The sequence below is a fragment of the Lysobacter sp. TAF61 genome (assembly GCF_052113485.1).
Classification (GTDB): Bacteria; Pseudomonadota; Gammaproteobacteria; order Xanthomonadales; family Xanthomonadaceae; genus Lysobacter_J.
In genome coordinates this window covers 228,455-284,733 of the sequence record NZ_JBFRDH010000003.1, presented here as the reverse complement: position 1 = coordinate 284,733, position 56,279 = coordinate 228,455, and the positions used below count along the sequence as shown (strand labels likewise).

The following is a 56,279-nucleotide window of genomic DNA, read 5'->3' as shown; positions in this document are numbered from 1 at the left end:
GACGTCTGCGGCAATACCCACAACGGCTTGCTGCCCCAGACCTTGTGGCGGCCGCCACTGGCCGGATCGTCCTTGCTGGCGGCGAACGACAGCGCCGAGTCCATCACCGGGTCCATGCCGGGCAGCTTGCGGAAGCGTTCGGCCATGAAGCCGCCGGAGCGGTAATGCAGAAACGCCGGATCGGTATGGCGCGTGAGGCGCGCCACCATCGCGTTGCCTTCGTGGCCACTGGAACCGATCGTGTAGAAGACCTTGTTCTGCACGCGCAACACGCGCGCCATCAGGTCGAGATGGCGACTGACCAGCTGCGATTCGAAAAGCTCGCGGAAACCGCGCGCGTCGAGCGCACTGCCATCGAGGATTGCTTCACCCGCGGCCGGGCGGGCGTCGGCGCGGCCGTTCCAGGCGTTGACGAACTCGATGAAGTTGACGTCGCAGATCTCGGCCCGGTTGAGGCCCTTCATGCGCGCGGGGATGGGGTTGGGCAGTGCTGACATGATTGATGATTCTCTTGTGTCGCCCAACAGGTCTCGGGTGGACGACTGAACTGGTAGGAATGCAGTGAACCCGTGGTGGCGTCAGTCCGACAACGCCAGCCGCGATGCGACCTCGACCGGCGGCGCCGGCATGGCGACGAAGCCAGGCGTCTTCATCACCCGGCCCAGCCAGTCACGCAGTTGCGGGTACGCCGCCAGGTCGAAGCCACCCTCGTCGGCGACCACGGTGTAGGCGAACAAGGCGATGTCGGCGATGCCGTAGGCGTCGCCACTGAACCAGGCGTGCCCGGCGGCAAGGTGCTGCTCCATCACGGCCAGCGCCTGATGGCCGCGCTCGCGCAACTGCGCCAGCGTGGCGCGACGCGGCGAGTCCAGCTGCGTCCAGCCGCGGATGAAGCGCGCCACCGCGATGTAGGGCTCGTGGCTGTACTGCTCGAAGAACATCCAGCTGAGCACCTGCGCACGCTGCCAGGCGTCGCCGGCCCAGTACGGCGTGCCTTCGGCCAGCCAGCACAGGATCGCGTTGGACTCGGTGAGGATGCGGCCATCCTCGAGCTCGATCATCGGCACCCTGCCGTTGGGATTCTTGGCCAGGTACTCAGGCGTGCGCGTTTCGCCGCAGGTGCTGTCGATCTCCACCCACTTGAACTCGCGGGCAAGCTGGGTCAGCAGCAGCTTTAGCTTGTGGCAGTTGCCGGAACAGGAATAGCCGTAGACGGTGATCATGTGCGCTCCTCGCTTGCACGCCGGGCGAGCCACTGCTCGCGCGACTGGCCCCAGATTTCGACCTCGTTGGCATCATGCGGCACCGGCAGCCGGCCCATGCGCAGATAGCGCGAGCCCAGCTTGGCGGCGACGGCCCTGGAATTCTCGTTGCGCGGGTCGATCGTATGGATCACTTCGCTCCACCCCAGCTGGTCAAACGCCCAGTCGATCGAGGCGGTGGCCGCTTCGGGCCCGAAGCCCTTGCCCCAGTGCGCGCGGACGATGCTCCAGCCGACCTCGGTGCCGGGCCAGCCCTCGGGCTGCCAGGGACCGACGCGACCCAGCCATTCGCCCGTCGCCTTGTCGATCACCGAGAACATGGCGAAACCCCTCAGGTGCCATGCGCCGATCATCGCCGCCAGGCTGCGCCAGGCCATGGGCCGCGCTTCGGGACCGCCGATGTAGCGCGCGACCTCCTCGTCGGCGCGGAAGGCCGCCCACGCCTCGAAGTCGCCGGCACAGGGCATGCGCAGGATCAGGCGTGGTGTTACCAGTTGGACGTCGAAGACAGACACGTTGGACTTCTCCGACAGCATTCGGCCGTCATCCCCGCCCTTCGCCTGCTCAGGGCAGGCTCCGGCGAGACCCAGTGACTTTGCGCTGCCAAACCAAAGACGCTGGGTTCCCGCCTTCGCGGGAATGACGAGTCTTGAGGATCAGAACGCGCTGATGCCGGTCAACTCACGCCCGATCACCAGCTGGTGCACGGTCTCGGTGCCTTCGTAGGTGATGACCGATTCGAGGTTGAGCGCGTGGCGGATCGCCGCATGCTCGGTGGTGATGCCGGCGCCGCCGAGCAGATCGCGGCATTCGCGCGCGATGTCGATCGCCATGCGGCAGTTGTTCCACTTCGCCAGCGAGACCTGCGCCGGCTGCATGGCGCCAGCATCCTTGAGGCGGCCCAACTGCACCACCAGCAACTGCGCCAGGGTGATCCGGCGCGCCATCTCGGCCATCTTGATCTGGGCGCTCTGCGTCGCCGCCACCGGGCGATCGAACAGGATGCGTTCCTTGGTGTAGTTCAGCGCTTCGTCGAGGCAGGCGATGGCCGCGCCGATCGGACCCCAGGTGATGCCGTAGCGGGCCTGTGTCAGGCAGCCCAGCGGACCCTTGAGGCCCTTGACGTTCGGCAGGCGGTTGCTCTCGGGCACGCGCACGTTGTCGAAGAACAGCGAACTGGTCACCGACGCGCGCAGGCTCATCTTGTGCTTGATTTCCTGCGCCGCGAAACCGGGCATGCCCTTCTCGACGACGAAACCCTGGATGCCTTCGTCGGTCTGCGCCCAGACGATCGCGATGTCGGCGATGTTGCCGTTGGTGATCCACATCTTGGAGCCGTTGAGGACCCAGTCGCCGCCGTCACGCTTGGCGTTGGTTTTCATGTTGGCCGGATCGGAACCACCGTGCGGCTCGGTCAGGCCGAAACAGCCGATGACCTTGCCCGCGGCCATGTCCGGCAGCCAGCGCATGCGCTGCTCTTCCGAACCGTATGCGTAGATCGGGTACATGCACAGCGAGGACTGCACGCTGACGAAACTGCGGATGCCGCTGTCGCCGCGCTCGAGTTCCTGGCAGATCAGGCCGTAGCTGACCGCATTGAGTCCGGCGCAACCGTACTTTTCCGGCAGCGAGGAACCGAGCAGGCCCAGCTCGGCGATCTCGCCGATCAGTTCCTTGGGGAAGCGGGCCTGGTCGAACGCATCGCCGATGATCGGAATCACGCGCTCGTTGGTGAAACGCGCCACCGTGTCCTGTACGGCGCGCTCCTCGTCGCTGAGCAGGGAGCGGACGTCGTAGAGGTCGTACGGGTGCAGGGCCATGGCGCGCTCGACATTGGAAAGACGGCCATTGTAATGGCCGCCAGCGGCGCGGGTACCCCCAGAAGGCGCTTTGCGCCTGCGTTTTCCGGGGATTGCCAATACCTGACTGCGCTTCGCTTGCCAGGGCCCTGCGAATTGACGAAGACCGGGCAATAACTCGCCGAAGCGTCGTCCGCCGGGCCGGGGATGACGGTTCGGGACAAAAAAAGGGGCCGGATCGCTCCGGCCCCTCGAGTATTACCAATGCGATGTGGCGATCAGCCCTGGGTCGAACCCGTCGAGGCCGAAGCCGTCTGGGTCACCACCTGGCCGTCGATGACCGGCAGGCGGTTGTTGACCGGACGCTCGTCCATGCGGATGGTCTGCTCGGCGCCGTCGAAACGATAGGTCACGTCGTAGCCGACCACCTTGTCCTCTTCACCCAGCAGGATCTGGTTGCCCGGCTTGCTGTCGGTGCGCATCGTGCCCGTGGTGCCGTCAGGATTGCGGTAGGTCACGTTGTAGCCGACCACGCGCGAGGACTGCGACGTCGACGAAGCGGTGTGGCACTGACGCTCGGTGCGGCTGGTGACCTGGCCGCCGACGTGGCGCTTGTCGACCTGGTTGCCGATGAAGCCACCGGCGACGGCGCCCGCGGCGGTCGCGGCCTTGCGGCCATTGCCGCCGCCGATCTGGTTGCCGACCAGGCCACCGATGACCGCACCGGCGACCGTACCGCCCACGTTGCCGTCACGCTCCGGGGCGCGCTCCTGCACGACCACGTCCTGGCAGACTTCTCGCGGCGTCGAAGTGGTGCTGGTCTCGCGCACCGCGTCGGTACCGATGACGGTGGCGTACAGCTTTTCCTTCTCGTTGATCGGCTTGACGTTGAGCACGTCGGCGTATTCGATCTTGCCCGACTGGATGGCGCCGTCGGCGGCCATGTCGCTGCCCTGGCCAATCGGCTGGCCGTTGGCGTCGAGCTGGGTTGCCTGGGCACCGTCGTGACCACGGAAGCTGTTGTATGCCGCGACGGCGACGCCGCCGACCAGCAGCGAAGCCAGGGCGACCGCTAGGATGTTCTTGTTCATTTCAGGCCTCTGCTGCGGGATTTCGCCCGCGGGTTGGTGGATGGCGCCATTCGAACACTGCGATCCTGAACGGCCGCCGATTTTTTAACATCAAGCTGTCGCAACTGTGAACCTTGTTTGGGAGCGTGATAGCGTCATTGCGACCGCCGTCAAATTACAGATGCCATGGCCAACCCACTGACCGCCCCCCTGCTGCGCTTCCTGGGCAAGCTGAGCTTCCCCCGCCTGTTCGTGCTGACCGCCGCCCTGTTCGTGGTGGACCTGGTAGTGCCGGACTTCGTGCCCTTCGCAGACGAGCTGCTGCTGGGCCTGGGCACCCTGCTGCTGGCCAACTGGAAGAAGCGCAAGGATCCGACCCTGCCGCCGGCACCCCGCGCCCCGCGCTGAAAGACGGCCCGCCCCCTGAACGCCCCCCTGCTGGTCGACAGCCACTGCCACCTGGACGCGGCCGAATTCGACGGCGACCGCGACCAGGTGATCGCGCGTGCGCGCGAGGCCGGGGTCAGCCGCCAGCTGGTGCCGGCGGTCGATGCCGCCAGCTGGCCTAAGCTGCGCGAGGTCTGCTTGGCCGCCAGCGGCCTGTATCCGGCCTATGGCCTGCACCCGATGTACCTGGCGGCGCACCGCGACGAGCACCTGGCGCTGCTGCGCGAATGGCTCGAACGCGAACGCCCGCTCGCGGTTGGCGAATGCGGTCTCGACTATTTCGTGGAGGGCCTCGATGCCGACCGGCAGATGCACTTCTTTGAAGGCCAACTGCGCCTGGCACGCGAGTTCGACCTGCCGGTGATCGTGCACGCGCGCCGCGCGGTCGATGCTGTGATCGCCGCGGTACGCCGAGTCGGAGGCGTGCGTGGCGTCGTCCACAGTTACCCGGGTAGCGAGGAACAGGCCAGGCAACTGTGGCGGGCTGGTTTCATGCTCGGCCTCGGCGGCCCGGTGACCTACGACCGCGCCAATCGCCTGCGAAGACTGGTGGCGACGATGCCGCTGGAGCACCTGTTGCTGGAGACCGATGCCCCGGACCAGCCCGATGCCGGCATTCGCGGACAGCGCAACGAGCCCTCGCGCCTGACCTGCGTCCTGAACGTGATCGCCGAACTGCGGGGCATCACGCCAGATGCCCTGGCGCTTGCAACGACGGCCAACGCGGAGCGGCTGTTCGCCCTGCCCCCTAAGAGCCTCGCCTGACCCGGCTGTTTCCGGACCCGCGGTTACTTGCGCTTGAGCAGAAGCTCCAGCGCCCGACCGACCGCAGCAAATGCGAACGTGCCGGTGATGTGCGTGGCCGCGCCCAGTCCGGCGCCGCAGTCCAGCTTCAATGCGGCATCGCCGCTCACCACTGGACGCACGCCACACACGCTGCCATCGGGCTGCGGATATTTGACGTTCTCCAACGAATAGATCGCCGAGATGCCGAAGTAGCGATCGGTGTTCTTGGGGAAGTTGAACTCGCTGCGCAGCTTCTTGCGCACCAGCGCCAGCATCGCATCGTGTTCGGTGCGCGACAGGTCGCGAACGCGCACCAGCGTGGCGTCGGTTCGCCCGCCGGCAGAACCGACCACGATCAGCGGCAACTTGCGGCGGCGGCACCACGCGGCCATCTCGACCTTGGTGCGGAAACTGTCGCAGGCGTCGATCACCAGGTCGAAACCACGGTCGAGCATCTCGGCCAGGTTGGACGGCGTGACGAAGCTGGCCACCGCCTCGACCGTGATCTGCGGATTGATCGCCCGGCAACGTTCGGCCATGGCCTCGACCTTGGCCCGGCCGTACTGGCCGGCCAGCGCCGGCAACTGCCGGTTGGTGTTGGACACGCACAGATCGTCGGCATCGATCAGGGTCAGGTGGCCGATGCCGGTGCGTGCCAGCGCCTCCACCACCCACGAGCCGACGCCGCCCATGCCGACCACGGCGATGCGGCAGGTGGACAGGCGGGCGATGGTTCCGGTGCCGTAGAGGCGATCGACCCCGGCGAAGCGTTCAAGCCAGGCAGGGTCGAGAGTGGTGGTGGTCATGTGGGACATTGTAAGCGTCCCAAGCCGGGGGCCGCCGTGACCTGCGCGCCGCGACCCGCATGATATGGTTCGGCGCAAATTGCACGGAGCCCGGACGATGAGCAACCCCCAGCCCAGCAGTGTCAAGCCAGGCAGCAACGCGACGAAGTACCTGTTCCTGTTCCTCATCGGACTGGCGATCGGCGTGATCGCTACGGTCATGGCATTGCGTGCGATCAACGCCCGCAAGGACCATTTCCCCGAAGGCGTGATGCACGTCCAGCAGTGGCACCTGGGCCAGCTCAAGCACAAGGTCGAGCAGAACCGTTGCGCGGCGACCGACGTGCTGCCCCATTTCAACGCACTGCGAGTAATGGCTGACGACCTGGAACCGGCGTTCCCCGACCTGGCCGACGACAAGCGATTCGGCGAGCACGCCAGCCGCATGCGCGCCAAGCTCGACGCCGCGCTTGCCAGCCCGCCGCTCAACTGTGCCGGCGTGGGCACGGTCAATACTGAAATCGGAGAAGCCTGCAAGGCCTGCCATCAGGACTTCCGCGGCTGAGTCTGCGGCCAGCCGCGTGTCATCACGCGGCCTCCAGCAAGCTGGCTCTTTGCACAACACGGCGGCGGTCATACCGGAATATTGATCGCCTGTTCATCTCCACAAGGCTAGCGTTCATGCGTGGCGGGCACCGGGTTGGTGTTGCCGCCCTCACCTCCACAAGGAGTCGCGCATGAGTTCCCAGAATCTCCGCCTGCTTGGTATTGCTTCCGCTGCGATGCTTGCGCTTGCCGGCTGTGCCACGTCTCCGTCGCCCGGCTACAGCACCGTGCCGGCACCTGCACCGTCCTACGGCGGCAGCAGCAACACCTGCTACGACTGCGGCACCGTGACCCGTATCGAACAGGTCGCCACCGGTTCCACCGCGCCCAGCGCCACGGGCGCAGTCCTGGGCGGCCTGGTCGGCGCCGTCGCCGGCCACGAGATTTCGGCCCATACCGGCGGCAGCAAGGGCAATCAGAATATTTCCGCCGCCGCTGGCGCGGTGGGCGGCGCCATCGCCGGCAATGCAATCCAGAAGAACACCGCCGGCCCGGGCTATAACGTTTACGTTCGTCTCAACGACGGCCGCACCACGGTCGTGACGCAGAAGGACCTGGGCGGCATCCGCGAAGGTTCCTATGTCCGCGTCAATAACGGCCGCGCCTATGCGCAGTAACTAATCCCGGAAACAACGGGATGAAACAGTGGGAGCGGTAACATTCACGTATAAAGAAAAAACCCGGCGCAGGCCGGGTTTTTCCTTTCCGGGCGCCGCAAGCAGCGCCAGAGACTTCCGTCGCCGGATCCGGCCCCAGAGACTGGGATCAGAGCGGCTGGACGGCGTCGGCCTGCAGGCCCTTCTGGCCCTGCACGACGGTGAAGGAGACCTTCTGGCCTTCCTTCAGGCTCTTGAAGCCCTGCGACTGGATGGCACGGAAGTGCACGAACACGTCCTCGCCATTCTCGCGGCTGATGAAGCCAAAGCCCTTGGCATCGTTGAACCACTTGACGGTACCGGTTTCACGGTTCGACATATTTACTTACTCCTTGGAACGTTTGGTTGATAACGCCGCGTTAGGCTGCGTGCTGGTTGCAAGGAGGAAGCGAGGTGCAACGATGTAGCGGATCGATGGATCAACCGCATCGGGCCACGATTCACGGTGACCCTGGCAAACACAGCGCCCGCAAAGTACCCCGGGCCGGGTGAAAATGCAATCTGGGCAAAGTCATGCTCTACAGGGGGTAATTAGTATGGAATTGCAGGGGTTTTATTACGTATTGGCCGGCATTCTGATCCTGGTCGGGATAGCCGGCACGGTATTGCCTGCCCTGCCCGGCCTGCCCCTGGTTTTCGGCGGGATGTTGCTGGCGGCATGGGCCGGGGATTTCCGCGAGGTCGGCTCGGTGCCGCTGGTGATACTGGGGGTGCTGACCGTGCTGTCGCTGGGCATCGACCTGCTGGCCACTTCGATCGGGGCCAAGCGCGTGGGCGCCAGCAGACTGGCCGTGGTCGGCGCGGTGCTGGGCACGTTTGCCGGCCTGTTCTTCGGCCCGGTCGGATTGTTCGCCGGGCCTTTTGTCGGCGCCCTGGGTGGCGAACTGATCCACGGCCGCGAGGTGCGCAAGGCGGCCAAGGTCGGCTTCGGCACCTGGCTCGGCATCGTCTTCGGCGTGGTGCTCAAACTGGGCCTGGCATTCGCCATGCTGGGACTGTTCGCATTCGCCTGGTTCGTGTGACTGCAGATTCCCGCGCAATATCGCCACGGGCACCGTCCCGCCCTTTCCCGGACAAGTCGCGTTAACGACAGCGCCCGCACGGCAATGCACACTTTGCAGCCGCGACGTCCACCGCATCGAGCCCCCCGCATGCAGCCAGTCCGCAATTCGCGCCAAGTTCGCCGTCCATTCTCCCGACCACTGCTGCTGATCGCCGCAGCCCCCTTGCTGGCGCAGGCACAGGTCCCCGCCACGCCGGCCACGCCCGAAGCCTGCGTTTCCATTAACGTCGATGCCGACCGGCTGGCCTGCTACGACGCCGCGTTCGGCCGCCAGGCCCGCGACACGCGCGGCGCCGATATTGCCGCCAAGGAAGCCAAGGCGATCCAGAAAAACCTGGAGCTCGCCGAGGAAGTGGTGCCCGGGGCGGCCCCGCCTGCGGCCGCGGAACAACCGGCCCGCGCCGGCGGGGAGTCCCGCGCGGGCAACGAGATGTTCCCGATGGAAGACCCGTTGCACAGCGCCATTGCCAACGCCGGCAAGGGCTCGCTGCTCGACAGCCGCTGGGAACTGGCCAGCGACTCCAAGCTGGGCATCTTCAACTTCCGCGCCTACAAGCCGGTTTACCTGCTGCCCGCGTTCTGGACCAACGACGTCAACGAGGCGCCGCATTCGCCGAACCCGAACAACACCGTGCCCGGGCCGCTCCCGGTCGATGCGCTCGAAGCCAAGTTCCAGCTGAGCTTCAAGACCAAGGCCTGGGAGAACATATTCGGCGACAACGGCGACCTGTGGCTGGCCTACACCCAGAGCTCGCGCTGGCAGGTCTACAGCGCCGACACCTCGCGGCCGTTCCGCGAAACCAACTACGAACCGGAGGTCATGCTGACCTTCCGCAACAACTACCAGATTGGTGGCTGGACCGGACGCCTGGCCGGGATCGGCATCAATCACCAGTCCAATGGCCGCGCCGATCCCCTGTCGCGCAGCTGGAACCGCGTGATCGGCACCATCGGACTGGATCGCGAGAACTGGGCGCTGACGATCCGGCCGTGGTGGCGCGTCCCGGAGAGTGCCGGCGACGACAACAACTCCGACATCGAGGATTTCGTCGGGCGCGGCGACGCCACGCTGGTGTACGTGCACGGCGGCCACCAGTTCTCGGTGATGGGGCGGCATTCGCTGCGCGGCGGCGACCGTTCGCACGGCGCGCTGCAACTGGACTGGGGCTTCCCGATCAGCAACAGCCTGCGCGGGCACGTGCAGGTGTTCGACGGCTACGGCGAAAGCCTGATCGACTACAACCACCGGGCGACCTACATCGGCCTGGGCATCTCGCTGCTGGAATGGTACTGACCTGACACCGCGGTCGCAGTCCATGCGACCGCGGCCTGCGATGATGACCTCCATCTTCGGCAGGGGTTGCAATGGCAGGAGACGTCACCGTGAAAATGCACCGCATCCTTTCGCTCGATGGTGGCGGCATCCGTGGCCTGGTCAGCTGTGTCTGGCTGTCCGGCGTCGAGGATGCCCTCGCCCAGGCCGGCAAACGCGGCGGGCTGGTCGGCAACTTCGACCTGATCGCCGGCAGCTCGACCGGCGCGCTGATCGCCTGCGGGCTGGCGATGGGCCTGGGGCCCGGGCAAATGGCCGAGCTCTACCGGCAGCAGCGGCATGTGATCTTCCCGGGCATGGCGCAGCGACTGTGGTCACGCGCGGGGCGACTGCTGAGCCAGGGCGTGTCCGCGCCACGCTACGACGGCAAAGGTCTGGAGAAGGTGCTGAAGAAGGTCTTCGGCACCACCACGCTGGGCCAGGCGAAGAAACCACTATTGGTCACCAGTTACGACACGATTTCGCGCACGCCGGTGGTGTTCAAGAGCTTCAAGCCCGAGCACGCCGACTTGCCGATGTGGGAAGTGTGCCGCGCATCGACGGCGGCGCCGACCTACTTCCCCGCCCACCCGATGGTGGTCGAGGGACGCAAGCGGGCGATGATCGATGGCGGTGTGGTGGCCAACAACCCGACCGCGTGCGCGATCGCCGAAGCGTTGCGCAAGGACGCCCGCGTCGACAGCGCCCAGGACCTGGTGGTGCTGTCGGTCGGCAGCGGCGAGCGCAACCGGCCGATCGACCTGAAGTCCGCGCAGGAATGGGGCGCGATCGAATGGGCGATCCCGATCATCGACGTGCTGTTCGATGGCAACACCGACGCGGTCGACTACATCGCCCAGCACCTGGTCGGCGACGGCTATTTCCGCCTGCAGGCAGAACTGTTGACGGGGCTGGACGACCTGGACGATGTCAGCGACACCAACATCGCCGCGCTGGAGGCGATGGCGCAGGCGTATCTGCTGCGCGCCGAGACGCGCAAGAAGCTGGTGGAGCTGGTGGGGCGGTTGTAGGCCTCGCGCAGCGTCCATGGGTTGACGGGTCCCGGGGTTCGCCGGGACGACGGTGTGGGGGGATTACTCCACTACTACCGGGATCTTGCCGATTCTCGCCTGCCACTCGCGCGGGCCGGTCTTGTGCACCGACTCGCCGGTGGAGTCGACGGCCACGGTCACTGGCATGTCTTCCACCTGGAACTCGTAGATCGCCTCCATGCCCAGGTCGGCGAAGCCGACCACGCGCGCAGCCTTGATCGCCTTCGACACCAGATAGGCAGCGCCGCCGACCGCCATCAGATAGGCCGAACCGTGCTTGCGGATCGCCTCGATGGCCGTCGGACCGCGCTCGGCCTTGCCGACCATGCCGAGCAGACCGGTCTGACTGAGCACCTGCTCGGTGAACTTGTCCATGCGCGTGGCCGTGGTCGGGCCGGCCGGGCCGACGACCTCATCGCGCACCGGATCGACCGGGCCGACGTAGTAGATGAAACGGCCCTTGAGATCGACCGGCAGCGACTCGCCCTTGTTGAGCATGTCGACCATGCGCTTGTGCGCGGCGTCGCGACCGGTCAGCAGCTTGCCGTTGAGCAGCAGCACCTCGCCGGGCTTCCAGCTGGCGACGTCTTCGCGGGTGAGCGTGTCGAGATTGACCCGACGCCCCTTGGAAGCGTCGTACGTCAGCTCCGGCCAGTCGGCCAGCGACGGCGGATCGAGCATCACCGGGCCGCTGCCATCGAGCGTGAAATGGGCGTGGCGCGTGGCGGCGCAGTTCGGAATCAGCGCCACCGGCAGGTTGGCCGCGTGGGTCGGGTAATCCTTGACCTTGATGTCGAGCACGGTGGTCAGGCCGCCCAGGCCCTGCGCGCCGATGCCGAGCGCGTTGACCTTCTCGAACAGTTCCAGGCGCAGCTCCTCGGCGCGATTGGACGCACCGCGCTGCTGCAGCTCGGTGATGTCGATCGGTTCCATCAGCGCTTCCTTCGCCAGCAGCATCGCCTTCTCGGCGGTGCCGCCGATGCCGATGCCGAGCATGCCCGGCGGGCACCAGCCCGCACCCATCGTCGGCACGGTCTTGAGCACCCAGTCGACGATCGAGTCGGAGGGGTTGAGCATCGCGAACTTCGACTTGGCTTCCGAGCCGCCGCCCTTGGCGGCGACGATCACATCGACCGTATTGCCCGGCACGACCTTGACGTTGACCACGCCCGGCGTGTTGTCCTTGGTGTTGGTGCGCTTGCCCGCTGGATCGGCCAATACCGACGCGCGCAGCTTGTTGTCGGGGTGGTTGTAGGCGCGGCGCACGCCCTCGTGGACCATGTCCTCCACGCCCATGGTGGCGTCGTCCCAGCGCACGTTCATGCCGATCTCGAGGAACACGGTGACGATACCGGTGTCCTGGCAGATCGGACGGTGGCCTTCAGCGCACATGCGCGAGTTGATCAGGATCTGGGCGATGGCATCGCGCGCGGCCGGCGACTCTTCGCGCTCGTAGGCGGCGGCGAGGTTCTGGATGTAGTCGACCGGGTGGTAGTAGCTGATGTACTGCAGGGCATCGGCCACGGACTGGATCAGGTCTTCCTGGCGGATGGAGGCTGGCGTGGTCGAGCTGGACTTCGGGCTTGCGGCGTTGCTCACGGCGGGCATCGAGGCTGGCGGGCGGGGCCATATTTTAGCCCGTATCTGACTGCGGGTCCGGGCCGTTTGCCTGGACACGGCATCTTCACATTTCCCGCACAGGCGAAGATGGAACGTTACATAAAGTAAACATCTGCCCGGTCAGCCCGGCCGGGACGCCATCCTGAGGGGGTTCGCATGTCGTCGTCGCAACGTCACCGCGCGGCTGTGGGTCGCGTCCTGTTGCCCGCAGTCTTCCTCTCGGCACTGTCCTTCCCGGCCCTGGCCGTGCAGCCGCTGGACACATTCAGCATCCGCGTCGCCGGTTACATCAGCAAATTCGACACCCAGCTGCGCGCCGACGGCGAGACCGTGCGGGGCTCCGATGTCGATCTCGATCGCGACCTGGGCCTGGACGGCGACAGCACGATCGGCCTGATCTCCGCGAGCTGGCGGCCGTTCGAAGACCACGAGTTCGGCATCTCCTACTACCAGGACAGTTTCGACTCGCGCCGCACTCTCAACCGCGACATCAACTTCGATGGCGCGACCTACCCGGCATCTGCAACCGTTCGCAGCGAGTACAACCTCGATGCCTACGAGCTCAACTACAACTGGTGGGCAGCCAACAACGAAACCTGGGCACTGGGCCCGCGCCTGGGCCTGATCTGGTACAAGGTCGAACTGGACTTGAGCCTGGTGGTCGATGCCGGCGGCAATCAGGGCGGGGCGGATTTCGATCGGCAGGTCTCTGCCGACATCCCCGCACCGACGATTGGCGGCAGCTGGCGCTGGACACCCGCGGAAGATTGGCGCCTGTACGCCGAAGCGGGCTACTTCAAGGCCAACATCAACGACATCGATGCCGATGTCACCTTCGCCCGCGGCGGCGTCGAGTGGTACCCGTGGGAGAGCTTCGGTTTCATGCTCGACTACACCTACAACAACATCGACGCCGACGCCGATGCCAACCGTTTCAATGGCCATCTCGAGTTCAAGGACAGCGGCATCCGCCTGGGTGGCGTGTACCGTTTCTGAGCCGATGTCCGTGGGAGCCGGTTCGCCGGTTCCCACGCGAGCGCCGCACCGGGCCCGCGCGTGAAGATCGCCACGTTCAACGTCAACGGCATCAACACCCGCCTGGAATCACTGCTGGCATGGCTGCGCGAGGACGCGCCCGATGTCGCCTGCCTGCAGGAACTGAAGGCCGCCAACGAGCAGTTCCCGCGCAAGGCCCTCGCCGAGGCCGGCTATGGCGCGATCTGCCACGGCCAGAAGGCCTGGAACGGCGTGGCCATCCTGGCCCGCGACAGCGACCCGATCGAGATCCAGCGCGGTCTCCCTGGCGACCCCGATCCCAGCCAGAGCCGCTATCTCGAAGCGGCGGTGAACGGAATAGTCATCGCTTGCCTGTACCTGCCCAACGGCAATCCGCAGCCCGGTCCCAAGTTCGACTACAAACTGGCCTGGTTCGACCGCCTGATCGAACGCGCACAACAACTGCACGACTGCGGCCAGCCCGTCGTGATCGCCGGCGACTTCAACGTCGTGCCGACCGATGCGGACATCTACGACCCAAAATCGTGGCGCAAGGATGCCCTGCTGCAGCCGCAAAGCCGCGAGCGCTACGAGCGCCTGCTCGCGCAGGGCTGGACGGACAGCCTGCGCGAACTGTTCGGCGAGGAGCGCGTGTATACGTTCTGGGATTACTTCCGCCAGCACTGGCAGCGCGATGCGGGACTGCGCATCGACCATCTCCTGCTCAACCCGGTGCTCGCGCCAAGCCTGAGCGAAGCCGGCGTGGATCGCTGGGTACGCGGCTCGGAACGGGCCAGCGATCATGCCCCGGCCTGGGTCGAACTCGATCTTCCCCTCGCTCCTGCATGACGGCCGCAACATCACCATGACGTCGGCTGCCGCCGTTGTGCCCTATCCTGCCAACCCATGCCCGCCGACACCGCCGCACCCGCCAAGCCAAGCCTGCGCGAACGATTCGACGCGTTGCGCAACCTGCCGCCATTCCTGCGGCAGATCTGGGCGACCAGCCCCTGGCTGACGCTGACCACGCTGGGCCTGCGGATCGTCCGCGCGTTCCTGCCCATCGCCACACTGTATGTCGGCAAGCTGATCATCGACGAAGCCGTGCGGCTGGTCGCAGCCGGCGCCAACTTCGAGTCGATCGGTGCGGCCTGGCACAGCGGCCAGCTGGACACGCTGTCGTCGCTGCTGCTGCTCGAGTTCGCGCTGGCGATCGGCTCGGACCTGCTCGGGCGCCTGATCAGCTACGGCGACTCGCTGCTGTCGGAACTGTTCACCAACGCCACCAGCGTGCGCCTGATGGAGCACGCGGCCACGCTCGACCTGGAGGACTTCGAAGACCCGGACCTGCAGGACAAGCTCGACCGCGCGCGCCGCCAGACCATGGGGCGGATGAACCTGATGAGCCAGCTGTTCGGCCAGGTGCAGGATGCGATCACCGTGATCAGCTTCGCTGCCGGCCTGCTGGTCTATGCGCCATGGCTGATCGTGCTGCTCGCCGTGGCGCTGGTGCCCTCGTTCGTCGGCGAGGCGCACTTCAACGCGCTGGGCTATTCGCTCAACTTCGCCTGGACGCCCGAACGCCGCCAGCTGGAATACGTGCGCCAGATGGGCGCGAGCGTGGAGACGGCCAAGGAGGTGAAGATCTTCAACCTCCACCGTTACCTGATCGCCAAGTACCGCGAACTGGCCGACGGATTCTTCCGCGCCAACCGCGCCCTCGCCCGCCGCCGCGCCGCCTGGGGTGCGCTGCTGGCCGCGCTGGGCACGATGGGCTATTACGTCGCCTACGCCTACATCGCCTGGCGCACCGTGCGCGGCGATTTCAGCATCGGCGACCTGACCTTCCTGGCCGGCAGTTTCCGCCGCTTGCGGCAGTTGCTCGAAGGCCTGCTGGTCGGCTTCTCGCAGGTGGCCGGACAGGCGCTGTACCTGGATGACCTGTTCTCGTTCTTCGAGATCACGCCCGAGATCGTCTCGCCGGCCAATGCATTGCCGATACCGCGGCCGATCGCGCGCGGTTTCGTGTTCGAGAACGTCGGCTTCCGCTATCCCGATGCGGAAAAGTGGGCGCTGCGCGGTCTCGACTTCGAACTGCGCGCCGGCGAAGTGCTGGCCCTGGTCGGCGAGAACGGCGCCGGCAAGACCACCCTGGTCAAGCTGCTTGCGCGCCTGTACGACCCGGACGAAGGCCGCATCACCCTGGACGGCCGCGACCTTCGCGACTACGACCTGGACGACCTGCGCGGCAACGTCGGCGTGATCTTCCAGGACTTCGTCCGCTACCACCTCACCGCCGGCGAGAACATCGGCGTTGGCCAGATCGACGCGATGGCCGACAGCGCGCGCATCCGCGAGGCGGCCCGGCGCGCGGCGGCCGACGAGGTGATCGAGGCATTGCCCAACGGTTACGACCAGCTGGTTGGCCGCCGCTTCAAGACCGGCGTCGACCTGTCCGGCGGGCAGTGGCAGAAGATCGCCATCGCCCGAGCCTACATGCGCGATGCGCAGGTGATGATCCTCGACGAGCCGACCGCGGCGCTGGATGCACGCAGCGAGTTCGAAGTGTTCCGGCGCTTCAAGGAACTCTCGCACGGCAAGACCGCGGTACTGATTTCGCACCGCTTCAGCAGCGTGCGCATGGCCGATCGCATCCTGGTGCTCGCGCAAGGCCGGCTCGAAGCCAGCGGCACCCACCAGGAACTGCTCGACCAGGGCGGCCGCTACGCCGAACTGTTTGAATTGCAGGCCGCCGGGTATCGTTGAGGCGGTCGGCTGTCACCATTCTCTCTACCCCTATTCGCTCCGGGAGACTGTCCATGCGCCACCACGTCCACTGCACCGCCCTCGCCTTTGCGCTGTCGCTCTCGCTTGCCGCATGCCAGGCCGACCAGGGTGCCGCCGCGAAGACGGACGCCGTCGCTGCCGCGACCCCGGCGCCCAAGGCGATGCCGACGCAGACCGTCGCCAGCCAGAACGGCCAGGTGCGCGTGACCGAGATTGCCTCGGGCCTGTCGCACCCGTGGAGCGTGGCGCTGCTGCCCGATGGCGGCTTCCTGGTCACCGAGCGCCCGGGGCGGATGCGCCGGATCTCCGCGGACGGCGCGGTGTCTGCCCCCCTCGGGGGCGTGCCGGAGGTCTGGGCGCAGGGCCAGGGCGGCCTGCTCGACGTGGTGCTGGCCCCCGACTTCGCCAGCAGCAAGCGGATCTACTTCAGCTACGCCGAGCCCGGCGAGAACGGCACCGCCGGCACCGCTGCGGCCATGGCCACGCTGGGCGACACGGCGCTCACCGATGTGCGTCGCATCTATCAACAGCAGCCCAAGCTCGAGGGCCCGAATCACTTCGGCTCGCGCATCGCCTTCGACGGCAAGGGCCATGTGTTCATCACCCAGGGCGAACGCAACGACCGCCCGACCGCGCAGAAGCTCGACATGCTGCAGGGCAAGGTGGTGCGCCTGAACCTCGACGGCAGCGTGCCCAGCGACAATCCCTTCGTCGGCCGCAAGGACGCTCGCCCGGAGATCTGGAGCTACGGCCATCGCAACATGCAGTCGCTGGCGACCGATCCGCGCACCGGCACGGTGTGGGAGGCCGAGCACGGCCCGCGCGGCGGCGACGAGATCAACCGCCCCGAGGCGGGCAAGAACTACGGCTGGCCGATCATCACCCATGGCATCAACTACTCGGGCCTGAAGATTCCCGAGTCCGTCGGCACCTCGGCGCCGGGCATGGAGCAGCCCTACCACGTCTGGGAGAAGTCGCCGGGCCTGTCTGGCATGGCGTTCTACACCGGGCATGCCGGCTCGAAGTGGGACAACAGCCTGTTCCTGGGGGCACTGGCCGACAGCAGCCTGATCCGGCTCAGCCTCGACGGCGACACGATCACCGGCGAAGAGCGCCTGCTGAAGGAACTCAACTCGCGCATTCGCGACGTCCGGGTCGGCAGCGACGGCAAGGTCTATGTCCTCACCGACGAGGAGAACGGCAAGCTGCTGCGGCTGGATCCGCCGACGGGCTGAGGGACGCGATCGGCTACAATGCCGGCCGGTTCTACTCCCCCAAGCACCGGCATGTCTTCCGCGTTTGGCACCGAAACGGTGCTGGATGTCCGTCACTGGACGGACGACTACTTCAGCTTCACCACCACCCGCGACGACGGATTCCGCTTCGAGAACGGCCAGTTCGTGATGATCGGACTGGAAGTGCCGCAGGCGGACGGCTCGGTGCGACCGCTGCTGCGCGCCTATTCGATCGCCAGCGCCAACTGGGAAGAGCAGCTGGAGTTCTTCAGCATCAAGGTGCCCAACGGCCCGCTGACCTCGCGGCTGAAGTCGATCCAGCCGGGCGACCAGGTGCTGATCGGGCGCAAGCCCACCGGCACCCTGCTGATCCATGACCTCCACCCCGGCCGCAATCTCTACCTGCTGGGCACCGGCACCGGCCTGGCGCCGTGGCTGGCGGTGATCAAGGACCCGGCCACCTACGAGCGCTTCGACCGGGTGATCCTCACCCACGGTGTCCGCAACGGGCAGGACCTGGCCTACCGCGACTACTTCGTCAACGAGCTGCCGCGCCATGAGTTCCTCGGCGAGCAGATCGCCGCCAAGCTCAAGTACTACCCGGCGGTAACGCGCGAGGCGTTCGACTTCGACGGCAACGACCACCGCGGCCGCCTGACCGATCTGTTCGACAGCGGCCGGATGATGCGGCACCTGGGCATCGAGGCGCTCGACCCCGAGCATGACCGCGCGATGATCTGCGGCAGCCCGCAGATGCTGGCCGACTTCCGCGGCATCCTCGATGGCCGTGGCTTCGCCGCGGCGCCGCGCATCGGCGTGCCGGGGCAGTATGTGTTCGAGCGGGCGTTCGTCGAGAAGTAGCGAGGCAACCGCGACAGCGATCAGGCCGTGATCGCTGCCCCGGTGCCGGCGCGGCGCAGCCAGCGCTCGGCTTCGACCTCGTTGGTGAATACCGCCGCGTCCACGCCGGCATCGCGCGCGTACAGCGCGCAGTACTCGACATCCTGCAAGCCGCGCGGCTTCACGTGCGCGATGCGGTAACGCCACAGTCGCGCGTATTCCATGGCGAGCACCAGCTCGAGCCATTCCAGTTCCTGCATGGCTTCGCCGCTGAGCTCGTCGACCAGCAGCACGCCGTTGCCCTGCGCCACTTCCAGCCGCGGCATGATTTCGCGCCAGTACGCGAGTGTGTTGTCGAGGCTTTCCTCGCCGCTTACATGCACGCGCAAACCGAAATCATGATCTTCGATTTCGACCTGCAACTCCGTCTGCAGAACCTGCCTGAGCATGGCATCACCCCAATGCGGCTTCGATGTCCTTCGCAATCGACTCGGGCTTGTCGGTCGGTGCGTATCGCTTGATCACCTGGCCATCCCGGCCGACCAGGAACTTGGTGAAATTCCACTTGATCCCCGCAAGGCCGAGGATGCCACCCTTTTCGTCCTTGAGCCACTTCCACAAGGGGTGGGCGCCGTCGCCGTTGACCTCGACCTTGGCGAACAGCGGGAAGGTCACGTCGTAGTTGAGCGAGCAGAAGTTGAGGATCTCGGCCTCGTCCCCGGGCTCCTGGTGGCCGAACTGGTCGCAGGGGAACCCGAGCACTTCCAGGCCGCGGCCGCCAAAGTCGCGGGAGAGCTTCTCCAGGCCGGTGTATTGCGGGGTAAACCCGCACTGGGAGGCGACGTTGACGATCAGCAGGACCTTGCCGCGGAACTCATCGAGCCGGCGCGGCTGGCCGTCGATGTCGGTGGCGCTGAAGTCGTAGGCGGTGGTCATGGGGGGTGACTCCGGAACTGTGGCCCCGAGCATAGCGCCCGGGCGGGACATCGGGAATCTGAAAACGTTGGCAAGGCGCCGGACACGGCCATGGGAGCGCCAGCCATCGCGCAGGCCGCCCTGCGGCCGGAAACGACAACGCCGGGACGGGCCCGGCGTTGTCGGTGTCACACGATCGCAGCAATCTCAGGCCAATGCCTCAGAAGCCGGCCTTGAACTCCACGCCAACCGTGCGCGGCTCGTTGATGAAGCCGGTGAGGTTGTTGAAGTCGATGCCGCCCACGACCTGCACTTCGTCGGTGATGTTGCGGCCGAACACGGCCAGGTCGTACTTGCCGTAATCCCACATGTAACCCAGGCGCAGGCCACCTTCGACCAGCGACTTGCCGGTGAACTCGACCGAGTCGTAGAGGAAGAAGTTCACTTCGCTGCGATAGACCCAGTCGGTGTAGGCGTAGAACTCGCCACCGTTGTCCATCGGGATGCCCCAGCGCAGGGTCAGGTTGTGGTTCCACTTCGGCGCCTGCGGCAGGACGTTGCCGTCGATCAGTGCCTTGCCGTTGATGTCGAGCGGATCGGTCACGGTGCAGGCCGCGCACGGCGAGACCGCCAGGGTCGGGTCCTTGATCTCGGTGTCGTTGTAGCTGCTGCCCAGGGTCAGCAGCAGGTCGTCGGCCAGGTACGCCTGGAAGTCCATCTCGAAGCCCTGGCCGGTGGACTTGTCGGCGTTGAGCAGGATGTTGGCGTTACCGGTCGAACCGCCCACGGCGGTGAGCTGCTGGTCCTTGATCTCGTAGTAGAAGACGCCGGCGTTGAGGCGCGCGCGCTTGTCCCACAGGTCGGCCTTGATGCCCGCCTCGTACGAGGTGGAGGTTTCCGGACCGGCGATCGACATGCCGTTGAACGCGCCCGCGGCCTGGATGCTGCTGCCGCGGTAGCCGGTGGCGACGCGGCCGTACAGGTTCACGTCGTCGTTGATCTCGTAGGTGGCCGACAGGTCCCAGTTGAACTTCTTGTCGGAGGTCGACTCGACCAGGTCGCCATCGGGCTCCATCGCCGCCAGCTGCGCGATGGTGCACTTGCCGCCGAGCACGCACGGAGCAAAGCCGGTCTGCCAGTACTCCTCGACGCCCAGGTCCTTGTCGTCCCAGGTGTAACGCACGCCGGCACGCAGCTGGAAGGCGTCGTTGACGTCCCAGGTGGTCGCCGCGAACACGGCCCACGAGTCGTTGGTCTGGTTGACGCGCTCGTAGCCGTCCTGGATGCCGCCGGCCAGCGAGTCGTAGCTGAAGCTTTCGACGTCGTAGTCTTCGTTGAAGTAGAACAGGCCGGCCTGCCAGTTCCATGCGCTGTCCAGGTCGGACTCGACGCGGAACTCCTGCGTCCACTGCGCGTGCGACGGAATGCCGTCGGCCGTTTCCGACGCGAACGGAATCACGCCCGGGCCCGACACCGGCAGGAACACCGCGCCGAAACCGCCGTCGATGTCGCCGCGGCTGTAGGTCTCGACCGACTCGTAGCCGGTGATCGAATACAGCTTGTAGTCGCCGATGTCCCAGGTCAGGCGCGCGCTGGCGCCCTGGCTGTCGAGCTCGGAGTGGTTGAGGCCGTCGAGCGAGACCTTGTCCTCGTCGAAACCGTCGACCAGGTCGTTGGTGCCCGGCTTGATGATGTTGGCGCGGAACAGACGCGCGGTGCCGTTGAGGTGACGGGCGTGGGCGTTGAGCAGCGCTTCGAAGGACTCGCCTTCGTAGAGGAACTGCACGCGGCCGGCCGATTCGTCATAGCCTTCGAAACCGTCGTTCGGACCCGGGTAGGTGTTCTCGACCCAGTCGTCGCGGCGCTGGAACAGCACCGAGGCGCGTCCCGACCAGTTCTCGCTGAGGCCGCCGCCGACGGCGCCCTCGAAGTTGACCATGTTGTCGCTGCCGATGCCGAGCTTGCCGTAGCCGCCGAAATCCTGCGACGGACGAACCGACTCGAACTTGACCACGCCGGCCGGGGTGTTGCGGCCGAACAGCGAACCCTGCGGGCCACGCAGCACTTCGACGCGATCCAGGTCGAACACCGGGAAGCCCTTGAGGATCGGGTTTTCCTGGACGACTTCGTCATAGACCAGCGACACCGGCTGCGACGCGTTGAGGCGGAAGTCGGTGTTGCCGTAGCCGCGGATGTAGAAGCGCGGGAAGGCGCGACCAAACGAGGATTCGATGTTGAGGCTGGGCACGCGACCGGACAGGAAGCGCACGTCGTTGCCACCGGAACCCAGCACATCGAGCTGCTCGGCATTGAGCGTGGTGACCGACACCGGCACGTCCTGCAGGTTTTCGACCTTGCGCTGCGCGGTGACCTCGATGGTCTCCAGCGTCGTGGACTTGCCGCTGGCCGGCTGCGCGGTCTGCGCCGGTGCGGTGTCGGTCGGGGTCTGCGCATCCTGCGCGAAAGCGGCCTGGGCCGGCAGCATCAGGGCGATGGCGACGGTCAGGGCGTGGCGGGGAAGCTTGCGTGCAAGCGGCATGGAAGGCATTGAGCGGTCTCGATGGGTGGCGTCAAGGATGGGACGCCAAGGATTCGAAGGCCGACGCAGCGAACATGCCTCTCTCCGACATGCGCGATGCGGCGATACGTGGACTCAGGCCGTCCCCTGACGACCTCGGCGCGGACCCGTCCGCGCCACGGCGGCTGACATGACGGGCGGAATGTTACCAGACTGTTAAAGCGCCGTACCCGGGCGTACGCCTGCTCCCCCACCCTGGCCGCAGGCGCGGCCAGGGTGGCATTGGTCAGCGCGCGGCGCTGACCTTCACCGCCGGCACGAACGGCTTGATCCCCAGCGCCTCGTGGATCTCGCTCGGGTAATAGGCGGTCGAGCCCTTGATCACCAGCGCCACATTGCGGATATCGGCGATGTTGGTGGTCGGATCGCCGTCGATCAGCACGATATCGGAGCGCTTGCCGGGGGTGACCGATCCCCGCTCCTTGAGCGTGCGGCTGTACGTGGCGCCGTTCCAGGTCGCCACCTGCAGGGCCTGCGACGGGGTAAGCCCGGCCTGGACATACAGCTCCAGCTCGCGCTGCAGGGTGAAGCCGACCATCTCGTCGGTGCCGGCCACCATCGGCACGCCGGCCTTGTAGGCGCGGCCGACGAACTCGACCATCTTGGCGTAGGAGCGGGTGTAGCGCGCCGCGGTGGCATCGTCGGGGATGTTCATCTCGGCGGCGCGACGGCCGCGCTGGATGTCCGGCGGCAGGTGGTCGGCGACGTCGGCCACGATCGGCGACATCTCGCCGTTGCGCTGGTGCAGGAACTCGAACGTGGCCAGGGTCGGGTCGATCACCACCTTCTTCGAAGCCAGCGTGGCGATGAAGTCCTGCACCGGCTTGCTGTCCAGGTCCAGGCCGTCGGTCTTTTCAGCCGGCAGGTAGAACCGCGCCAGCGTGCGCGTGTCGGTCTTGTCATCGACGAAGAAGTTCAGCATCAGCTGGTTGATGTGCTGGATCTCGTCGAAGCCGTCGTCCACCACGTCCTGCGCGCGCAGGAACGCCGGCACGTGGCCGCTGACGCGCATGCCCTTGGAGTGCGCGTACGCCACGGTGTCCTTGAGGATGTCCTTCGGGAACGAGTTGTAGATCTTGATTTGCGGGTAGCCGTGTTCGGCGTACCAGTCGACCGCCTTCTTCACATCGTCGAGGTTCTTGACCACGAAGCCGTTGCGCGCCGAGTACTTGCTCTCGCCTTCGATGAAACCGGCGGGCACCACGTCCGGCGACATCAGCGTGCCGGCCTTGATCTCGCCGAGCATCTGCTGGAGCGTGGCGTTGTCGTTGCCCATGTCGCGCACGGTGGTGACGCCTGCGGCGAGGTTGAGCCCGCCGTCCCAGCGGCCGACATGGGCATGCATGTCGAACAGGCCCGGCAGCAGCACCTTGCCGCCGGCGTCGATGATGTTGTCGGCCTTGACCTTGCCGCCCTTGCCGGTCGGCGTCACCGATACGATCGTGCCGTCCTTCACCAGCACGTCGCTGGCCGCACCCAGGCGTGCGTTTTCGCTGTCGAACACGCGCGCGTTGCGGATCAGGGTGGCGCCGGCGAGCGGATGGCCCAGGCGCTTGGCCAGGTCGACCAGCGCCTCGGCCTCGGCCAGCTTCTGCTGCGCCTCCAGGGCATTGGCGCCGCCCTGGCATCCGTCTTCGATCAGCTGCAGGAAGCCGGGGTAGATGTAGGCGAACAGGCGCGGGCTGGCGTCCGTGGTTGCCCAGGCGAACGTCGGCGTCAGGCCGACGCCGGTGACGGCGAGCAGTTGCACCGGACGCTGCGTGGCGCCGCACTGGACCTGGGCCTGCGCCACCTTGCGCGAAGTGAGCGTGCCGCTGGGGATCAGCGGCAGCTTGCCGTCGGCGCGTTTGGCCAGCGCGCCCATCGCCACCGAGAACCCGGCCGGCGAGCCGCCCAGCGGCGAGTACAGCGCGGTCCCCGAAACCTTCTGGCTGCCGTCGTCGGATTTCGACTTCCACTCGACCTGGTCGCCCTTGCGGCTGAAGCTCTCGTCGATGGCGGCGCCGAAGGTCGACGTGCCCTGGACCCGGTAGCGGGTGTAGGTGCCGTCCGCGGCCAGGGTGTACTCCTCCTTCAGCTCCGGGCCGCGGCCGTTGTCCTTGAAGATGAAGTCGACGGCGTAGCTGCCGTCGTCGCGGTGGGTCACGACCTGCTGGCCGGCCTGCTTGCCCCCGTCGACCAGGGCGACGTAGCGCAGCGTCTCGGCGGCCATGGCGGTGCTGGCCAGTCCGAGCAGGCCGACGCCCAGGAGCAGGCTGCGGGTGACGGCAAGGTTGAATCCGGCGCGGGTCAGTGCGGCGCGGGTGCGGACGGTCATGGATTTTTCCCCTCGGTGATGGATCACGCTGGTCGCCGGCTGGCCGGCGACCCTTGCCCGAAGTGTAGCCAGCCTGTGCCGGCGCGGGCCGTTCGTCCCCCCATGCCTTTCGTCAGGGGTCCAATTGCCCCCCATCGGGTAGGCTGCGGGCTCCCTTTGACGAGGTCTCCGTCCAATGAAGCACCCTCTCGCGCTGGCCCTGGCCGTGGCATTGAGCGCAACCGCCCCCACCTATGCCAAGACCCCCAAGGCAGATACGTCCGTGAGCGCGCCAGCCCTGACGCCCAACAGCGTGAATCCGTTCTTCAGCGACTCCCCGCTGCCCCTGCATTACCCGCAGTTCGACAAGATCAAGGACGCCGACTTCGCGCCCGCCTTCGACGCCGGCATGGCCGAGCAGCTGAAGGAGATCGATGCGATCGCCAACAATGCAGCCAAGCCGACGTTCGACAACACCATCATCGCGATGGAGAAGTCGGGCCGCACGCTGACCCGCGCCACCACGGTGTTCTTCAACCTGGTCGGCACCGACACCAACGACACGCGCGAGAAGCTGCAGGCGACCTACGCGCCGAAGTTCTCCGCGCACCGTGACGCGATCAACCTCAACGCCAAGCTCTTTGCCCGCGTGAAGGCGCTGTACGACACGCGCACCACGCTCGGCCTCGACGCCCAGGGCGTGCGCCTGATCGAGCGCTACTACACCGACTTCGTCCGCTCCGGCGCCAACCTGTCGGAAGCCGACAAGACCCGCACCAAGGCGATCAACGCCGAGCTGGCCGCGCTGGGCACCAAGTTCAGCCAGAACGTGCTGGCCGAAGTGAATGCTTCGGCGATTGTTGTAGACACCAAGGCTGAACTCGACGGCCTGACCGACGAGCAGATCGCCACCGCCGCCGAAGCGGCCAAGGCGCGCAAGCTCGACGGCAAGTACGTCATCGCCCTGCTCAACACCACCGGCCAGCCGCCGGAGGCGTCGCTGACCAACCGCGCCGTGCGCGAGCGCCTGCACAAGGCCTCGATCGCCCGCGGCAGCCGCGGCAACGAGTACGACAACACCGCCATCGTCTCCCAGGTCACCAAGCTGCGTGCCGAACGCGCCAAGATCATGGGTTACCCGAACTACGCGGCCTATGTACTGGAAGACGAGACGGCCAAGTCGCCGGAAGCCGTCAACAGCATGCTCGGACAGCTCGCCCCGGCTGCGGTCGCCAACGCCGAGCGCGAAGGCGCCGACCTGCAGGCGATGATCGACAAGGAACAGAAGGCCAAGGGCCAGCCGACCTTCAAGCTCGAGCCGTGGGACTGGTCGTTCTACACCGAGAAGGTTCGCCAGGAGAAGTACGCATTCGACGAGTCGCAGCTCAAGCCGTACTTCGAGATGAAGAATGTGCTGGAGAACGGCGTGTTCTTTGCTGCGGGCCAGCTGTACGGCCTGAAGTTCAAGGAGCGCACCGACCTGCCCAAGTACCACGCCGACACCTTCGTGTACGACGTGTTCAACGAGGACGGCACGCAGCTGGCGATCTTCATCTTCGATCCGTACGCGCGCGACTCCAAGCGCGGCGGTGCGTGGATGAACTCCTACGTCGACCAGTCCGGCCTGACCGGGTTCAAGCCGGTGGTGGCCAACCACCTCAACATCCCCAAGCCGTCGGAAGGCAAGCCGACGCTGATGACCTGGGATGAGGTGACCACGGCGTTCCACGAGTTCGGTCATGCGCTGCACGGCATGTTCTCGAATGTCGAGTACCCCTACTTCTCCGGCACCAGCGTGCCGCGCGACTTCGTCGAGTACCCCTCGCAGGTCAACGAGATGTGGGCTGACTGGCCGGCGATCCTGGCCAACTACGCCAAGCACTACCAGACGGGCGCGGCGATGCCGAAGGAACTGCTCGACAAGGTGCTGGCCAGCTCGAAGTTCAACCAGGGCTTCGCCACCACCGAGTACCTGGGTTCGGCGATGCTCGACCAGAACTGGCACCAGGCGACGGCGTCGCAGCTGCCTGCAGCCAACGGCGTGATGGGCTTTGAAGCCGCCGCGCTGAAGAAGGACGGCGTCAACTTCTACGCGGTGCCGCCGCGTTACCGCACGCCGTACTTCAGCCACATCATGGGTGGCTACGCCGCCGGCTACTACGCCTACATCTGGTCGGAAGTGCTGGACGCGAACTCGGTTGAATGGTTCAAGCAGAACGGTGGCCTGACCCGCAAGAACGGCGACCATTTCCGCCAGTCGCTGCTGTCGCAGGGCGGCAGCGTCGATGCGCTGCAGCTGTTCCGCAACTTCGCCGGCCACGATCCGAAGATCGAGCCGCTGCTGGAGAAGCGTGGCCTGACCGCCACCTCGGGGTCCGAGGCGACCGGCAAGGCTGCCAAGAAGTAAGTCGCTTCAGCGCGATGGATTGACGAAACCGCCCGGGGAGACCCGGGCGGTTTTCTTTGCGTCAGCGTTCGGGATCGACGCGACTGAGCTCGAGGAAAAGGTCCCGCGCCAGCACGCCCTGGTCCGGTTGGTCGATGAAGAAGCCCTGCGCGCCCAGGCCGTACAGCTGCATTGCCTCGGCGACAACGGACTGGGTGATGCCGCCCTGGGTCTGCGCGAGGAACGTTTCCTCGGCGCGCAGCGTGTACGGGTGCACCTGCAATCCGGCCTTCAGCGCCCAGCCCAGCATCGGATGGACCAGGCCGGTGCCCTGCCCGGCCAGTTCGGCCTTGCCGTCGCCGTTGGCGTCGCGCGGCGGTGCGAGCGGCTGGCGCGGTAGCAGACTGCCTTTCCACGGGCCTACGCCGCTGGCGTAGTTGGCCTTCATCCATTGCAGTACGGATTCGGTCGCAAATGCGCCGTACCGTGTCGTTGCAGTCAAACCGCCTTCGACCTTGCCTGACAAGCCGGCGTACAGCGCTGCCAGGTCGGCGCCGTGGGTGGTGTTGTAGACCACGTCATAGGGTCTGGCTTCATTGAGGTCGTCATACAGCTGCACCAGCGGCACGTCGATGCCCGCGGCTGGCATCAGCTTCTTCTTCAGTTCGATCAGGTTCTCGAACTCGAAGCTCTGCACGTAGATCCGCGACGGATCGGTAAACCCTTCCGCGACCAGCGTCTCGACCAGTTTCGCGCCGAGCGAGATGCCGATGGGGCGGCCATCGAGTCGCCGTCCCTCCCGTGCGAAGTAGGTCGGGTGCTTGGTCTCGGGATAAATGCCGACCTTGCGGCCATTGCGAGCCTCGCGCTTCACCAGTGCGATCACTTCGGCCAGGGTCGGGATCGTGTACATGCCGTCGAAACGGGTGTTGTCGGGCCGGATCGCCGGGATCCGCTCCTTCGCCCGCAGGGTCTTCAGTTCGGCAAGGGTGAAGTCCTCGGTGAACCAGCCGGTCTGGGTGATGCCGTCGATGGTCTTGGTGGTGCGGCGGCTGGCGAATTCCGGATGCGTCGCGACGTCGGTGGTGCCTGAGATCTCGTTCTCGTGGCGGGCGACGAGTACGCCATCGCGGGTCGCGACCAGGTCCGGCTCGATGAAGTCGGCACCCTGGCGGATCGCCAGGCGGTAAGACTCCAGCGTGTGTTCCGGGCGGTAGCCGCTGGCGCCGCGATGGCCGATCACGATGAGGCCCTGGTGGTCGGGTCGGCGGTTGCGGTCGGGGGCGCTCACAGTGCGAGCATCAGCCGCGGCAGGCTGCTTGGCAATCGCGGTGGCGCAGGCGGTTCCGACCAGCAGCAGCGCGTCACCCGCTCAGGGCGTGACTGCCGTCGCAGCGAACGTGGAGTCCGGTTCGCGCAGCAGTGCCTTGCGCACGACGCGGGCGTCGTCCGGTTCCAGCTCGGCCAGTATTTCGACTTCGCCCGAGACGAGGGTCGCCACGGCAACGCCGTCGCGGAAGGCGATCCGCGCACCGGCCAGGCGCGGCACCTTGTTGCCGGTGAGCACGGTGCCGAGCAGGTTCAGCGGATCGACCGCCGACACGCAGATCAGGGCGCCATCGTGCGGCCGCTGCCGGACCTGGCGCATCAGCCCGATCGCCTCGGGCAGCGCGAACTGTTCGCCCGACAGGCCGGCGATGAAACGGCCGCCGCGGATCTCTCCGCGTGCTTCGAGGCGATGGTAGACGCGCACCAGCTCGCGCCAGGGCGGCAGCCACGAGGCCTCGCGCTCGAGCATGCGCCAGCAAACCACGCCGTGGCGCCGTAGCAGCACCCGCGCGATGTGCTCGACGTCCTCCGGTTCGCGCTTCTCGTTGGCGCTCTCCGGTGCGCGCTTGATCAATGCCCAGCGACCGGCATCCTCGATGCCGAACAATGCCGCGCGGCGGCGGCGTCCGGGATGCGCGCCCGGTCGCTTCGATGCCGGCACCAGCAGTGCCCGCAGGCCGGCGTAGCTGTCGCAGTGGATGCGTCCGCGCGCGACCAGTTCGGCCAGCGCGTCTTCCAGCTCGGTGCGCAGCAGGTGCGCGCCGGTGACCAGTTCGTCGAAGAACGAAGCGCCGTGCCCGGCCAGATGGTCGAGGACGCGCTGGGCGCGGCTGGACAGCGCTTCGTCGGCGCCCAGCGGCGGCGCAAGCCGCGTCCAGGTCGCCGCATCGCGGCGTGGCAGCAGGACTATGGGGGTGCTGCGGACCGGCGTGCTGCCGCGCGCGGCGTTGGCTTCGTTGCTGCCGGCACGCAGGCGCGTCCACTGCGTCCGTCCTGACGTGCACAGGTCGTCCAGCCACGAAATCGAATAATCGCTGACTCGCGCGGGAAGCAGTTCCGACTCCCACGCCGATGCCGGCGCCTCGTAACCCTCCAGTTGCGACAGCACACCGGCCAGTGCTTCGGGCCCCTGGACGCGGGCGGAGGGACCCACGCGCTGCCAGTCGAAGGCGAAGCGCATGAAGTCTCGCGGCGCCAGCGGTTCGATCTCGCGACGCAGGCGCCGCAACGTGTAGCGGTGGATGCGTGCCAGCAGGTGCCGCTCGCACCACTCGTCCGCATCGATGCCGGGGGTGAAGCGGCCCTGCATCACGTAGCCTTCGGTTTGCAGGCGCAATAGCGTTTGTTCGATGTCGGCGCGCGGCAGCGACAGGTCGTCGGCGAGTACCTGCACCGGCGTGGGGCCGAGGCCGGTCAGGCGCGAACGCAGCAGTTCGACCAGCGCATCCTCGCGCGTCCACGGCTGTTGCATGAATTCGGCGGGGGCTTCGATGCGCGGCTGCAGCTCGGCTTCCGGATAGATGGCCTGGAGCTGCGGAAGCCGTTCGGCCGCGCACCACAGACCGGTGCCTTCGACGATCACCGCCACGCCCGCTCTCACCGCAACGCCGCTCGCGGCGCCGGGGCTCTGGATCGTGGTGGCGCGATGATCCTTCGCCAGTCGCGCCAGCCAGTCTGCCCAGCCGTTCTCGCGGACCTCCCGCGCAGTCACCACGCCCAGGCCCATCAGCGCCTCGTGCATCTCGTCGACGCTGCGCACCTGCGGCCAGGCCTCTTCGCGCACGGCCTCGATGGCCGACGCATCGAGTCGGCCGAGGTCGTCGGCACTTTGCGCGTCGGCATAGCGGCGCGTCTGCACAGCCTGGGTGCGACGCTCCTCCAGCGGCGCGTCATCGAGGAAGGAGTACGGGCGGGCATTGAGCACCTCGGCCGCAAATGGCGACGGCGCGCTCAGGTCGCGCGCGACGATCCTGACCTCGCCCGCTTCCATCGCCCGCAGCAGGCGCAGCCAGCCTTCGACATCCATGGCCTCGTGCAGGCAGTCGTCCAGCGTCTGTGCGACCAGGGGATGGTCGGGCACCTCACGCTCGCCGACGAGGTTCTCGGCGCAGGCGACCTGGTCGGGGAATACGGTGGCGAGCAGATCCTCGGACTTCATTCGTTGCAACTGCGGCGGCACTTTCTTGCCGCCGACGAAACGCGGCAGCGCCAGCGCCGTCGTCGCCGCCCAGCGCCAGCGCACGCCGAACATCGGTGCATCGAGCAATGCCTGGATCAGCACGTGCTCGGCCGACGAGGAATGCAGGTAGCGCGAGACTTCCTCCAGCGGGAAGCTGTGGCTGGTCGACAGCGACAGCACGATGGCATCTTCGGTGGCGGCCGCCTGAAGTTCGAAGTTGAACTGCCTGCAGAAGCGTTTGCGAAGGGCCAGGCCCCAGGCACGGTTGATGCGGCTGCCGTAGGGCGTGTGGATCACCAGCTGGGTGCCGCCGCTCTCGTCGAAGAAGCGTTCCAGCACCAGGGTGTGCTGGCTCGGCATCGCGCCGAGCGCGGCATGTGTGCTGGCGAGGTACTCGCTGATCTGTTGCGCGGCGGCGACTGGCAAGCCGAGATCGTCATGGAGCCAGGATTCGCTGGCCGCGTGTGTGTGCGGCAAGGCGCGGTCTGCGTCGAGTTCCTGATCGTTGCGGGGAACACCATCGTCCAGTCGCGACGCCACTTCCTCGCGCAGGCGCGAGACCGCATACGACAACTCGTCGGTGCGACCGGGCGCCTCGCCCAGCCAGAACGGAATGCTCGGCGGCGCGCCCTGGGCATCCTCGACCCGTACCTTGCCGGGCTCCACGCGCAGGATGCGGTAGCTGGCATTGCCCAGCTGGAAGATGTCGCCAGCAAGGCTCTCGATGGCGAAGTCTTCGTTGACCGTGCCAATGAACAGCGACTCCGGCTCCACTATCACCGAGTAGTCGGCCGTGTCGGGAATGGTGCCGCCAGACATCAGCGCGGTCATGCGCCCGCCCTTGCGGCCGCGCAGTTTGCGGTTGACCGCATCGCGGTGCAGGTAGCCGGCGCGGATGCCACGACGCGTGGTGAAGCCGTCGGCGAGCATGCGCACCACGGCGTCGAAATCCTCGCGCTTGAGCCTCGCGTACGGCGATGCGCGCCGAACCCAGTCGTACAGCGCGTCCTCGTCCCATTCGCGGCACGACACCTCGGCAACGATCTGCTGCGCAAGCACGTCGAGGGGCGCGTCGGGCATCACCAGGGCGTCGAGTTCGCCGCGGCGCACGCTGTCGAGCAACGCCGCACATTCGACCAGCTCGTCGCGCGTCTGCGGGAACAACCGGCCCTTCGGCACGCCGCCGACGTGGTGGCCCGAGCGGCCGACGCGCTGCAGGAACGCGGCAATCGATCGCGGAGAACCGAGCTGACAGACCAGGTCGACGTCGCCGATGTCGATGCCAAGCTCCAGCGAGGCGGTCGCCACCAGCACCCGCAGCTCGCCGCGCTTGAGCCTCTGCTCGGCCTCAAGGCGCAGCTCCTTGGCCAGGCTGCCATGGTGCGCGGCGACGACGTCCTTGCCCAGTCGCTCGCCCAGATGCCGCGCAGCGCGCTCGGCCATGCGCCGCGTGTTGACGAACACCAGCGTGGTGCGGTGCTGCTCGACCAGGTCGGCCAGGCGCGCGTAGACCTGGTCCCACTGGTCGTGCGACATCACCGCGCTCAGCGGTGTCGGCGGCAGCTCCAGGGCGAGGTCGCGTTCGCGGGTGTAGCCGATGTCGACGATGGTGCAGTCCGGCCCATCGCCGCTCAACCCATCTAACCCATCCCCTTCTAACCCATCCCCTCCCAACCCTCCCCTTGAAGGGGAGGGCTCAGGCGCGCCAGCGCCGACCAGGAAACGTGCGACGTCTTCGATGGGTTTCTGCGTTGCCGACAGGCCGATGCGGGTGAGGCCATGGCCGGCCAGTGCCTCCAGCCGCTCCAGCGACAGCGCCAGGTGGCTGCCGCGCTTGCTTGCGGCCACGGCGTGGATTTCGTCGACGATCACCGTGCGCACGCTGGCCAGCATCGCGCGGCCGGACTCGGAACCGAGCAGTACGTACAACGACTCGGGCGTCGTGACGAGGATGTGCGGCGGCTTGCGCCGGGTCAGCGCGCGCTCGGCCTGCGGGGTGTCGCCGGTGCGCACCGCCGTGCGGATCTCGACGTCGGGCAGGCCCATCGCCTGCAACTGCGCGCGGATCCCGGCCAGCGGCGCCTCGAGGTTGATGCGGATGTCGTTCGACAGCGCCTTCAGCGGCGAGATGTATACGACCACGGTTTCGTCGGGCAATGCCGCGACCGCTTCGTTGCCGAACAGGCCGCTGCCCTCGGCATTGGCCAGGCCCTGTCGCACCAGCCCGTCGATCGCGGTCATGAAGGCGGTCAGGGTTTTGCCTGAACCGGTCGGTGCGGCGACCAGGGTGTTGCGCCCGCTGCGGATGGCCGGCCACGCCTGTACCTGCGCCGGCGTGGGCGCAGGGAACGACCTGGCGAACCAGGCGGCTACGGCGGGATGAAAGGCATCCAGTGGCATGTCGGGATCGTGTCGCAGCGCTGTCTCAGCCCATGAGACGACGTTCAGGTTGGCGGCCAGATGGCGGCCTGGATGAAACGTCGCGAATGAGAAGATGGGGGCATGTCACTCGCTCCCAACACCTCCCCTGCCCCGCACGATGACGCGCAGCGGCTGCGCGACTGGCTGCGTCCCCGGCAGCGTGTGTTCGTCCTCACCGGCGCCGGCTGCAGCACCGGTTCGGGCATCCCCGACTACCGCGACGGCGATGGCCAGTGGAAACGAACGCCACCGGTCACCTACCAGGCCTTCACCGCCGACCCGCGGGTCAATGCGCGCTACTGGGCACGCAGTTTCATAGGCTGGCCGCGGATCGCCGATGCGCAGCCCAATGCGGCCCATCGCGCCCTCGCAGGATGGGAGCCGCAGGGCCGGCTGACGACCCTGCTCACCCAGAACGTCGACGGCCTGCACCAGCGCGCCGGCAGCCACAACGTCATCGATCTCCACGGCCGCCTCGACGACGTGGTCTGCCTGGCTTGCGGCGACCGCCTGCCACGCGCGGACATGCAGCAACGGCTGGCGCAATCGAACCCCGATTGGCTGCACTTGGACGCCGCCACCGCTCCCGATGGCGACGCCGACCTGGACGGCCATGATTTCAGCGCATTCAATGTCCCCCCGTGCGCGCGCTGCGCGGGCATGCTCAAGCCCGACGTGGTGTTCTTCGGCGAGAACGTGCCGCGCCAGCGCTACCTGCAGGCGCAGGAGGCGCTGCAGGCATCCGATGCGGTGCTGGTGGTGGGTTCGTCGCTGATGGTCTATTCGGGCTTCCGCTTCGTGCGCGGCGCGCACGAGGCCGGGATGCCGATCGCGATTCTCAATCGCGGGCGCACGCGCGCCGACGATCTGGCCGGACTGAAGATCGAAGCCGACGCCGGGGCCGTGCTGGCCGGGGCGCTGGCCTGATCGCAGAAGCCGGCTCCTGCCTTTCACACCGCAAGAGCCGGCGTACCGGCTCCTGCGATCACCGCAACTACGCTTCCTTGCCAACCGCGAGCAGGCTGCGGCGACGGCCGTAGGCGAGGTACGCCACCACACCTATCGCGTTCCACAGCAGGAACCACAACTGCGTGCGCTGCGGCAGGCTCCAGAACAGGTACAGGCAGCCGAAGATCGCGATCGGCCCGATCACCCATGCCATCGGCGCGCGGAACAGGCGCGTGCGTTCCGGGTGGCGCTTGCGCAACACCAGCAGGCACACCGCCACCGCGATGAAGGCCGCCAGCGTGCCGGCATTGGCCAGCGCGGCAATCTCGTCCAGTCGCGCCACGCCGGCCAGCGCCGCCACCAGGGTGGCCGTGAACAGCGTGGTGGCGATCGGCGTGCCGGTGCGCGCATTGACCTTCGACAGGCCACGCGGCAGCAGGCCGTCACGCGACATCACGAAGAAGATGCGGCTCTGGCCGTACAGGAACGCCAGCAGCACCGTCGGCAGCGCGATGACGGCAGCCGCGGCGATCACCGTCGCGGCCTTGCCCTGGCCCAGTTCGCGCAGGATCAGCGCCAGCGGCTCCGGGCTGTTGCCGAACACCGTGTAGCTCAGCGCGCCGACCGCGGCCAGCGCCACCACCATGTAGATCAGCGTGCAGCCGACCATCGAGCCGACGATGCCGATGGACAGGTCGCGGCCGGGGTTCTTGGTTTCTTCGGCCGCCGTGGAGATCGCGTCGAAGCCGTAGAAGGCGAAGAAGATGATCGCCGCGGCGGCCATCACGCCGCGTTCGACGCCATCGGCGCCCATCGACTTGACGAAGCCGAACGGCATGAACGGCTGCGTGTTGGCCATGTCGAAATGCGGCAGCGCGATGGCGACGAAGATGCCCAGCGCGATGATCTTGAGCACGACCAGGACCGCGTTGAGGGTCGCGCTCTCTCGCGTGCCGGCCATCAGCAGGCCGGCGACGACGAACACGATGGCGACCGCCGGCAGGTTGATCAGGCCGCCCGCATGCGGACCGGCGGTCAACCACAAGGGCAGGTCCACCCCGAGCCCCTTCATGAAGCCGACGGCGTAGCCGGACCAGCCGACCGCCACCGTGCTCACCACCAGCGAGTACTCCAGGATCAGGCTCCAGCCGACCACCCAGGCGATCGCCTCTCCCAGCACGATGTAGCTGTAGGTGTAGGCGCTGCCGGCAGCCGGCATCATCGTCGCCATTTCGGCGTAGGCCAGCGCCGCGCAGGCGCAGACGATGCCCGCCACCATGAACGACAGCAGCACCGCCGGCCCGGCGAGGTTGGCGCCGACGCCGATCAGGGTGTAGATGCCGGTGCCGACGATGGCGCCGATGCCCAGGGCAATCAGGTGCGGCCAGCTCAGGGTCGGGACCAGGCGGCGCCCTTCCTCGTGGACCGTGACCCGGTCGATGTCCTTGCGCCGGAACCAAGTCTGCATAGAACCCTCGTGTCGAGCTGGCGAAATGAGCGCACATAGTGCGGCAAAGCCGGCGGCGATGCGATGTGCAGTGCAGCTTGCATGGGGCGGGCGGATTGATGTGGGGCGGCAGCTTGCGCCCGGGCACCGTCAGCGTGGGGCGATGTAACCGCCGGGCACGCCCCGTGGCGACAGGACCAGTTGCCACAGCTGCGCATGGCGGCTGCGGAAACTGGCCATCGAGGCCGACAGGTAGAAGCGCCACATGCGCCGGAAGCGCTCGTCGTAGCGGGCCGGCAGTTGCGGCCAGGCGCGTTCGACGTTGTCCAGCCAGGCCTGCAACGTCAGCTCGTAGTCAGCGCCGAAGTTGTGCCAGTCCTCCATCACGAACTGGCCCTCGCACGACTGCGCGATCTGCGCGGCCGAGGGCAGCATCGAATTGGGGAAGATGTAGCGGGCAATCCACGGGTCGGTGACGTTCACCGACAGGTTGGTGCCGATCGTGTGCAACAGGAACAGACCGCTGTCGGACAGGCTCCTGCGAACCATCTCGAAATAGGTCCTGTAGTTCTTGACGCCGACGTGCTCGAACATGCCCAGCGACAGGATCGCGTCGAAACGCTCGTCATCGGCGCCTGCGCCAAGCTCGCGGTAGTCCTGCAGGCGGATCTCGATCGGCAGCCCGGCGCACAGGCCGCGGGCATAGTCGGCCTGTTCGCGCGAGATGGTCACGCCCACGCCGCTGATGCCATACCGCTGCGCGGCGAACTTCAGCGCCTCGCCCCAGCCGCAGCCGACGTCGAGCACGCGCATGCCGGGCTTGAGGCCGAGCTTGCGGCAGACCAGGTCGAGCTTGGCTTCCTGGGCCAGGTCGAGCTCGTGCAGGCGCGCGCCGTCGCGATCGCGCCAGTAGCCGCAGCTGTACACCAGGCGCTTGCCAAGCATGGCCCGGTACAGGTCGTTTCCGAGGTCGTAGTGCTGCTCGCCGACGACGAAGCTGCGGCGCCGGCTCTGCAGGTTGGTGAGGTAGGCGCGGACGCCGTCGAGCCAGGCGCTCACGCCCCTGACCTTGCGGTCGAGGTCGGCCATGATCAGACGGCACAGCAACCCGTCGAGTGAGGCCGCCCGCCACCAGCCGTCCATGTACGACTCGCCCAGGCCGAGCGATCCTTCGACCATGACGCGTGCGAAGAAGCGCTCGTCCTCGACCTGCAGGTCCCAGGGACGATTGCCGCCGACATGCACGTCGGCCAGTGACAACAGTTTTTCTACCCGACTGCGCAATGCGGACATGGCGACCTCGGTGCTCGTTCGGCCCTGGGCCTGACCAGCAGGGTGGCGGGTCTGAACAATGCTAGCGCGAGGCCGTCAAGGCGGCATCAACCGCCGGTAAACAGCGGCCGGTACTCGGGCGAGACGAACGGCAGCAGGACGTCGGCGGGCACCTCGACCGTCTGGGTGCCGTCGGAGTACGGCCCGACCTGGTAGGGCGCGAACACGAAGCGCAGGCCGCCGAGCCTGCCGTCGGACGCGGCCATCGGCTCGAACAGGGCGAAGTCGGTCGGCGCCGGCTCGGTGCCGTCGTCGATCATGCGCGAGGCGTTCTTGACCACCTCGGCCCGCTCCTCGGCCGGCAGGTCGTCGGCATCGACACGCTGCGACAGCGCCGAATGCAACTGCTCGCGAACGTAACCGGAGATCGCCGCCCAGCCCTTCTCGTCGCGGATCAGCTCGCGCGCGGTGAGCATGCGCTGCTGTTGCGGCAGCCAGACGAAGCGGGCGATCAGCGGTGCGCCATGGGCGCCGCCGGTGTAGCTGCTGCCATCGGCGGCCACCGCGACCACGCTCGGGGTGTTCATCAGCTCGGTGAAACTGAGCGAGAGGTCGTAGGGAGCACTGGTCGCGCCGCCGGGCTCGCCGCGCGACTTCGCCGCCTCGACCAGGTCGGCGCGAGCGGCATCGGCGTACTTCTTCAGTTCGGCGGCAAGCGCCGGATGCTGGTTGGCCGGAACCTGATAGCTGATGCCGATGATGTAGTCCGGCGTCGACTCGGAGACGTCCTTGAGATCGACCGCGGCAGACGCCAGGGCTGCGGTCGTGGCCGTGCCGGCGGGTGCGGCCGGAGCGGCGCTGGTCGCCGGCGCCGCCGGTTCGCCTTCGCGCCTGCAAGCGGCCAGCACGACCAGCGCGCACGCGCACAGCAACGACAGCATCAACACTCGCTTCATGGGCAGTCCCTTGTCGATGAGCGTCAGGTTAGCGGCGGCGGCGTGATGCCCATATGCAGGGGCGCGGCTACCACTGGGTTCGCTGCGGCAACAGGCCTTGCAGTTCGGCATCGGTCAGGTTGCGCCACTGTCCGGGCTTGAGGCGGCCGAGCTTGACGTTGCCGATTCGCACCCGCAGCAGCTGCTTCACGCGGAAGCCGAAATGCGCGGCCATCAGGCGGATCTGCCGGTTGAGGCCCTGCACCAGGACGATGCGGAAACCGAACTTGCCGAGCTTGCCGGTCTTGCACGGCAACGTCGTCTGGCCGTGCACCGGCACGCCGCGGGCCATGGAACGCAGGAACTCGTCGGTCACTGCGTGGTTTACCACCACCAGGTATTCCTTCTCCAGCTTGTTCTCGGCGCGCAGGATCTCGTTGACGATGTCGCCATTGCTGGTCAGCAGGATCAGCCCCTCCGACTCCTTGTCGAGGCGGCCGATCGGAAAGATGCGCTGCTCGTGGCCGACGAAGTCGACGATGTTGCCCTTGACCCCGGCCTCGGTGGTGCTGGTGACGCCGGTCGGCTTGTTGAGCGCGATGTAGACATGCTGGCGCTTGCCTTTGCTGGCCTGGCGCACGCGCAGCGGTTGGCCGTCGACCAGGACCTGGTCGCCCTCGCCGACTTCGGCGCCGATGCGGGCACGCACGCCGTTGACCGTGACCCGCCCCTCGGCAATGAGGCCGTCGGCTTCGCGGCGCGAGCAGAATCCGGTGTCGCTGATGTGCTTGTTCAGGCGCATGCGGGCGGGCGCCAGGGGCGCGGCAATGGGGGATGGGCGCGCATGCTGTCACACATGGGCGCGGGGGGACAGCACTGCGCGCCACCGGCGAGGGCAGACACCTCTACCCCGCCCTGCCCCGCCCCACATGGGGCGAGGCTGCGAGGCCGACGCCGGCCCGGTCAGGCCAGCAGCTGGTTGTACTCGGGATGGCGCTCGACCCAGGCCGCGGCATAGGAGCAGGCCGGATGGACATGCCAGCCCTGGGCCTTGGCGAACTCGAAGGCCGACCGGACCAGCTCGCCGGCAATGCCGCGGCCGGCGATCGCATCGGGCACGCCGGTGTGGGTGATCACCATCTTGTCGCCTTCGCGGCGGTACTCCATGCGTGCCTCGACGCCGTCGACGGTGGTGCTGAACACTCCGATCACCGGGTCGTGCTGGATGCTGTGCTGGGTCATCTGGATCCTCTGTCAGCGGCTGTCGCGCTTGCCCTGATTGTGACGGTCCTGGGTGCCGATGCTGCCCTGGGTGGCCTCCATCCGGCTCTCGGCGGCGTGCAGCTCGCCTGCCTTGGCGGCGGCACTGTCGGACTGGAACCCCGGCTTGGGCACGTGCCCATGGCCGGGATCGAACTGCTGCCACGGCTGCGGCTGGTGGTCGCGCTCGTGCTTGGCCGCCAGCAGCTCCTGGGTATTGGCCAGCGCCTGCTCGGGGGTGATGCGCGGCTTGGCGGCGCGCTTGCGCGGGGTCGGCGCGGGCTTGGCGACCGGGGTCTTGCGCGCGGTCCGGGTGACCACCTTCCTGGCCGGCGATTGCCTGGCGGGAGATTTCCGGGCTGCGACCTTGCGGGCGCTGGCCTTGGTGGTTGCCGTCTTGCGCACGGTCTTGCTGGCGGCGGTCTTGCGTGGTGCTGCTTTCTTCACGACCTTTCTGGCCGCGGCGGCCTTCTTGACCACGGTCTTCCCGGGGGCCGTCACCTTCTTCACGGTCTTCTTTGTGGCTGTTTTCTTTGTGGCTGCCTTCTTCGGGGCCGCCTTCTTTGGGGCCGCCTTCTTTGCCACCGCCTTCCTGGCCACGACCTTCTTCGCGGTCTTGCGCACCGGAGCCTTGCGGGCAGCGGACTTGGCGGCGGTCTTCTTCGCTGCCTTGGCGACGGTCTTCTTCGCGCCCTTCTTCGCGGCTTTCTTCGCGACTTTCCTGGCGGTCCGGCTGGTGGCCGCCTTCATCGCGGGAGCCTTGTGGGCGGTGTTTTTTCCGGTCTTCCTGATCGCCATGCCTGGCACTCCTGGGCATCGTCTGGGAGGGTTTTGGATATCACGCGCGACATTCATGCCGGGTGAGCAGGAGGCGAGCGAAGGCGTCGCAATACGTCATCCGTTCAGCCCCAGCAGTGACCAGTAATGACCAACCGCGTCACATTTTCACGCCGCACCCAAGCTGAGACGGCTGGCACGGAATCTGCGTGATCCAAGACAGGAAACACAGTGCGGAGAGACACCCATGAGCGTGCACCACCTGACCCTCGGCCACGTCAGCGACGACGCCCTGATGACCCGGATGTTCGACCTGGCCCAGAGCGGCAAGGAATCGTCCATCGAGTCGTCGCAGATCGATGCGGAGATCTACGCCCGCCTGCTCGAAACCTACGGCGCCGACGACACCGCCAGTTCGGACCGCCACGCGGCCTGACCGGACTGCCGGGCCACAACGTTTTTCGACCGGGGCAACCCGGTCGACACCAGCTCGGGACCAGTCAGCCGAAGCTCGTCAGCCGAAGCTCGGACGCATGAGGCGCTCGAGGAAGATCGCCCCAACGCGCGGCTCCATCAACAGCATGAACAACACGCCATAGATCGCACCCGACAGGTGCGCGCTGTGGTTGATGTGGTCGCCGCCGCGCTTGTCCATCCAGAACGAGTAGGCGATGTAGCCGATCGCATAGAGGAAGGCCGGCACCGGGATCGGGATGTAGATCAGCGCCCACGGTTGCAGCAGGATGAAGGCGAACAGCACCGCCGAGACCGCGCCGGAGGCGCCCAGGCTGCGGTACTGCGCATCGTGGCGATGGCGCAGGTAGGTCGGCAGGATCGCGATCACTATCGCCGACAGGTAGAACAGCAGGAAACCGAACGGTCCGATCAACTGTGCGATCACCCCTTCGATCAGGCGACCGAAGAAGTACAGCGTGAGCATGTTGAACAGCAGGTGCGACCAGTCTGCATGGATGAAACCGTGCGTGATCAGCCGGTCGTACTGGTGCTTGCGGTCGATGGCCGGCGGCCACAGGATCAGGCGGTTGAGCAGCGCGGGCCGCTCGAAGGCCAGCCACGAGACCAGCACGGTCACGGCGATCAGGGCGAAAGTCAGCATCCGTTGAAGCTCCTGGCGAAGGCGTCGGGCATGGCGCGCGTCACGTCCCGCGCTGCGATGTCATGCATTTCGATAGTTGTCCTGCATCGGATAGGTGCGCGCATAGAGCGCGAACGCAGCCGCGGCAAGGAAGGCGAAACCGGCGAAGAAGAACATCAGGAACGCATTCTCGCTCAGCCCGGTGCTGGCGATGTGCGAGGTCACCGCCTCGTTGCGCACGCCGGCATTGGTCAGCAGCACCCACAGGCTGCCGAACGTGCTGGCGAGGTACCAGAACGCCATGATCACGCCCTTCATCGCCTGCGGCGCCTGGCTGTATGCGAACTCCAGCGCGGTCGCCGATACCAGTACTTCGCCGAAGGTCAGCAGCGCGTACGGCAGCATCTGCCAGGTCAGCGTCACCGGGTGGCCACCGTCGAGGTAGAGCTGGATCAGGCCGGCGCCGATCCAGGCCAGGCCAGAGAACGCGATGCCCCAGCCCATGCGCTTGAGCGCGGTCGGCTCGAATCCGAGCCGGCGCAGCAGCGGGTGCAGCACCAGGTTGTTGAACGGAATCAGCAGCATCACCAGCGCCGGGTTCAGCGCCTGCATCTGCGCGGCGTCCTTGACCAGCCAGCTCGGCCACCACCACTGGTCGTGCGGCATCGCCATCTCGTTGCCCTGCAGCACCCAGGTCGAGGCCTTCTGGTCGAACAGCGACCAGAACGGCGTGGTCAGGGCGAACACGATCAGGATCCGCAGCACCGCGCGGACACCGTCGACGGCCTGGTCGGGATGCTTGCCGCGGGCGCGATCGAGCTGCATGGACGTGCCGATGCCGCCGAAGGCGATGATCAGGCCCAGCGCCATGCAGGCGCAGATGACGAAGCCGAGCTTGGGAATCAGCAACAGCGCGCCGATCGCCAGCACCCCGCCGGTCGCCGCGACCACCAGCCCTGCCCGTCCCTGCCCCGGCGCCTGCGCGAGCAGCGCGGAACGGGCCACATGCAGGAACGAGTTTGGATCGGCCGCACTCGGCGGCACGTTGACGTACTGCTTGCGACCCAGCCAGAAGATCAGCGTTGCGATGAGCATCAGGATGCCGGGAATGCCGAACGCCACCGCGGGACCGTAGTGGCGCAGGAAGAACGGCATCAGCAGCGATGCGAAGAACGAACCGAAGTTGATGATCCAGTAAAAGGCATCGAAGACGATCTTGGCCAGATGCTTGTTGCTCTGGTCGAACTGGTCGCCGACAAAGGACACGACCAGTGGCTTGATGCCGCCTGATCCCAGCGCGATCAGGAACAGGCCGGTGTAGAAGCCGCTACGGTTGTCCTCGAAGATCGCAAGGCAGGCGTGGCCGGCGCAGTAGACCAGCGAGAACCACAGCACGGTCTGGTACTTGCCGAAGAAGCGATCGGCGAGCCAGCCGCCGAGCAGCGGGAAAAAATACACGCCGATGACGAAGCTGTGGAAGACATCCTTGGCGATGCCGGCGCGCTCGGCCTCCGGTGCATACAGCAGCAGCGTGCTGACCAGGAATGGCGTCAGGATGTTGCGCATCCCGTAGAAACTGAACCGCTCGCAGCCTTCGTTGCCGATGATGTAGGGGATCTGCCGGGGCATCCGGCCCTGCGAATTGCCCGGCGAATCGCCCTGCGAACGGGCGGCGGTGGCGCTTGCGGTGGTCGTCATCTACGGCGGCCCTGCGGAAAAGTCACGGGTTGGTTGCGTGCGCACCGCCGCCGGCTATGGCCGGCAACGGCGGATGGGCAAGCCTACCCGATCAGCGAGGCCGTGCCCCAGGCATCCCCCCGCTCATGCTTCAGCTCAGGCCCACTCGGTCAAGCCTTCGCGCTCGTACAGCTCCTTGAACGACGGCCGCGCCTTCATCGCCTGCGCCAACGTGGCCAGGTGCGGCCAGTCGTGACCGGGGCGCGGCATGTTGCGCGTCCAGCGCATCAGCATGGCGAGATAGAAATCGGCCGCGCTCAGTCGCTCGCCCAGCAGGTAGGGGCCATTCGCGGCAAGGTGGGCGTCGAGTCGGTCCCATGCTGCTTCCACACGCTTGCGCGTGCCTTCGCGGATCTCGTCGGCATGGGCTTCGTCGACATCGCCCGGGTACCACCACAGGCGCATCGGCGACTGCACCGTGTTGACCAGGTTCAACATCCACTGCAGGTACTCGCCGCGCAACGGGCTGTCGGCAGCAGGCGCCATGCCAGATTCGGCATGACGATCAGCCAGATGCAGCACGAGGGCGGCGGCTTCGTAAAGCGGCTTGCCGTCGGCGATCAGGGTCGGCACCAGACCGTTGGGGTTGAGCGCGAGGTAGTCGTCGCTCTTGTGCTGCCTGGCCTGGGTGTCGACGAGGCGCAGCTCGTGCGGCACGCCCAGCTCGATCAGAAGCCAGTGGACGACCAGGCTCGCCGCACCGGGCGAGTAGTAAAGGCTGTACATGCTTGGATCCCCGGAGTGCGATTCGATCAGGTGGCCATGATCGCACGCTGCTGCCACCCCGATGGCAGCAGCGTGACTGCAAGCCGCAAAGCATCGGCCCGGTCTCGGCTACCATGCCGCGACTTATCCGTGAGACGCCCGCGCAATGACCCGTTCGCCGCTCGCTGTCGCAACCCTGGCCGCACTGCTCACCACCCTGCCCGCCGCCGCCGCTCCCGCCAATTCCGCGCTGACCACCGTGTCCGAGCGCAGCGGGTTCGTGAAAACCGGTCGCTACGACGAGGTCATCGCCCTGTGCGCGCAGTTCGCCCAGCGCTACCCCGACGCGGTGCGCTGCAGCGACTTCGGCACGACGCCCGAAGGCCGCCCGATGAAGGTCCTGGTGGTGAGCAAGGCAGGCGCCTTCACTCCCGAGGCGGCCAAGGCCAAGGGTCTGCCGGTGATGCTGATCCAGGGCGGCATCCATGCCGGCGAGATCGACGGCAAGGACGCCGGCTTCCTCGCACTGCGCCAGGCACTCGATGGCGAGGCCGCACCGGGGGCACTGGACAAGCAGGTGCTGCTGTTCGTGCCGGTGTTCAATGTCGACGGCCACGAGCGCTTCGCGCGCTGGAACCGTCCCAACCAGCGCGGCCCGGAGGAAATGGGCTGGCGCACGACGGCGCAGAACTACAACCTCAACCGCGACTACGTGAAGGCCGACACGCCGGAGATGCAGGCCATGCTGCGCCTTGTCGATGCCTGGGATCCGCTCGCCTACGTCGACCTGCACGTCACCGACGGCGCCAAGTTCGAACACGACGTCTCGATCCAGGTCGAGCCGGTGCACAGCGGCGACGAAGCGCTGCGTGCGGCCGGCACCGCGTTGCGCGACGGCGTGATCGAGCGCCTGAGCGCGCAGGGTTCGCTGCCGCTGTCGTTCTACCCCTCGTTCGTCAAGGGCGACGAACCGGATTCTGGCTTCGAGGACGGCGTCGCCACGCCGCGCTTCTCGCACGGCTATTTCCAGCTGCGCAACCGCATCGGCATGCTGGTCGAGACGCACTCCTGGCGCGACTATCCGCACCGGGTCAAGGTCACGCGCAACACCATCGTCGCCCTGCTCGACCTGGTCGCGGACAACGGCGCGCAGTGGCAGCAGCTGGCGTCCGGCGCCGACCAGCGCTCCGCCGCGCTCGGCGGCCAGCAGGTCGTGCTCGACTACAAGGCCACCGACAAGAGCCACCTCATCGACTTCCGCGGCTACGCCTACACGCGCACGCCGTCGGAGGTGTCCGGCGCGCTGATGACGCGCTACGACGAGAGCAAGCCGCAGATCTGGCAGATTCCGATCCGCGACGAAATCGTCCCCGACCACGTCGTCACCGCCCCCCGGGGCGGTTACCTGGTGCCGGCCGCGCACGCCGGCTGGGTCGCGGCCAAGCTCGACCAGCACGGCATCGCGTACCGTCGCCTGTCCGCCGCGCAACCGCATGCCAAGGTGGAGGCATTCCGCGCCGACAAGGCCAGCTTCGCCGCGCAATCGGTCGAGGGGCATCAGCGCGTGACGCTCGAAGGGCAATGGCACACCGAGACCCAGGACCTCGCCGCCGGTGCCCTGTTCGTGCCGATTGCCCAGCCCGAAGCGCGCCTGGTGATGGCGCTGCTGGAACCGCAGGCGCCCGACGCGCTGGTGGCATGGGGCGAGTTCAACAACAATTTCGAGCGCAAGGAGTACATGGAGGACTACGTCGCCGAAGAAGTGGCGCGCGAGATGCTCAAGGACCCCAAGGTCAAGGCCGAGTTCGACAAGCGCCTGATGGACGATGCGGCGTTTGCGGCAGATCCGCAGGCGCGCCTTGAGTTCTTCGCCCGCCGCCATTCGTCCTGGGACTCGCGCTACCGGATGTATCCGGTGCTGCGCAGCGACAGCACGCCACGCTGACGGCGCCCAGACATCGGCACGGCTAGGCTGTCCTCCTCACCCAGGAGACAGCCCATGCCCGTTTCGAAGTCGCTTTCGTTGCCCCTGCTCGGCATTGCCGTGGCGCTGTCGCTCGCGGCGTGCCAGGCCGGCCCGGATTCGGGGACGACGTCCGCGAAACCGGCGCCGCCCGTCACGCAGGGCGCGCACGCGATCACCGGCACGGCGAGCTACCGCGAACGGATCATGATGCCGCCCGGCTCGAGCCTGCGCGTGCAGCTGATCGACAGCCAGCTCGCCGACACGCCGCAGGCGGTGTTGTCGGATCGCAGCTTCAAGGACCCGTCTGGTCCGCCGTATGCCTTCAGCCTGCCCTACGACCCGGTCAAGCTGCGCGAGGGCGGCAAGTACGGCCTGCACGCCTCGCTGTACGGACCCGACGGCAAGCTGTGGTTCGTCACCGACACGCGCACCGCGGTGGATCCGGCTGCGAATGCGCCGGTAGACCTGCAACTGGTGCGGGTTGCGCCATCCGCGCCTGCCGCTGCTGCCGCCACCACCCAGGTCAGCTACTGGCAGTGTGGCGACCTGCGGATCAGCGCCGACTTCAATCCGCCAGAGCGCGCCGTGCTGTCGTTCTCCGGACGCAGCCTGACGATTCCGCTGGCAGTCGCCGCTTCGGGCGCGCGCTACGCCGACGACAAGGGCAACGAGTTCTGGAGCAAGGGCCCCAGCGGTACGCTGACCCTGGCTGGCGAGGACAAGCGCGAGTGCAGCCAGGCCGATGGTCCGTCGCCGTGGGAAGCCGCAAAGGACCGCGGCATTGGCTTCCGCGCGGTCGGCAACGAACCGGGCTGGTGGGTCGAAGTCGGCATGGGCGAAGCGCCGCTGCTGCACGCCGAACTCGACTACGGCGCACGCAAGATCGAGGTCGCCAATGCGAAACCGCTCGAGGGCGCGACAGGCTTCAGCGGCAAGACCGCCAACGGCACCGACGTGGCGCTGCGGATCGAGCGCAAACCGTGCCAGGACGACATGAGCGGCAGCACGTACCAGGCCAGCGCGCAGCTCAGCGCCGGCGGCAAGACCTACAAGGGCTGCGGCGCATTCCTGCACGAATGACAAGCACCAATGACATGCACCAATGACATGCACGAGTGAGGACGCCATGATCGAGATCCTGCCTTCGCCATCGCACGTCGGCGCGTACCACTTCAGTGGAACCCTCGACGGCGACGACTACGACCGCTGCATTGCCGATGTCGAAGCACGGCTGGCGCAGCACCAGCGCATCGGCCTGTTCTGCGACCTGACCGGCTTCACCGGGCTGACCGCACAGGCCATGGGCAAGGACCTGCGCTACGCGGTCGCCAAATTCGGCGAGTACGGCCGTTTCGCCCGCGGTGCGATCGTCACCGACAAGCACTGGCTGGGCAGCATTTCGGAGTTCTCCGGACACTTCTTGCCGCATACCCAGATCCGTTCGTTCGCACCAGGCGAACGTGAGGCGGCGCTGGCGTGGGCGAGCGAAATGCCGCCGGACGTGTCGGCCTAGGCCTGCAGCGGCCAGCGCCCGATGATCCGGTAAGGATGGCAGGACTGGCTGTCGACCAGCACGAAGTCGCGCACGGTCCAGTTCAACGGAGCGACGGGCATCGTTTCGGCGAGGTGCCTGCGCGCGTTGCGCTGGATGGTCAGGTGCGGGCTGAAGCCGGCCGCAGACCGCGTCGGCACGCCGTGCTGCTCCAGGGCGTCGCCCAGCACCTGCCACAGGTGGTGCAGGCCGGGGGCCGGCGTGCCGGTACCGAGCCACCAGACGCGGCTGCCGCGGAAGCTTCCGGCGCAATCGAGCGTCAGCTCGAACGGCAGTGCAATCACCTGCGCTGCCGCCGCGCGCGCGTTGTCGATCAACGCTTCCGGAGCGGGCGCTTCCGGAACGGGCAGGAAATCGCCGAGGAACTGCAGCGTGAGGTGGAAGCGCGCGGCATCGAGCCTGCGCCCCCCGGGCGTGAACTCGCGCTCGAGGCGAACCGACGTGAGGTCGATGGCATGCCGCAGGTCGTCGCCGGGCCAGAGTGCAAAGAACAGGCGATGGGATTGCGACTGCATCGCTGCGGGTCCCGCTGCGGAATGGCCCGGTCGAGCCATTAATCCATCGCCGTGCGAGCGCCGCAAGTGCGGTCAGCGCGAGGCCGCCGGACGGACCCGAAACGCCAGGCTGATGCGCGGTCCGACCGGTTCGCGTGTCTTGGCGATGCCGTGCAGGTAATGCAGCTGCGAGGCATGGCTCATCACCAGCACGCTGCCCGGCTCCAGGTCGATGTGCACGCTGCGCGCGGGCGGCGTCTTGGCGCGGATGGCCATCCGCCGGGTTGCACCCAGCGACAGCAGGGCAATGGGTTGGCCCGGCACCAGGCTGTGCAGCTTGTCGTTGTGCGGGGCGACGCTGTCGTGGCCATCGCGATAGAAGTTGAGGCCCACCGAATTGAACGGCGCCCGGAGGCGGTGACGCAGGCGCGCGGCTGCTTCGGCGAGCGGCGATGGAAGGTCCGCGTCGTCGAGGCCGAAGCCGGCAACCAGCCGCGGCACGTCGACGATGCGGTCGTACATCGGACGTTGCTGCGCCTGCCAGGCGACGCTATCGCGCAGTACGGCGAACCACTCGGCGGCAAGGTCGTCGTCGAGGAACCGCGGCCAATAGCTCACGCCCCCTTCTTCGTCGGCGATCAGGGTGCGCGGGCCGGATTCGAACAGCCCGGGCTGGGCGAGGGACTGGGGCATCCGCTCAATCTGCCGCCGGGGTGTCTCATCGCGTGAGATGAGGGGAGCCGAGGTCGATGGATCCCCGCCTGCGCAGGGATGACGGGTAGAGGGATCCCGGCGTTCGCCGGGATGACGGAATGCGCGGGAATGAGGGCGCCCTACGCGTCCAGCTCGCTCCAGCGTGCGTACGCGGCGTCCAGTTCGAGCTGGGTCTGGGCCAGCGATGCGTTGTGGGCGTTGATCCCTGCCGCATCGCGCTGATAGAAGGCCGGTTCGTTCATCTGCGCGGTCAGCTCGGCCACCCGGGTTTCCAGCGTCTCGATCCGCAGCGGAAGCTGTTCCAGCTCGCGCGCTTCCTTGTAGCTGAGCTTGCGCCTGGGCGCAGCCGGGGCGACTGCCACCGGCGTGGCAGGCACAACGGCGGCGGTCTGCTTCGCCGGCGCCGCGAGCGATGCGACCGGACGCTGGCGCACCCAGTCGGTGTAGCCGCCGACGTACTCGCCGACCTGGCCCTCGCCCTCCATGACCAGCGTCGAGGTCACGACGTTGTCGAGGAAGTCGCGGTCGTGGCTGACCAGCAGCAAGGTACCCGGGTAATCGCCGAGCATCTCCTCGAGCAGTTCCAGCGTTTCCACGTCGAGGTCGTTGGTCGGTTCGTCCATCACCAGCAGGTTGGACGGCTGCGCGAACAGCTTGGCCAGCAGCAGGCGGTTGCGCTCGCCACCGGACAGGCGGGTGATCGGCGCACGCGCGCGCTCAGGCGTGAACAGGAAGTCCTGCAGGTAACCGATCACGTGCTTGGATTTGCCGCCGACCTCGACGAACTCGCGGCCTTCGGCGACGTTCTCCAGTGCATTCCAGTCCTCGCGCAGGGTCGCGCGGTACTGGTCGAAATAGGCAACCTGCAGGTTGCTGCCGAGCACGATCTCGCCGGCGTCGGGCTTGAGTTCGCCCAGCAGGAGCTTGATCAGGGTGGTCTTGCCGCTGCCATTGGGGCCGATCAGGCCGATGCGATCGCCGCGGAAAATCGTGGTCGAAAGATCGGTGATCAGCTCGCGATGGCCATGGGCAAAACTCACGCCCTTGGCTTCGACGACCTTGCGGCCGGACGACTCGCTCTGCGCCAGCGCCATCTTCACGTTGCCGGTCAGGTCGCGTCGATGCGAACGTTCCACCCGCATCGCCTTGAGGCGACGCACGCGGCCCTCGTCGCGGGTGCGGCGGGCCTTGATGCCCTGGCGGATCCAGACTTCCTCCTGCGCGAGCATCTTGTCGAAGCGCGCGTTTTCCTGCGCTTCGGCGTTGAGGCGCTCTTCGCGGCGGCGTTCGTAGTTGGCCCAGTCGCCCGGCCAGCTGGTGACCTGGCCGCGGTCGATCTCGACGATGCGCGTGGCCAGCGATCGCAGGAAGCGGCGGTCATGGGTGACGAACAACAGCGCGCCCTGCCAGCCCTTGAGGAAGGTTTCCAGCCAGTCGATGGCTTCGATGTCGAGGTGGTTGGTCGGTTCGTCCAGCAGCAGCAGGTCCGGCGCCGACACCAGCGCGCGCGCCAGCAGCACGCGCCGCTTGAGGCCGCCGGACAGGCTCGAGAACAGCGCATCGCCGTCGAGGCCCAGGCGTTCGAGGGTTTCGGTCACGCGCTGGTCGAGCGACCAGCCGTTGGCGTCCTCGATCTTGCCCTGGACGCGCGCGAGGGCATCCATGTCGACGTGCTCGGCATGGCTGAGATGGTGGTACTGCGCCAGCCATGCGCCCAGATCGCCGAGGCCGCCGGCCACCACGTCCCAGACGTCGCCGCCGGCGTCATTGGGGACCTCCTGCTCCAGGCGCGCCACGCGGACGCCGCCTTCGCGCAGGACTTCGCCGCCATCGGCCTGGATTTCTCCGGCGAGCAGGCGCATCAGGGTCGATTTGCCGGCGCCGTTGCGCCCGATCAGGGCAATGCGCTCACCGGCTTCAATGGACAGGGCTACATTTTGCAGCAGCAGCGGGCCGCCGACGCTGTAGTCGACGTTTTGCAGGGTCATCAGGGGCATCGGACCATTCTACGTGGCGCGGGCGGTCGCAGTGCCATGCGATCTGCCACCGGCGCATACTTGGCGCCAGGCCGCAGCACGGTGCCGCGGCCACCTGACCAGGGGAATGCCATGAGCAAAGGCATGGATCGCAAGAAAGAAACCAAGAAGAAGCCGGCGAAGACGATGAAGGAAAAGCGCGCCGAGAAGAGCGAGAAGAAGGCCGGGAAGAGCTGAACGGCCTGGCACTGGCCGCCCGGCCTGACGGCGGCGGCCTCCGCGGCGGTCGCCGATGGGCCAAGGGTCGTCGATGGGCTACCGCCGCCATCGGCCACGGCAAAGGCCAGGACCGGGTGCAAGGGGCGACTGATGATGGCCGCCCCGTTTTCCACGACAGCAGAACGCCTGGAATCAGGGCCCTGACGTGGGGCGCAGCAGCACCATGCTGGTGGCGGTGGTGATCCTGCCGCGCAGGCGCAGCCCCGTATCGATCTCGTCGCCCGGCTTGAGGGTGTTCAGGGGAATCGACTTGCCGTCGAGCCCGACCAGGGTGGTCTGCTCGTCGTAACCGATGCGGTTGAGGATCCGGCTTTCGGACTGGCTGATATTCAGCGTCCGCGTGCGCGTGTTGACGTCGCTGATCGTGCCATGCAGATATCGGCCGGCGCCCTGCGCCATGTTGGTGTTGGGCAGCACCAGGATCTTGACGGCCTGCACCCGGTTGCGGCTCGACTGCGTGCGCACCAGCAGGCGTTCGCCGGGCTTGAGCTCGATCAGCTTGATCCGCTTGCCGGCGCGCGTGGCGGTGGTGGTGGCGTCGACGTAGATGTTGATCTCGCCGCCCTGCCCCAGCTCGCTACCGGTCTGGGCGTCGGTGGCGAGCGCCAGCCGCTTGCTGTCCACGTCCACGCGTACCAGCGTGCCGACGGCGTGGTCGCCCTCCGCCGGCGTGGAGGCCAATGCGGTGGTGGCCGTCATCGCGAACAGGGCCAGAATCGACGCCAGCACGGTGCCGCGAACCGCGGCCCGCAGTTGAAAGTTTTGATTGCCTTGCATGTCCCGCCCCCACCCGTCGCCTTGTCGGCGCCATGATCCGCCAGCTTTGTGTAGGCGGCGTGTGGAAGGTCGCGTTACGAACTGCACGAGAGCATCGAACAGCCGGCACGCTCGCGCGCCCAGTCGGGGCGGCGTCCGGCAAACGCTTCGCGCCCGGGCTGCTCGTCGTAGGGGTGGCGCATGACCTGGAGCAGTTCGGTGACGGCGGCGACGTCGCCCTGGCTGGCGCGGTCGATCGCCTGTTGCGCCAGGTAGTTGCGCAGGACGTAACGCGGGTTGGCGGCATTCATGCGTGAACGGCGCTCGCCTGCAGGCAGCACCTGGTCGCGCAAGCGGGCGGCGTAGCGCCCCAGCCACTCCCGCAACGCCGGCTCGGCGGTCTCGCGCCGGCCTTCGTCGTAGAAGGCCTCGCGCAGCGGCGCAGGGTCGGGTGTGTCGCCGTCGAGGTCCAGATCGGCGAGGCCGCGGAACATCAGCGTCATGTCGACCTCGGCCTGCGTCATCAGGTCCTGCAGCGATTGCATCAGGCCGATGTCCTCGTCGCGGCATTCGGCCAGGCCCAGCTTGCGCGCGGTGTTGTCGCGGTCGGCGGCGGTGAAGGTTTCGACGAAGCAGCGCAGGCCGTCCTGCAACGGCTCGACGCCATCGAACAGCAACGACAGCGACCCGGCCAGGCGGCCCAGGTTCCAGTACGCCACCTGCGGTTGCTGGCCGAAGCGGTAGCGGCGCTGGTGGCGGTCGGTGGTGTTGGGCGTCCAGCCGGGGTCGAAGTTGTCGACCCAGCCGTACGGGCCGTAGTCGATGGTCAGGCCGAGAATCGACATGTTGTCGGTGTTCATCACGCCGTGGACGAAACCGACCCGCATCCAGTGCGCGACCATCACCGCGGTGCGCTCGCATACCTGCGCGAACCACTGCGCGTGCAGCGCCTGGCCCTGACCGCGCAGCTCCGGGAAGTCGCGGCGGATGCAGAAGTTGACCAGCTGCTTCAACAACTCGACGTCGTCGCGCGACGCCGGCAGCTCGAAGTTGCCGAAGCGGATGAACGAGGGCGCGACGCGGCAGACGATGGCGCCCGGCTCCATCTCCGGGTGGCCGTCGTAGAACATGTCGCGCTCGACCCATTCGCCGGTGCCGACCAGGCTGAGCGCGCGCGTGGTCGGGACGCCCAGGTGATGCATGGCCTCGCTGCACAGGAACTCGCGGATCGAGGACCGCAGCACCGCGCGGCCGTCGGCGGTGCGCGAATAGGGGGTTGGGCCGGCGCCCTTGAGCTGCAGCTCCCAGCGTTCACCGGCCGCGTTGATGATCTCGCCCAGGCTGATGGCGCGGCCGTCGCCCAGCTGCCCGGCCCAGTTGCCGAACTGGTGTCCGCCGTAGTTGGCGGCGAACGGGTCCATGCCCGCGATCAGCGAATTGCCTGCAAACACCTGTGCGAACAGGGGCGAGGCGACTTCTGCTTCGCTGAAACCCAGGCGCCGGGCCATCTGCGGCGAATGCGCCAGCAACTGCGGCGCGGCCACCGGCGTCGGCGAAACGCGCGAGTACGCAGCGCCAAGGACCTGACGCACGCCGGGACCACTGTCGGGGTCGCCCGGGAGGTCGCGGACGAAGGCATTGTCGAAATCGAGGTTGAGCATGTTCACCGCGTCACTTTGGGCCGTTGTGCGAGGCCTGGCCAGCGCCGCAAGGCCTGATGTGCGGGCCGCGGAGGCCATTTCCAACGTTCGCCCGAGCCGCGGCAATGCGGCGTATACGGGCAATTTCGCCTCCATGCCCTACACTGGCGACCCGCATAACGAGATCGCCCATGGCAAAGCCCAACTATTCCTTCGAGAAGCGCCAGCGCGAAATCGCCAAAAAGAAGAAGCAGGACGAGAAGCAGGCCAAGAAGCAGCAGGCCCGTGACATCGCCAATCCGCCTTCCAACCCCGAACCCCCGGAAAGCGGGTCCGGCAACAAGTCCTGACGCGGACGAAGCTCCGGCCGGCCTGCCCCAGCGCGGCGCTGGCCAGACGAAAGCAGGACCCGGCCTGCCGTGACGCGCTCGCTCCGCACCGCTTATGCTGCGGCGAGCGAACGCACGCGCACCGGGGATCGACCGCAATGACCAGGACCACACGCCGCACTGCGGCGCTCACACTGCTGCTCCCCGGCCTGCTGGCTGCCACCGCGGCGACATCCGCCTTCGCCCAGTCCGCCACACCGCAGTGGACCGTGGTCCAGGCCGGCCACCTGCTCGACCGCCCCGGCCGGGCGCCGCGCGGCCCGAGCACGCTGCTGCTGCGCGATGGCCGCATCGAAGCGGTCCGCGACGGTCTCCTCGACGCTTCGGCGTTCACCAGTGTTCCCGCCACGGTCACCGTCATCGACCTGCGCGACCGCTACGTCCTGCCCGGCCTGATCGACAGCCATGTCCATCTCGTCTCGGACAAGGCCGGCGTGGAAGGCCAGCTCGATGGCGTGTCCAAGGGCGTGGCCGACCACGCCTACGAGGCCGCCGTGAACGCGCGCAAGACCCTCGCCGCCGGCTTCACCACGGTGCGCAACCTCGGCGACGAGGACGGCGTGACCCTGGCCCTGCGCGATGCCATTGCCGCCGGCAAGCTGCCCGGGCCGCGCATCATCGATGCCGGCAATGCGATCTCGACCACCGCCGGCCACATGGATCCGACCCTGGGTTTCCGCGACGAACTGCACGCGGCCATCGACGTGCACGGCAACACCTGCGACGGCGCCGAAGACTGCCGCCGCGCGGTGCGCCTGCAGGTCGGGCGCGGTGTCGACGTGATCAAGATCGCCACCACCGGCGGCGTCAACAGTCGCATCGGCGCAGGCCTGGGCCAGCAGATGTTCGATGACGAAGCCAAGGCAATCGTCGAAACCGCGCACCTGTACCACAAGAAGGTCGCCGTTCACGCCCATGGCGCCGACGGTATAGCCGTAGCGCTGCGCGCCGGCGCCGATTCGATCGAGCACGGCACGCTGCTCGACGATGCCGACATCGCCCTGTTCCGCAAGACCGGCGCCTATTACGTGCCCACGCTGTCGACGGTCAACGGCTACAAGGAGCGACTGGCGCGGAACCCGGAGGCCTATACCGGCGAGGTCCGCAGCAAGATCGAATGGCGCATCGGCATCACCGGCCAGGCGCTCGAACGTGCGGTGCCGGCCGGCGTCCGCATCGCCTTCGGCACCGATGCCGGCGTCAGCATGCACGGCCGCAATGCCGACGAGTTCGAACTGATGGTGGCCCACGGCATGACCGCCGCCAGCGCAATCCAGGCCGCCACCGTCAACGCCGCCGACCTGCTCGGGCTGGCCGACGAAGTCGGCAGCCTCGAGGCGGGCAAGCGCGCCGACCTGATCGCGGTGTCAGGCGACCCGCTCAGCGACGTGACGGTGCTCAAGCAGGTCCAGTTCGTGATGAAGGATGGCCGGGTGGAGAAGGACGTGCGGGGGCTGCAGGCCTCCGCCGCACCGGCATCGACGGCGCGCTGACCGCGCGCCTTCACTGCTTTCACCACAGGCGACCGTGTTGCCGCGCGGGGTCTGCGGGCCCCGGTAAATACGCTACACCCGGCCGACACACCACAGTCCGGTACACTAGGCGGTCTTCCGACCGGCGTTCGCCGGCGCTGCCGAGCCCTCCCCCATGAGCGCCGAAACGCCCAACACCCCCTCCACGGATCCTTCCGCCAGCTCTCCGGCAGAAGCCCCGTCCATCAAATTCTCCGACCTGGGCCTGCCCGAGCCGCTGATGCGCGCCCTGGCCGATGTCGGCTACGAGTCGCCCTCGCCGATTCAGGCGGCCACCATTCCGCCGCTGCTGGAAGGCCGCGACGTACTCGGCCAGGCCCAGACCGGCACCGGCAAGACCGCTGCGTTCGCGCTGCCGGTGCTGGCCCGCATCGACCCCAACCAGCGCGCGCCGCAGACGCTGGTGCTGGCGCCGACACGCGAGCTGGCGATCCAGGTCGCCGAGGCGTTCCAGAAGTACGCCCATCACCTGCCCAACTTCCAGGTCCTGCCGATCTACGGCGGCCAGAGCTATTACCCGCAGTTGCAGGCGCTCAAGCGCGGTGTGCAGGTGATCGTCGGCACGCCGGGCCGCGTCATCGACCACCTCGAGCGCGGTTCGCTCGACCTGTCGCAGCTGCGCTGCCTTGTCCTGGACGAAGCCGACGAGATGCTGCGCATGGGCTTCATCGACGATGTCGAAGCCGTGCTGAAGAAGACCCCGGAGACGCGCCAGGTCGCGCTGTTCTCGGCGACGATGCCGGCCCCGATCAAGCGCATCGCCCAGACCTATCTCAAGGACCCGGTCGAGATCGCGATCAAGTCCAAGACCTCCACCGCCGCCAACATCCGCCAGCGCTACTGGGCGGTCAGCGGCATGCACAAGCTCGATGCCATCACCCGCATCCTCGAGGCCGAGCCGTTCGACGCGATGATCGTGTTCGCCCGCACCAAGATGGCGACCGAGGAACTGGCCGAGAAGCTCGCCGCGCGCGGCATTGCCGCCGCCGCCATCAATGGCGACGTGGTCCAGGCGCAGCGCGAGAAGACCATCCAGAACCTCAAGGATGGCAAGATCGACGTGCTTGTCGCCACCGACGTCGCCGCCCGCGGCCTCGACGTCGAGCGCATCAGCCATGTGCTGAACTATGACATCCCGTACGACACCGAAAGCTACGTCCATCGCATTGGCCGCACCGGTCGCGCCGGCCGCAAGGGCGAGGCGATCCTGTTCGTCAGCCCGCGTGAGCGCGGCATGCTGCGTGCGATCGAACGCGCCACGCGCCAGCCGATCGAGCAGATGCAGCTGCCCACCGTGGAGACGGTGAACGAGCAGCGCGTCAACCGTTTCCTCGGCCGCATCACCACGGCGTTGGAAGCGTCCGACGTGAGCCAGTTCCGCGATCTGGTCGAGCGCTACGAGCGCGAGCAGAACGTGCCGGCGGTGGAGATTGCCGCCGCGCTGGCCAAGCTGGTGCAGGGCGACATGCCGCTGCTGCTGGACGTGACCGCCGAGCGTTTGCGCCCGCATGCACAGCCCTTCGAACGCCCCGAGCGTGGTGCGCGCGAGCATTCGCCGCGTGACCGTTTTGAGCGTGGCCCGCGTGACGGCCAGCGCGACCCGCGCCGCGAGCGCGATGCCGCGCCGCGACCGCCGCGCGAGTACCAGCCCCGAGAGAATCAGCCGCGCGAGAATCAGCCGCGCGAGAATCAGCCGCGCGACGATCGTCCCCGCCATGCCGACCGCCAGTTCACGCCGCCGGCTGCAGGTGAGCGTTCGTTCGAGCGTCCGGTGAATGCCGCCGAATCGATGTTCGATGACGAGGGCCCGGGCCAGCACCGTCATGAGCCGCGCGTGCAGGAGACGCGCGCGCACGAGCCGCGCGTGCACGAACCGCGTGGCGAGCGCGCCCCGGAAGTCGGCATGGAAACCTTCCGCATCGAAGTCGGCCACACCCATGGCGTCAAGCCGGGCAACATCGTCGGCGCGATCGCCAACGAAGCCGAGCTGGAAAGCCGCTTCATCGGCCGCATCGACATCCGCGACGACTTCAGCCTGATTGACCTGCCCGAAGGCATGCCGCGTGAGGTCATGGATCACCTCAAGCGCGTGCGCGTCGCCGGCCAGCAGCTGCGCATCAGCCGCGCCGACGAGGCCGACAGCCAAGGCGGCCAGCGTCCGCATGGCCGCTACGGCGATGCACCGCAGCGTGGATTCGATGACGACCGTCGCCCGCCCCCGCGCGGTCCGCGCCCGCCGCATGGCGGCAAGCCGCACGGCGCCGGTCCGCGCAAGCCGTTCAAGCCGCGCTGATCAAGCCGCGCTGACACCACACAGCGGTAGCCGATGCACCTGATCGTATTCAGCGCGCTGTGCAGCGTGCTCGTCGCAGTGGTCCTGAAGC

The 56,279-nt window shown here is 67.3% G+C and carries 51 protein-coding genes (2 of these 51 running past the window's edge); 23 read left to right on the top strand and 28 right to left on the bottom strand.

What is annotated here, in order from left to right; genetic code table 11:
• The 5 genes from AB4Y64_RS08925 to AB4Y64_RS08905 form a co-directional block, all read right to left on the bottom strand.
• Positions 1-497: the 5' end (the start) of a thiamine pyrophosphate-dependent enzyme gene (locus AB4Y64_RS08925; protein ID WP_441816098.1), read on the bottom strand. The gene continues 1,771 nt to the left of window position 1, outside the view; only the first 497 of its 2,268 coding nucleotides appear in the window; its start codon is at positions 495-497; the stop codon falls past the left edge of the window.
• A gap of 81 nt (positions 498-578) precedes the next feature.
• A complete protein-coding gene (locus tag AB4Y64_RS08920; protein WP_441816097.1) occupies positions 579-1,223 on the bottom strand; it encodes a glutathione S-transferase family protein in 645 nt (214 codons plus the stop codon).
• A complete protein-coding gene (locus AB4Y64_RS08915; protein ID WP_441816096.1) occupies positions 1,220-1,777 on the bottom strand; it encodes a GNAT family N-acetyltransferase in 558 nt (185 codons plus the stop codon). Before AB4Y64_RS08915 ends, AB4Y64_RS08920 begins: the two co-directional genes overlap by 4 nt.
• A gap of 141 nt (positions 1,778-1,918) precedes the next feature.
• A complete protein-coding gene (locus tag AB4Y64_RS08910) occupies positions 1,919-3,082 on the bottom strand; it encodes an acyl-CoA dehydrogenase family protein (RefSeq protein ID WP_441816095.1) in 1,164 nt (387 codons plus the stop codon).
• 257 nt (positions 3,083-3,339) lie between these two features.
• The gene (locus tag AB4Y64_RS08905; protein WP_441816094.1) at positions 3,340-4,152 is read right to left on the bottom strand and encodes a glycine zipper 2TM domain-containing protein; all 813 of its coding nucleotides are present in this window, start codon (positions 4,150-4,152) and stop codon (positions 3,340-3,342) included.
• 165 nt (positions 4,153-4,317) lie between these two features.
• Here AB4Y64_RS08905 and AB4Y64_RS08900 point away from each other — a divergent pair, with 165 nt between their 5' ends.
• Together AB4Y64_RS08900 and AB4Y64_RS08895 are read left to right on the top strand one after the other, a co-directional pair.
• A complete protein-coding gene (locus tag AB4Y64_RS08900; protein WP_441816093.1) occupies positions 4,318-4,539 on the top strand; it encodes a DUF6116 family protein in 222 nt (73 codons plus the stop codon).
• A 27-nt stretch (positions 4,540-4,566) separates the two neighbouring features.
• Positions 4,567-5,343 (top strand): TatD family hydrolase, encoded by a 777-nt coding sequence (locus AB4Y64_RS08895; RefSeq protein WP_441816332.1) that lies wholly within the window; start codon positions 4,567-4,569, stop codon positions 5,341-5,343.
• Positions 5,344-5,366: 23 nt separating this feature from the next.
• Here AB4Y64_RS08895 and AB4Y64_RS08890 read toward each other — a convergent pair whose 3' ends face one another.
• Positions 5,367-6,170 (bottom strand): tRNA threonylcarbamoyladenosine dehydratase, encoded by an 804-nt coding sequence (locus AB4Y64_RS08890; protein WP_441816092.1) that lies wholly within the window; start codon positions 6,168-6,170, stop codon positions 5,367-5,369.
• A 97-nt stretch (positions 6,171-6,267) separates the two neighbouring features.
• Between AB4Y64_RS08890 and AB4Y64_RS08885 the strand changes: the two genes are divergently transcribed.
• Together AB4Y64_RS08885 and AB4Y64_RS08880 are read left to right on the top strand one after the other, a co-directional pair.
• Positions 6,268-6,714 carry a hypothetical protein gene (locus AB4Y64_RS08885; RefSeq protein WP_441816091.1) on the top strand — a complete coding sequence of 149 codons (447 nt, stop codon included), beginning with the start codon at positions 6,268-6,270 and terminating at the stop codon, positions 6,712-6,714.
• Positions 6,715-6,886: 172 nt separating this feature from the next.
• On the top strand, positions 6,887-7,372 hold the full coding sequence (locus AB4Y64_RS08880) for a glycine zipper 2TM domain-containing protein (RefSeq protein WP_441816090.1): 486 nt from the start codon (positions 6,887-6,889) through the stop codon (positions 7,370-7,372).
• A 148-nt stretch (positions 7,373-7,520) separates the two neighbouring features.
• Here AB4Y64_RS08880 and AB4Y64_RS08875 read toward each other — a convergent pair whose 3' ends face one another.
• Positions 7,521-7,730: a cold-shock protein gene (locus AB4Y64_RS08875; RefSeq protein ID WP_158731317.1), complete on the bottom strand. Its 210-nt coding sequence runs from the start codon at positions 7,728-7,730 to the stop codon at positions 7,521-7,523.
• A gap of 217 nt (positions 7,731-7,947) precedes the next feature.
• On the opposite strand from AB4Y64_RS08875, the gene AB4Y64_RS08870 reads away from it, so the two are divergent.
• The 3 genes from AB4Y64_RS08870 (at position 7,948) to AB4Y64_RS08860 (ending at position 10,817) form a co-directional block, all read left to right on the top strand.
• On the top strand, positions 7,948-8,433 hold the full coding sequence (locus tag AB4Y64_RS08870) for a DUF456 domain-containing protein (RefSeq protein WP_441816089.1): 486 nt from the start codon (positions 7,948-7,950) through the stop codon (positions 8,431-8,433).
• A 129-nt stretch (positions 8,434-8,562) separates the two neighbouring features.
• Positions 8,563-9,768 (top strand): phospholipase A, encoded by a 1,206-nt coding sequence (locus tag AB4Y64_RS08865; RefSeq protein ID WP_441816088.1) that lies wholly within the window; start codon positions 8,563-8,565, stop codon positions 9,766-9,768.
• Positions 9,769-9,863: 95 nt separating this feature from the next.
• Positions 9,864-10,817: a patatin-like phospholipase family protein gene (locus AB4Y64_RS08860; protein ID WP_441816331.1), complete on the top strand. Its 954-nt coding sequence runs from the start codon at positions 9,864-9,866 to the stop codon at positions 10,815-10,817.
• A gap of 63 nt (positions 10,818-10,880) precedes the next feature.
• Here AB4Y64_RS08860 and AB4Y64_RS08855 read toward each other — a convergent pair whose 3' ends face one another.
• Positions 10,881-12,437 (bottom strand): fumarate hydratase, encoded by a 1,557-nt coding sequence (locus tag AB4Y64_RS08855; RefSeq protein ID WP_441816087.1) that lies wholly within the window; start codon positions 12,435-12,437, stop codon positions 10,881-10,883.
• A 177-nt stretch (positions 12,438-12,614) separates the two neighbouring features.
• Here AB4Y64_RS08855 and AB4Y64_RS08850 point away from each other — a divergent pair, with 177 nt between their 5' ends.
• From AB4Y64_RS08850 to AB4Y64_RS08830, 5 genes are read left to right on the top strand one after another with little or no spacing between them, the layout of a single operon-like run.
• On the top strand, positions 12,615-13,454 hold the full coding sequence (locus AB4Y64_RS08850) for a hypothetical protein (protein WP_441816086.1): 840 nt from the start codon (positions 12,615-12,617) through the stop codon (positions 13,452-13,454).
• A 60-nt stretch (positions 13,455-13,514) separates the two neighbouring features.
• A complete protein-coding gene (gene xth / locus AB4Y64_RS08845; RefSeq protein WP_441816085.1) occupies positions 13,515-14,303 on the top strand; it encodes an exodeoxyribonuclease III in 789 nt (262 codons plus the stop codon).
• A gap of 57 nt (positions 14,304-14,360) precedes the next feature.
• Complete coding sequence (locus AB4Y64_RS08840; protein WP_441816084.1) at positions 14,361-16,220, top strand: ABC transporter ATP-binding protein; 1,860 nt, start codon at positions 14,361-14,363, stop codon at positions 16,218-16,220.
• A gap of 53 nt (positions 16,221-16,273) precedes the next feature.
• Complete coding sequence (locus tag AB4Y64_RS08835) at positions 16,274-17,476, top strand: PQQ-dependent sugar dehydrogenase (protein WP_441816083.1); 1,203 nt, start codon at positions 16,274-16,276, stop codon at positions 17,474-17,476.
• Between the two features lie 51 nt (positions 17,477-17,527).
• Entirely contained in the window at positions 17,528-18,337 is an 810-nt protein-coding gene (locus AB4Y64_RS08830; RefSeq protein ID WP_441816082.1) for a ferredoxin--NADP reductase, read from the top strand.
• 20 nt (positions 18,338-18,357) lie between these two features.
• On the opposite strand, the gene AB4Y64_RS08825 is transcribed toward AB4Y64_RS08830, so the two are convergent.
• From AB4Y64_RS08825 to AB4Y64_RS08810, 4 genes are all read right to left on the bottom strand, one after another.
• A complete protein-coding gene (locus tag AB4Y64_RS08825) occupies positions 18,358-18,765 on the bottom strand; it encodes a hypothetical protein (RefSeq protein ID WP_441816081.1) in 408 nt (135 codons plus the stop codon).
• Positions 18,766-18,769: 4 nt separating this feature from the next.
• Positions 18,770-19,252 (bottom strand): glutathione peroxidase, encoded by a 483-nt coding sequence (locus AB4Y64_RS08820; protein ID WP_441816080.1) that lies wholly within the window; start codon positions 19,250-19,252, stop codon positions 18,770-18,772.
• A gap of 199 nt (positions 19,253-19,451) precedes the next feature.
• Entirely contained in the window at positions 19,452-21,770 is a 2,319-nt protein-coding gene (locus AB4Y64_RS08815) for a TonB-dependent receptor (protein ID WP_441816079.1), read from the bottom strand.
• A gap of 265 nt (positions 21,771-22,035) precedes the next feature.
• A complete protein-coding gene (locus AB4Y64_RS08810) occupies positions 22,036-24,126 on the bottom strand; it encodes an amidohydrolase family protein (RefSeq protein WP_441816078.1) in 2,091 nt (696 codons plus the stop codon).
• 175 nt (positions 24,127-24,301) lie between these two features.
• On the opposite strand from AB4Y64_RS08810, the gene AB4Y64_RS08805 reads away from it, so the two are divergent.
• Positions 24,302-26,512 (top strand): M3 family metallopeptidase, encoded by a 2,211-nt coding sequence (locus AB4Y64_RS08805; RefSeq protein WP_441816077.1) that lies wholly within the window; start codon positions 24,302-24,304, stop codon positions 26,510-26,512.
• Between the two features lie 61 nt (positions 26,513-26,573).
• On the opposite strand, the gene AB4Y64_RS08800 is transcribed toward AB4Y64_RS08805, so the two are convergent.
• A complete protein-coding gene (locus tag AB4Y64_RS08800) occupies positions 26,574-27,782 on the bottom strand; it encodes a glycerophosphodiester phosphodiesterase family protein (protein ID WP_441816076.1) in 1,209 nt (402 codons plus the stop codon).
• 81 nt (positions 27,783-27,863) lie between these two features.
• Entirely contained in the window at positions 27,864-32,399 is a 4,536-nt protein-coding gene (locus AB4Y64_RS08795; RefSeq protein WP_441816075.1) for a DEAD/DEAH box helicase, read from the bottom strand.
• 102 nt (positions 32,400-32,501) lie between these two features.
• On the opposite strand from AB4Y64_RS08795, the gene AB4Y64_RS08790 reads away from it, so the two are divergent.
• On the top strand, positions 32,502-33,347 hold the full coding sequence (locus AB4Y64_RS08790; protein ID WP_441816074.1) for an NAD-dependent protein deacetylase: 846 nt from the start codon (positions 32,502-32,504) through the stop codon (positions 33,345-33,347).
• 67 nt (positions 33,348-33,414) lie between these two features.
• Here AB4Y64_RS08790 and AB4Y64_RS08785 read toward each other — a convergent pair whose 3' ends face one another.
• The 6 genes from AB4Y64_RS08785 to AB4Y64_RS08760 form a co-directional block, all read right to left on the bottom strand.
• Positions 33,415-34,836: an amino acid permease gene (locus AB4Y64_RS08785; RefSeq protein WP_441816073.1), complete on the bottom strand. Its 1,422-nt coding sequence runs from the start codon at positions 34,834-34,836 to the stop codon at positions 33,415-33,417.
• Between the two features lie 129 nt (positions 34,837-34,965).
• Positions 34,966-36,108, bottom strand: coding sequence for a cyclopropane fatty acyl phospholipid synthase (gene cfa / locus AB4Y64_RS08780; RefSeq protein ID WP_441816072.1), 1,143 nt, complete (start codon positions 36,106-36,108; stop codon positions 34,966-34,968).
• 86 nt (positions 36,109-36,194) lie between these two features.
• The gene (locus AB4Y64_RS08775; RefSeq protein ID WP_441816071.1) at positions 36,195-37,043 is read right to left on the bottom strand and encodes a PdaC/SigV domain-containing protein; all 849 of its coding nucleotides are present in this window, start codon (positions 37,041-37,043) and stop codon (positions 36,195-36,197) included.
• Positions 37,044-37,110: 67 nt separating this feature from the next.
• Positions 37,111-37,824 (bottom strand): pseudouridine synthase, encoded by a 714-nt coding sequence (locus AB4Y64_RS08770; RefSeq protein WP_441816070.1) that lies wholly within the window; start codon positions 37,822-37,824, stop codon positions 37,111-37,113.
• 161 nt (positions 37,825-37,985) lie between these two features.
• Entirely contained in the window at positions 37,986-38,264 is a 279-nt protein-coding gene (locus AB4Y64_RS08765; RefSeq protein WP_441816069.1) for a GNAT family N-acetyltransferase, read from the bottom strand.
• A gap of 12 nt (positions 38,265-38,276) precedes the next feature.
• Positions 38,277-38,603 (bottom strand): hypothetical protein, encoded by a 327-nt coding sequence (locus AB4Y64_RS08760; RefSeq protein ID WP_441816068.1) that lies wholly within the window; start codon positions 38,601-38,603, stop codon positions 38,277-38,279.
• Here AB4Y64_RS08760 and AB4Y64_RS08755 point away from each other — a divergent pair.
• Together AB4Y64_RS08755 and AB4Y64_RS08750 are read left to right on the top strand one after the other, a co-directional pair.
• Positions 38,596-39,207, top strand: coding sequence for a hypothetical protein (locus AB4Y64_RS08755; RefSeq protein ID WP_441816067.1), 612 nt, complete (start codon positions 38,596-38,598; stop codon positions 39,205-39,207). The two genes, AB4Y64_RS08760 and AB4Y64_RS08755, sit on opposite strands and share 8 nt — an antisense overlap.
• A 99-nt stretch (positions 39,208-39,306) precedes the next feature.
• Entirely contained in the window at positions 39,307-39,495 is a 189-nt protein-coding gene (locus AB4Y64_RS08750; RefSeq protein WP_441816066.1) for a hypothetical protein, read from the top strand.
• Between the two features lie 78 nt (positions 39,496-39,573).
• On the opposite strand, the gene AB4Y64_RS08745 is transcribed toward AB4Y64_RS08750, so the two are convergent.
• The 3 genes from AB4Y64_RS08745 to AB4Y64_RS08735 all read right to left on the bottom strand — a co-directional run bounded on the left by AB4Y64_RS08745 (position 39,574) and on the right by AB4Y64_RS08735 (position 42,618).
• Entirely contained in the window at positions 39,574-40,176 is a 603-nt protein-coding gene (locus AB4Y64_RS08745; RefSeq protein ID WP_441816065.1) for a rhomboid family intramembrane serine protease, read from the bottom strand.
• A 60-nt stretch (positions 40,177-40,236) separates the two neighbouring features.
• Complete coding sequence (locus AB4Y64_RS08740; protein ID WP_441816064.1) at positions 40,237-41,853, bottom strand: POT-type proton-dependent oligopeptide transporter; 1,617 nt, start codon at positions 41,851-41,853, stop codon at positions 40,237-40,239.
• Between the two features lie 135 nt (positions 41,854-41,988).
• A complete protein-coding gene (locus AB4Y64_RS08735; RefSeq protein ID WP_441816063.1) occupies positions 41,989-42,618 on the bottom strand; it encodes a glutathione S-transferase family protein in 630 nt (209 codons plus the stop codon).
• 145 nt (positions 42,619-42,763) lie between these two features.
• On the opposite strand from AB4Y64_RS08735, the gene AB4Y64_RS08730 reads away from it, so the two are divergent.
• From AB4Y64_RS08730 to AB4Y64_RS08720, 3 genes are read left to right on the top strand one after another with little or no spacing between them, the layout of a single operon-like run.
• Complete coding sequence (locus tag AB4Y64_RS08730) at positions 42,764-44,542, top strand: M14 family metallopeptidase (RefSeq protein WP_441816062.1); 1,779 nt, start codon at positions 42,764-42,766, stop codon at positions 44,540-44,542.
• A gap of 54 nt (positions 44,543-44,596) precedes the next feature.
• The gene (locus AB4Y64_RS08725) at positions 44,597-45,643 is read left to right on the top strand and encodes a YbaY family lipoprotein (RefSeq protein WP_441816061.1); all 1,047 of its coding nucleotides are present in this window, start codon (positions 44,597-44,599) and stop codon (positions 45,641-45,643) included.
• A 46-nt stretch (positions 45,644-45,689) separates the two neighbouring features.
• On the top strand, positions 45,690-46,076 hold the full coding sequence (locus tag AB4Y64_RS08720) for an STAS/SEC14 domain-containing protein (protein ID WP_441816060.1): 387 nt from the start codon (positions 45,690-45,692) through the stop codon (positions 46,074-46,076).
• Here AB4Y64_RS08720 and thpR read toward each other — a convergent pair.
• From thpR to AB4Y64_RS08695, 5 genes are all read right to left on the bottom strand, one after another.
• Positions 46,073-46,630, bottom strand: a complete 558-nt coding sequence (gene thpR, locus AB4Y64_RS08715) for an RNA 2',3'-cyclic phosphodiesterase (RefSeq protein ID WP_441816059.1) — start codon at positions 46,628-46,630, stop codon at positions 46,073-46,075. The genes AB4Y64_RS08720 and thpR overlap by 4 nt on opposite strands.
• A 72-nt stretch (positions 46,631-46,702) precedes the next feature.
• Positions 46,703-47,302, bottom strand: coding sequence for an alpha-ketoglutarate-dependent dioxygenase AlkB family protein (locus AB4Y64_RS08710; protein WP_441816058.1), 600 nt, complete (start codon positions 47,300-47,302; stop codon positions 46,703-46,705).
• Between the two features lie 140 nt (positions 47,303-47,442).
• Positions 47,443-49,320, bottom strand: coding sequence for an ATP-binding cassette domain-containing protein (locus AB4Y64_RS08705; RefSeq protein WP_441816057.1), 1,878 nt, complete (start codon positions 49,318-49,320; stop codon positions 47,443-47,445).
• A 390-nt stretch (positions 49,321-49,710) separates the two neighbouring features.
• On the bottom strand, positions 49,711-50,355 hold the full coding sequence (locus AB4Y64_RS08700) for a hypothetical protein (protein WP_441816056.1): 645 nt from the start codon (positions 50,353-50,355) through the stop codon (positions 49,711-49,713).
• A 74-nt stretch (positions 50,356-50,429) separates the two neighbouring features.
• Positions 50,430-51,995 (bottom strand): protein adenylyltransferase SelO, encoded by a 1,566-nt coding sequence (locus AB4Y64_RS08695; protein WP_441816055.1) that lies wholly within the window; start codon positions 51,993-51,995, stop codon positions 50,430-50,432.
• Positions 51,996-52,165: 170 nt separating this feature from the next.
• Here AB4Y64_RS08695 and AB4Y64_RS08690 point away from each other — a divergent pair, with 170 nt between their 5' ends.
• The 4 genes from AB4Y64_RS08690 to AB4Y64_RS08675 all read left to right on the top strand — a co-directional run.
• Positions 52,166-52,324 (top strand): hypothetical protein, encoded by a 159-nt coding sequence (locus AB4Y64_RS08690; RefSeq protein WP_441816054.1) that lies wholly within the window; start codon positions 52,166-52,168, stop codon positions 52,322-52,324.
• A gap of 137 nt (positions 52,325-52,461) precedes the next feature.
• Complete coding sequence (locus AB4Y64_RS08685) at positions 52,462-53,856, top strand: amidohydrolase family protein (RefSeq protein ID WP_441816053.1); 1,395 nt, start codon at positions 52,462-52,464, stop codon at positions 53,854-53,856.
• Positions 53,857-54,010: 154 nt separating this feature from the next.
• A complete protein-coding gene (locus AB4Y64_RS08680; protein ID WP_441816052.1) occupies positions 54,011-56,188 on the top strand; it encodes a DEAD/DEAH box helicase in 2,178 nt (725 codons plus the stop codon).
• Between the two features lie 33 nt (positions 56,189-56,221).
• Positions 56,222-56,279, top strand: partial view of an EamA family transporter gene (locus tag AB4Y64_RS08675; protein WP_441816051.1) — the beginning only. The gene runs 815 nt beyond the window's last position; 58 of the gene's 873 nt are visible here — the first part of the coding sequence; its start codon is at positions 56,222-56,224; its stop codon lies beyond the right edge, outside the window.

What these genes read in the sequence shown, in the direction of transcription:
- AB4Y64_RS08690 (WP_441816054.1), top strand. Translation starts at nt 52,166, where the DNA reads ATGGCAAAGCCCAACTATTCCTTCGAGAAGCGCCAGCGCGAAATCGCC.
- AB4Y64_RS08900 (WP_441816093.1), top strand. Translation starts at nt 4,318, where the DNA reads ATGGCCAACCCACTGACCGCCCCCCTGCTGCGCTTCCTGGGCAAGCTG.
- AB4Y64_RS08805 (WP_441816077.1), top strand. Translation starts at nt 24,302, where the DNA reads ATGAAGCACCCTCTCGCGCTGGCCCTGGCCGTGGCATTGAGCGCAACC.
- AB4Y64_RS08910 (WP_441816095.1), bottom strand. Translation starts at nt 3,082, where the DNA reads ATGGCCCTGCACCCGTACGACCTCTACGACGTCCGCTCCCTGCTCAGC.
- cfa (WP_441816072.1), bottom strand. Translation starts at nt 36,108, where the DNA reads ATGTCCGCATTGCGCAGTCGGGTAGAAAAACTGTTGTCACTGGCCGAC.
- AB4Y64_RS08875 (WP_158731317.1), bottom strand. Translation starts at nt 7,730, where the DNA reads ATGTCGAACCGTGAAACCGGTACCGTCAAGTGGTTCAACGATGCCAAG.
- AB4Y64_RS08885 (WP_441816091.1), top strand. Translation starts at nt 6,268, where the DNA reads ATGAGCAACCCCCAGCCCAGCAGTGTCAAGCCAGGCAGCAACGCGACG.
- thpR (WP_441816059.1), bottom strand. Translation starts at nt 46,630, where the DNA reads ATGCAGTCGCAATCCCATCGCCTGTTCTTTGCACTCTGGCCCGGCGAC.
- AB4Y64_RS08705 (WP_441816057.1), bottom strand. Translation starts at nt 49,320, where the DNA reads ATGCCCCTGATGACCCTGCAAAACGTCGACTACAGCGTCGGCGGCCCG.
- AB4Y64_RS08865 (WP_441816088.1), top strand. Translation starts at nt 8,563, where the DNA reads ATGCAGCCAGTCCGCAATTCGCGCCAAGTTCGCCGTCCATTCTCCCGA.
- AB4Y64_RS08830 (WP_441816082.1), top strand. Translation starts at nt 17,528, where the DNA reads ATGTCTTCCGCGTTTGGCACCGAAACGGTGCTGGATGTCCGTCACTGG.
- AB4Y64_RS08785 (WP_441816073.1), bottom strand. Translation starts at nt 34,836, where the DNA reads ATGCAGACTTGGTTCCGGCGCAAGGACATCGACCGGGTCACGGTCCAC.
- AB4Y64_RS08730 (WP_441816062.1), top strand. Translation starts at nt 42,764, where the DNA reads ATGACCCGTTCGCCGCTCGCTGTCGCAACCCTGGCCGCACTGCTCACC.
- AB4Y64_RS08870 (WP_441816089.1), top strand. Translation starts at nt 7,948, where the DNA reads ATGGAATTGCAGGGGTTTTATTACGTATTGGCCGGCATTCTGATCCTG.
- AB4Y64_RS08710 (WP_441816058.1), bottom strand. Translation starts at nt 47,302, where the DNA reads ATGCCCCAGTCCCTCGCCCAGCCCGGGCTGTTCGAATCCGGCCCGCGC.
- AB4Y64_RS08815 (WP_441816079.1), bottom strand. Translation starts at nt 21,770, where the DNA reads ATGCCGCTTGCACGCAAGCTTCCCCGCCACGCCCTGACCGTCGCCATC.
- AB4Y64_RS08685 (WP_441816053.1), top strand. Translation starts at nt 52,462, where the DNA reads ATGACCAGGACCACACGCCGCACTGCGGCGCTCACACTGCTGCTCCCC.
- AB4Y64_RS08700 (WP_441816056.1), bottom strand. Translation starts at nt 50,355, where the DNA reads ATGCAAGGCAATCAAAACTTTCAACTGCGGGCCGCGGTTCGCGGCACC.
- AB4Y64_RS08840 (WP_441816084.1), top strand. Translation starts at nt 14,361, where the DNA reads ATGCCCGCCGACACCGCCGCACCCGCCAAGCCAAGCCTGCGCGAACGA.
- AB4Y64_RS08725 (WP_441816061.1), top strand. Translation starts at nt 44,597, where the DNA reads ATGCCCGTTTCGAAGTCGCTTTCGTTGCCCCTGCTCGGCATTGCCGTG.
- AB4Y64_RS08720 (WP_441816060.1), top strand. Translation starts at nt 45,690, where the DNA reads ATGATCGAGATCCTGCCTTCGCCATCGCACGTCGGCGCGTACCACTTC.
- AB4Y64_RS08810 (WP_441816078.1), bottom strand. Translation starts at nt 24,126, where the DNA reads ATGACCGTCCGCACCCGCGCCGCACTGACCCGCGCCGGATTCAACCTT.
- AB4Y64_RS08735 (WP_441816063.1), bottom strand. Translation starts at nt 42,618, where the DNA reads ATGTACAGCCTTTACTACTCGCCCGGTGCGGCGAGCCTGGTCGTCCAC.
- AB4Y64_RS08765 (WP_441816069.1), bottom strand. Translation starts at nt 38,264, where the DNA reads ATGACCCAGCACAGCATCCAGCACGACCCGGTGATCGGAGTGTTCAGC.
- AB4Y64_RS08750 (WP_441816066.1), top strand. Translation starts at nt 39,307, where the DNA reads ATGAGCGTGCACCACCTGACCCTCGGCCACGTCAGCGACGACGCCCTG.
- AB4Y64_RS08795 (WP_441816075.1), bottom strand. Translation starts at nt 32,399, where the DNA reads ATGCCACTGGATGCCTTTCATCCCGCCGTAGCCGCCTGGTTCGCCAGG.
- AB4Y64_RS08890 (WP_441816092.1), bottom strand. Translation starts at nt 6,170, where the DNA reads ATGACCACCACCACTCTCGACCCTGCCTGGCTTGAACGCTTCGCCGGG.
- AB4Y64_RS08825 (WP_441816081.1), bottom strand. Translation starts at nt 18,765, where the DNA reads ATGCTCAGGCAGGTTCTGCAGACGGAGTTGCAGGTCGAAATCGAAGAT.
- AB4Y64_RS08740 (WP_441816064.1), bottom strand. Translation starts at nt 41,853, where the DNA reads ATGACGACCACCGCAAGCGCCACCGCCGCCCGTTCGCAGGGCGATTCG.
- AB4Y64_RS08820 (WP_441816080.1), bottom strand. Translation starts at nt 19,252, where the DNA reads ATGACCACCGCCTACGACTTCAGCGCCACCGACATCGACGGCCAGCCG.
- AB4Y64_RS08860 (WP_441816331.1), top strand. Translation starts at nt 9,864, where the DNA reads ATGCACCGCATCCTTTCGCTCGATGGTGGCGGCATCCGTGGCCTGGTC.
- AB4Y64_RS08920 (WP_441816097.1), bottom strand. Translation starts at nt 1,223, where the DNA reads ATGATCACCGTCTACGGCTATTCCTGTTCCGGCAACTGCCACAAGCTA.
- AB4Y64_RS08695 (WP_441816055.1), bottom strand. Translation starts at nt 51,995, where the DNA reads ATGCTCAACCTCGATTTCGACAATGCCTTCGTCCGCGACCTCCCGGGC.
- AB4Y64_RS08880 (WP_441816090.1), top strand. Translation starts at nt 6,887, where the DNA reads ATGAGTTCCCAGAATCTCCGCCTGCTTGGTATTGCTTCCGCTGCGATG.
- AB4Y64_RS08905 (WP_441816094.1), bottom strand. Translation starts at nt 4,152, where the DNA reads ATGAACAAGAACATCCTAGCGGTCGCCCTGGCTTCGCTGCTGGTCGGC.
- AB4Y64_RS08835 (WP_441816083.1), top strand. Translation starts at nt 16,274, where the DNA reads ATGCGCCACCACGTCCACTGCACCGCCCTCGCCTTTGCGCTGTCGCTC.
- AB4Y64_RS08775 (WP_441816071.1), bottom strand. Translation starts at nt 37,043, where the DNA reads ATGAAGCGAGTGTTGATGCTGTCGTTGCTGTGCGCGTGCGCGCTGGTC.
- AB4Y64_RS08770 (WP_441816070.1), bottom strand. Translation starts at nt 37,824, where the DNA reads ATGCGCCTGAACAAGCACATCAGCGACACCGGATTCTGCTCGCGCCGC.
- AB4Y64_RS08680 (WP_441816052.1), top strand. Translation starts at nt 54,011, where the DNA reads ATGAGCGCCGAAACGCCCAACACCCCCTCCACGGATCCTTCCGCCAGC.
- AB4Y64_RS08790 (WP_441816074.1), top strand. Translation starts at nt 32,502, where the DNA reads ATGTCACTCGCTCCCAACACCTCCCCTGCCCCGCACGATGACGCGCAG.
- AB4Y64_RS08850 (WP_441816086.1), top strand. Translation starts at nt 12,615, where the DNA reads ATGTCGTCGTCGCAACGTCACCGCGCGGCTGTGGGTCGCGTCCTGTTG.
- AB4Y64_RS08745 (WP_441816065.1), bottom strand. Translation starts at nt 40,176, where the DNA reads ATGCTGACTTTCGCCCTGATCGCCGTGACCGTGCTGGTCTCGTGGCTG.